The sequence below is a fragment of the Streptomyces sp. NPDC104381 genome, assembly GCF_055583745.1.
The window spans coordinates 115343-173013 of the sequence record NZ_JBVJNK010000008.1 but is presented as its reverse complement, the minus strand read 5'-3'; the positions used below and the strand labels follow the sequence as shown (position 1 = coordinate 173013).

The following is a 57671-nucleotide window of genomic DNA, read 5'->3' as shown; positions in this document are numbered from 1 at the left end:
TGCTGTTCAAGGACATCACCCCGCTGCTCGCCGACCCGGTCGCGTTCACCGCGCTGACCGACTTCTTCGTCGAGCTGTGCGTACGGCACGGGGCCACCAAGATCGTCGGCCTCGAGGCGCGTGGCTTCATCCTGGCCGCGCCCGTCGCGGTCCGGTCCGGGATCGGGTTCGTACCCGTGCGCAAGGCCGGGAAGCTGCCCGGTGCGACGCTGGGGCAGTCGTACGAGCTGGAGTACGGCACGGCGGAGATCGAGATCCACGCCGAGGACCTGTCCGCCGACGACCGCGTGATGGTCATCGACGACGTCCTGGCCACCGGCGGCACCGCCGAGGCCTCGCTGGAGCTCATCCGGCGGGCCGGGGCCCAGGTCGCGGGGGTGTCGGTGCTCATGGAGCTCGGCTTCCTCGCCGGCCGCGCGCGGCTGGGGACGGGGCTGCGGGACGCCCCGCTGGAGGCGCTCATCACGCTCTGACCTGCACCGCGCCGCCACGGCGCGCGTAGGGACGTACAGGACGGGTATCCGGGAACATCCGGGTACCCGTCCCGCGTTGTGAGGGGTTCCACAGTCCCCGGGCGAGGACCCGCCCGGAGGTCGATACCATGGGCTTTCCGGTAGCCCGGATCCGCACGAGGAGCGCTCTTGCCAGACGAGGCCCAGCCAGTCGCCGCCCCGCAGCCCGAAAGGCCCGCGGCGGCCTCCGCCACGCCCGGGAAGGCGCGGCCCGACGGAGCGGGCACGCCCGGACCCGCGGGCGGGGACACGCAGGGCCCGGCCGAGGCACCGGCCCACGGGACGCCCGCCGCACCGGCGAAGCCTGCCCCGCCCCCGGGGACGAAGGCCGCGCCGCCCGGCGCCAAGGCGGCACCGTCCTCCGGAACCAAGCCCACGCCCCCGGCGACCCCCTCCGGATCCCCCGCGTCCACGCCCCCGGCGCCGGCCGCCTCCGGTTCGCCCGCGCCCGCGCCCACGCCTCCGGCGCCGGCTGCCGCGAAGCCTCCGGCACCGGCGCCCGCCGCCAAGCCCCCGGCCCGGCCCGCCGCCACCCCGCCGCCCCCGGCCACCCGCTCCGGCGGCTCCTCCAACCGGGTCAGGGCCCGCCTCGCCCGACTGGGCGTACAGCGCTCCAGTCCGTACAACCCGGTCCTGGAACCCCTCCTGCGCACGGTCCGCGGCAACGACCCGAAGATCGAGTCGGCCACGCTGCGCCAGATCGAGAAGGCCTACCAGGTAGCCGAGCGCTGGCACCGCGGCCAGAAGCGCAAGAGCGGCGATCCCTACATCACCCATCCGCTCGCCGTCACCACGATCCTCGCCGAGCTCGGCATGGACCCGGCGACGCTGATGGCCGGGCTGCTGCACGACACCGTCGAGGACACCGAGTACGGCCTGGACACCCTCCGCAAGGACTTCGGGGACCAGGTCGCGCTGCTCGTCGACGGCGTCACCAAGCTGGACAAGGTCAAGTTCGGCGAGGCCGCCCAGGCCGAGACCGTGCGCAAGATGGTCGTCGCCATGGCCAAGGACCCCCGGGTCCTGGTCATCAAGCTCGCCGACCGGCTGCACAACATGCGCACCATGCGCTATCTCAAGCGGGAGAAGCAGGAGAAGAAGGCCCGCGAGACCCTCGAGATCTACGCGCCGCTGGCCCACCGCCTCGGCATGAACACCATCAAGTGGGAGCTGGAGGACCTCGCCTTCGCGATCCTCTACCCCAAGATGTACGACGAGATCGTCCGTCTCGTCGCCGAGCGGGCGCCCAAGCGCGACGAGTACCTCGCCATAGTGACCGACGAGGTCCAGGCCGACCTGCGTGCCGCCCGCATCAAGGCCACCGTCACCGGCCGGCCGAAGCACTACTACAGCGTGTACCAGAAGATGATCGTGCGGGGCCGCGACTTCGCCGAGATCTACGACCTGGTGGGCATCCGGGTCCTGGTCGACACGGTCCGCGACTGCTACGCGGCGCTCGGCACCGTCCACGCCCGGTGGAATCCGGTGCCCGGGCGGTTCAAGGACTACATCGCGATGCCCAAGTTCAACATGTACCAGTCGCTGCACACCACGGTGATCGGTCCCAGCGGCAAGCCGGTCGAACTCCAGATCCGCACGTTCGACATGCACCGCCGCGCGGAGTACGGCATCGCCGCGCACTGGAAGTACAAGCAGGAGGCCGTCGCGGGCGCCTCCAAGGTCCGCACCGACATCCCGAAGAACACGGGCGGCGGGCGCGGCCAGGACACCGTCAACGACATGGCGTGGCTGCGCCAGCTCCTGGACTGGCAGAAGGAGACCGAGGACCCCAGCGAGTTCCTGGAGTCCCTGCGCTTCGACCTGTCCCGCAACGAGGTCTTCGTCTTCACGCCGAAGGGCGACGTGATAGCGCTGCCGGCCGGTGCGACGCCGGTGGACTTCGCGTACGCCGTCCACACGGAGGTCGGCCACCGGACCATAGGGGCACGGGTCAACGGGCGGCTCGTACCGCTGGAGTCGACGCTCGACAACGGCGACCTGGTGGAGGTCTTCACCTCCAAGGCGGCCGGCGCCGGGCCCTCCCGTGACTGGCTCCAGTTCGTCAAGTCGCCCCGGGCGCGCAACAAGATCCGCGCCTGGTTCTCCAAGGAGCGGCGCGACGAGGCCATCGAGCAGGGCAAGGACGCCATCGCGCGGGCGATGCGCAAGCAGAACCTGCCGATCCAGCGGATCCTGACCGGCGACTCCCTGGTCACCCTCGCCCACGAGATGCGCTACCCCGACATCTCCTCGCTGTACGCGGCGATCGGCGAGGGCCACGTCGCGGCGGCCGGCGTCGTCCAGAAGCTCGTCCAGGCGCTCGGCGGCGAGGACGCGGCCAACGAGGACCTGGCGGAGAGCTCACCGCCCTCGCACGGCCGCAGCAAGCGCCGGGCCAAGGCGGATCCGGGCGTGGTCGTCAAGGGCGTCGAGGACGTCTGGGTCAAGCTGGCCCGCTGTTGTACGCCCGTTCCCGGCGACCCGATCATCGGATTCGTCACCCGGGGCAGCGGGGTCTCCGTGCACCGCGCGGACTGCGTCAACGTCGACTCGCTCTCGCAGCAGCCCGAGCGGATCCTCGACGTCGAGTGGGCGCCCACCCAGTCCTCGGTCTTCCTCGTCGCCATCCAGGTCGAGGCGCTGGACCGCTCCCGGCTGCTCTCGGACGTCACCCGTGTCCTGTCGGACCAGCACGTGAACATCCTGTCGGCGGCGGTGCAGACCTCGCGGGACCGGGTGGCCACCTCGCGCTTCACCTTCGAGATGGGCGACCCCAAGCACCTGGGACACGTCCTGAAGGCCGTACGCGGCGTGGAGGGCGTCTACGACGTCTACCGGGTCACCTCGGCGCGCCGCCCGTAGGAACGCTGCCGGAGCCCGTCCCGCAGGGGCGGGCTCCGGCGTCCTCGCGCCTCGTTACGCGTCGACCTCGTACTGGCCGTACTCCAGGAAGTACCGGATCTCCTCCGGCGTCCCGTCGATGACGTCCTCGACAGCGGCACGCAGCGCGTCGCTGATGCCGGGGCGGGCGAGGATGCGGAAGAGGGCGACCCGGTCGTCCTCGGCCTGCGCGAGGCGGTAGCCGGTCTCCAGCCACTGCCGGATCTCCTGCGGGGTGCCGGTGTCGAGCAGCGCGTTGATCTCCTTGGTGACGCGTTTGCCGGAGTCGGGGTCGGCGAGGATGCGGAACAGGGCGACCTGGTCGTCCTCGGCCTGGGCGAGCGGGTAGCCGGTCTCCCAGCCACTCGCGCATCTCGTCCGCGGTGCCCTGGTCCAGGAGCTCGTTGGCCTCCCGGATCACTCTCTTCCCGCTGTCCTCGTCCGCCAGGATGCGCAGGATCGCAATGCGAAGGTCGTCTTCGGACGGCTCGTCCAACGACGTGCCCGCCCCGTCGGAGCCCGGTGTCACCGACACCCCACTGCTCGCCGTCACAGGTCCGGCGGCGAACGCCGGGCCCGCCAGAAGGAGAGCCGGGGCGAGGGCGGTGGCCGCGACGGTCAGGGCGGCACGGGTGAGTCTCATCTGTGGACCTGCCTCAAGGAGTTGATGATCCGGGCGGAGCGACCGGCGGCACGTCTCCCGCCGGCACCGGAGATCATCGCTCCCCGGCCCGCCCGGGGTCACTGCACTGTTCCGGCAGTCGTCCCGGCCCCTTGGCTGCCGCCCACCACGCGGAAGGGCCCCCGTACGCGGTCGCGTACGAGGGCCCCTCGGCGGATCGGGACGGCCGGCCTCAGCCGCCGAACTCCTCCAGGCCCTTCAGCGCCTGGTCCAGCAGCGCCTGGCGGCCTTCGAGCTCGCGCGAGAGCTTGTCGGCCCTGGCGTTGTTGCCCGACGCGCGTGCCGTGTCGATCTGCGTACGCAGCTTGTCGACGGCGGCCTGGAGCTGACCGGTCAGACCCGCGGCGCGTGCCCGCGCCTCCGGGTTCGTCCGGCGCCACTCCGACTCCTCGGCCTCCTGGAGCGCACGCTCCACGGCCTGCACCCGGCCCTCGACCTTCGGGCGGGCGTCACGCGGGACATGGCCGATGGCCTCCCAGCGCTCGTTGATCGACCTGAACGCGGCCCTGGCCGCCTTCAGGTCCGTCACCGGCACCAGCTTCTCGGCCTCGGCGGCGAGCTCCTCCTTGAGCTTGAGGTTCTCGCCCTGCTCCGCGTCCCGCTCGGCGAAGACACCGCTACGGGCGGCGAAGAAGACGTCCTGGGCCCCCCGGAAGCGGTTCCACAGCTCGTCCTCGGCCTCGCGCTGGGCGCGGCCCGCGGCCTTCCACTCGGTCATCAGGTCGCGGTAACGCGCGGCCGTCGCACCCCAGTCGGTCGAGCCGGAGAGCGACTCGGCCTCGGCCACCAGCCTCTCCTTGACCTTGCGGGCCTCCTCGCGCTGGGCGTCCAGCGCCGCGAAGTGGGCCTTGCGCCGCTTGGAGAAGGCGGAACGGGCGTGCGAGAAGCGGTGCCACAGCTCGTCGTCGGACTTGCGGTCCAGACGGGGCAGCCCCTTCCAGGTGTCGACGAGCGCCCTCAGCCGCTCGCCCGCCGACCGCCACTGCTCGCTCTGCGCCAGCTCCTCGGCCTCGACGACGAGAGCCTCCTTGGCCTGGCGGGCCTCGTCGGTCTGCTTCGCCTTCTGGGCCTTGCGCTCCTCACGGCGGGAGTCGACCGTCGCGACGAGCGTGTCCAGCCGCTTGCCGAGCGCGGCGAGGTCGCCGACGGCGTGGTGTTCGTCGACCTGCTGACGCAGGTGCTCGATCGCCGCCGTGGCGTCCTTCGCCGAGAGGTCGGTGGTCTTCACCCGCCGCTCGAGCAGACCGATCTCGACCACCAGGCCCTCGTACTTGCGCTCGAAATAGGCCAGAGCCTCCTCAGGGGAACCGGCCTGCCACGATCCGACGACCTGCTCGCCCTCGGCTGTACGCACGTACACGGTGCCCGTCTCGTCGACACGGCCCCACGGGTCGCTGCTCACAGCGCCTCCTCCACCTGATGCATCGAGGGGGTTCGCCCCCCGTGCATCGTCCACAGTTTCCTGGGGCGGGCAGCGCCCGCCCTGCACAACGCCAATCTAGGCGACCGGCCACCCGGCTGTCCGCACTCAGCGCGGCTGAAATTCTCCGGTGCGGTCCAGGGACCCCGCGCCGGGTGGCCGTGCGTACGGTCAGGCCTTGTCGACCGTCGCCTTCTCGACCGTGACGGTCTTCTTCGGGGCACCATCGCCCGCCCCATCGGCGACGCCCGCCTCGGCGACCTTCTTGACGGTCTTCAGACCCGTGTCGTCCATGGTCCCGAACGGCGTGTAGCTGGGCGGCAGTTCGGTGTCCTTGTAGACCAGGAAGAACTGGCTGCCACCGGTGCCCGGCTGGCCGGTGTTCGCCATCGCGACGGTGCCCGCCGGGTACGTCACCGAACCGCTGGCGCCCGCCTTGCCCAGCGCCGTCAGATTCTCGTCCGGGATGGTGTAGCCCGGGCCGCCCGTGCCGTCGCCCTTCGGGTCACCGCACTGCAGGACGAAAATACCCTCGGTGGTCAGGCGGTGGCACTTCGTGTCGTCGAAGTACCCCTTGTCCGCGAGTGCCTTGAAGGAGTTCGTGGTGTGCGGGGTCTTCGACGCGTCCATCGCGATGCCGATGTCACCCTGGCTCGTCTTGAGCGACATCGTGTACGTGGCCTTCTTGTCGATCTCCATCGCGGGCTCGGGAGCCTTGCTCTCGCTCTCCGTGGGCGAGGGCGACGCCGACGGGTCGGCGCTCGCGGCCGCCTCCGTCGAGCTCTTCGCGTCGTCGCCGTCGAGCGAGACGTACGCGCCCACGCCGATGACGGCCACCACGGCCACCGACGACGCGATGATCACCGTGAGACGCCTGGTCCTCCGGCGCGCTTCCTCCCGGCGCTGCTGCTGCCGCTCGAACTTCTCCCGGGCGAGCTGCCGCCGCCGCTGATCGCTGCTGACCACCGGATGGTCTCCTTGTACGTCGTGTGATCGGTCCTGGAATGCCCGTACGGTATATGGGTTAGCTGTGGAATGAGGAGCGCCGGTAGTCTCTGAACGGCCGCATTCCTCCTCCGCGGCCCTCCTCGTCGGACGAACACTAAGGACGAACGTGCTCATTGCCGGGTTCCCCGCCGGGGCCTGGGGGACCAATTGCTATCTGGTCGCCCCCGCCGCCGGTGAGGAGTGCGTGATCATCGACCCGGGCCACCAGGCCGCCCAGGGTGTCGAGGACGCACTGAAGAAGCATCGGCTCAAGCCCGTCGCCGTCGTCCTCACCCATGGGCACATCGACCACGTCGCCTCGGTCGTCCCCGTGTGCGGCGCCCATGACGTCCCCGCCTGGATCCACCCGGAGGACCGCTACATGATGAGCGATCCCGAGAAGGCGCTGGGACGCTCCATCGGGATGCCGCTGATGGGCGAGCTGACCGTGGGCGAGCCGGACGACGTCGAGGAACTCACCGACGGAGCCCTGCTGAAGCTGGCGGGCCTGGAGTTCGGTGTCGCGCACGCGCCCGGCCATACCAAGGGGTCGGTGACGTTCCGGATGCCCGAGGCCGCGGATGTGCCGCAGATCCTCTTCTCGGGCGACCTGCTCTTCGCCGGCTCCGTCGGACGCACCGACCTGCCCGGCGGCGACCACGCCGAGCTGCTCGAGTCGCTGGCCCGCGTGTGCCTGCCGCTCGACGACTCGACCGTGGTGCTGTCCGGCCACGGCCCCCAGACGACCATCGGCCGCGAGCGCGCCTCCAACCCGTACATGAACGGTCCGGCCGCGCCCCGCCGAGGAATGTGACGAGAGAGAAACACCGTGAGCACCTTCCAGGCCCCCAAGGGCACGTACGACCTGATCCCGCCGGACTCCGCGAAGTACCTCGCGGTGCGGGCGGCGATCTCCGCACCCCTGAAGAACTCCGGCTACGGCTACATCGAGACGCCCGGCTTCGAGGACGTCGCCCTGTTCGCACGCGGCGTCGGTGAGTCCACCGACATCGTCTCCAAGGAGATGTACGCCTTCGAGACCAAGGGCGGCGACAAGCTCGCGCTGCGTCCCGAGGGCACCGCGTCCGTGCTGCGCGCCGCCCTGGAGGCCAACCTCCACAAGGCCGGCAACCTCCCCGTCAAGCTCTGGTACTCCGGCTCGTACTACCGGTACGAGCGCCCGCAGAAGGGCCGTTACCGGCACTTCTCGCAGGTCGGCGCCGAGGCCATCGGCACCGAGGACCCGGCGCTGGACGCCGAGCTGATCATCCTCGCCGACCAGGCGTACCGCTCGCTCGGGCTCCGAGAGTTCCGCATCCTGCTGAACTCCCTGGGCGACAAGGAGTGCCGCCCCGTCTACCGCGAGGCGCTCCAGACGTTCCTGCGCGACCTCGACCTCGACGAGGAGACCCGCCGCCGCATCGAGATCAACCCGCTCCGGGTCCTCGACGACAAGCGCCCCGACGTCCAGAAGCAGCTGACCGGCGCCCCGATGCTGCGCGACTTCCTCTGCGACGCCTGCAAGGCGTACCACGAGGAGGTCCGCGATCTGCTGACGGCGGCGGGCGTGGTCTACGAGGACGACGAGAAGCTGGTCCGCGGTCTCGACTACTACACCCGTACGACCTTCGAGTTCGTCCACGACGGCCTGGGCTCCCAGTCCGCGGTGGGCGGCGGCGGCCGGTACGACGGGCTGTCCGAGATGATCGGCGGCCCCGCGCTGCCGTCCGTCGGCTGGGCGCTCGGCGTGGACCGCACGGTGCTCGCCCTGGAGGCGGAGGGCATCGAGCTGGAGATCCCCGCGACGACCAGCGTGTACGCCGTACCGCTGGGCGAGGAGGCCCGGCGGGTGCTCTTCGGTCTGGTCACCGAGCTCCGCAAGGCCGGTGTCGCCACGGACTTCGCGTTCGGCGGCCGAGGCCTCAAGGGCGCGATGAAGAGCGCGAACCGGTCCGGCGCCCGCTTCACGATCGTCGCCGGTGAGCGCGATCTCGCCGAAGGCGCCGTCCAGCTCAAGGACATGGAGTCGGGCGACCAGGAAGCGGTCGCGCTCGACGCGCTCGTCGCCACGGTGAAGGCCAAGCTGGCCTGATCCACCCCGTTCCACCCGCTGTGCCCGCCCGGTCCCACCCGGGCGGGCACACGCGCGTCAACCCGGAGGAAGCCGTTTCACACCGCCGGGCGGTGGCGATCCGGGCCCTCCGCCGGCGGGCGCGCCCTTGTCCGCACTGTTCAGCCCGAGCTGAACGCCCCGAGCCGGGCACATCTTTATGTTCATCGAACGGATGGCCGTACCGCCTGTGCGGCACAATGGCCCGTGCCCAGCCGGCTACTCAGTGATGGAAACGGCGATATGACGATGGCAGCGGTAGACCACCCCTCATCCCGGCAGGACGAGGACAACGGCGTGAAGACCTACGGCGGGAGCCGCGCGCTCGCACTGCTGCTGGTGATCACCGGCGCGGCCGGGCTGCTCGCCGGCTGGGTGATCACGATCGACAAGTTCAAGCTGCTGGAGGACCCGAGCTTCACCCCGGGCTGCAGCCTGAACCCGGTGGTCGCGTGCGGCAACATCATGAAGAGCGAGCAGGCGTCCGCCTTCGGCTTCCCCAACCCGATGCTCGGCATCGCCACCTACTCGGTGGTCATCGGCATCGGCATGGCGCTCCTCGCCGGGGCGCGCTTCCGCGCCTGGTACTGGCTGGGGCTCAACGCCGGCACGCTGTTCGGCGTCGGCTTCTGCACCTGGCTCCAGTACCAGTCGCTGTACAACATCAACTCGCTCTGCCTCTGGTGCTGCCTGGCCTGGGTCGCCACGATCTTCATGTTCTGCTACGTCACCACGCACAACATCAAGCACGGCATCCTGCCCGCCCCCGCCTGGCTGCGGAACACCCTCAGCGAATTCCACTGGGTGCCGCCGGTCCTGTGGATCGGGATCATCGGCATGCTGATCCTGACCCGCTGGTGGGACTTCTGGACCAGCTGACTCCGGGAGGCCTTGTCAGTGGGGTGACATAGGCTTCTGGACGTGGAGCCCGACCTCTTTACCGCAGCAGCCGAAGACCGCCAGGAGAAGGACCCGTCCAGCAGCCCCCTCGCTGTCCGGATGCGTCCTCGTACGCTGGACGAGGTCGTCGGCCAGCAGCATCTGCTCAAGCAGGGCTCGCCGTTGCGCCGCCTCGTCGGCGAGGCCGGCGGAGGGCCCGCGGGTCCGTCGTCGGTGATCCTCTGGGGCCCGCCCGGCACCGGGAAGACGACTTTGGCGTACGTGGTCAGCAAGGCCACCAACAAGCGCTTCGTCGAGCTCTCCGCGATCACCGCGGGCGTCAAGGAGGTCCGGGCCGTCATCGAGGGCGCCCGCCGCGCCACCGGCGGCTTCGGCAAGGAGACCGTCCTCTTCCTCGACGAGATCCACCGCTTCTCCAAGGCCCAGCAGGACTCCCTGCTCCCCGCCGTCGAGAACCGCTGGGTCACGCTGATCGCGGCCACCACGGAGAATCCGTACTTCTCGATCATCTCCCCGCTGCTGTCGCGCTCCCTGCTCCTCACCCTGGAGCCGCTCACCGACGAGGACCTGCGCGCGCTCCTGCGCCGGTCCCTGACCGACGAGCGTGGCCTGGGCGGTGCGGTCACGCTGCCCGAGACGGCCGAATCGCACCTGCTGCGGATCGCCGGCGGCGACGCCAGGCGGGCGCTGACCGCGCTGGAGGCGGCCGCGGGAGCGGCCCTCGCCAAGCACGAGCCGGAGATCACGCTGGAGACGCTCGAGGAGACCGTCGACCGCGCCGCCGTGAAGTACGACCGCGACGGCGACCAGCACTACGACGTGGCGAGCGCCCTGATCAAGTCGATCCGCGGATCCGACGTGGACGCGGCCCTGCACTATCTGGCCCGGATGATCGAGGCGGGGGAGGACCCGCGCTTCATCGCCCGCCGGCTGATGATCTCCGCCAGCGAGGACATCGGGCTCGCCGACCCGACGGCGCTGCCCACGGCGGTGGCGGCCGCCCAGGCCGTCGCCATGATCGGTTTCCCGGAGGCGGCGCTCACCCTCAGCCACGCCACGATCGCGCTGGCGCTCGCCCCCAAGTCCAACGCGGCGACCCTGGCGATCTCCGCCGCGCAGGACGATGTGCGCCGGGGCCTCGCGGGCCCGGTCCCGGCCCATCTGCGCGACGGCCACTACAAGGGCGCCGCCAAGCTGGGCCACGCGCAGGGCTATGTCTACCCCCACGACGTGCCCGGCGGCATCGCCGCCCAGGAGTACGCCCCGGACGCCGTCCGCGGCAGGCGCTACTACGAACCCACGCGGTACGGCGCGGAGGCGCGCTACGCCGATGTGGCCGACCGGGTCCGTGAGCGGCTCGGCCGTGGGGAGCAGGGCGGCTCCGCGTCCTCGTGACGGCGGCCGCTCAGCAGGACGCCGCTTCGAAGAGTGTGTGCATCGCGCGGCGCAGCTCGGTGATGTCGCGTACGGGCTCGGGAAACTCGAACCGGGCGTCGAAGCAGGCACCCCGGCCCTCGACGAACCGCACCCGGAGGCCGAAGCGGTCGAGCGCGACCGGCACGGCGTCGAGGCCGTGATCCTCGCAGCCGCACTCGGACCGGTCGCCGAGCAGTGCGGAGAGGGTGGCCATCTGCTCGCCGTGGGCGGCGTGCAGATGCTGGAGCAGCTCGGCCTCGTGCGTGACGAGCGGGTCGGCGACGGCGTCCCGGAAGGCCTCCGGCTCCACCTCCTCGAACCCCCACAGATCGTCGACCGACGCCTCCCCGGTCTCCAGCCGGAGCATCATCCGGCCGGCCTCCGCGAGGCCCGGCACGGCGGTGAGCCAGCCGGAGATCCGGGCCCGGCCGCGGATGCGGTGCGGGACGGAGACCGGAGCGACGTCCGTGATCTCCAGCACGGCGGTCAGCTCGTCGCCCTGGGCGCGCGTCGCGGCCCGTACGACCGGGGAATCCACGGGGAATCCGAGGAACAGATCCCCCTCGGGCCCGATGCTCCTGGAGTCGGGCATCAGCTGGTCCGGGTGGATGACCGACAGCCCCGGTACGAGCAGCACCGCGGAGCAGGTACTCTGTACGAGAGTTCGTGTGCGCTCGGCTGCTGACGGCATCCGAGTGTTTTCAAGCCCGCTGGGACGCGGCTGACCACGATCAGATCGGCCTTCCGTCGTAGCAGCACCTTCTGGTGTGCTGCCGCTGTCTGTGCTGTCCGTGACGTGTGTGGTGTTCCCAGGGCGAGACATGCGATCTCCTTGAGTAAGGTAAGCCTAACCTAACCTACAACGGAGGTCTGGAGAACGTGCCTAACCAGTCGCGTCCCAAGGTCAAGAAGTCGCGTGCCCTCGGCATCGCCCTGACGCCGAAGGCTGTCAAGTACTTCGAAGCCCGCCCCTACCCGCCGGGCGAGCACGGCCGTGGCCGCAAGCAGAACTCGGACTACAAGGTCCGTCTGCTCGAGAAGCAGCGTCTGCGTGCGCAGTACGACATCAGCGAGCGCCAGATGGCGCGCGCCTACGACCGCGCCCGTAAGGCCGAGGGCAAGACGGGCGAGGCGCTGGTCGTCGAGCTCGAGCGCCGCCTCGACGCCCTGGTCCTGCGTTCGGGCATCGCCCGCACCATCTACCAGGCCCGTCAGATGGTCGTCCACGGCCACATCGAGGTCAACGGTGGCAAGGTCGACAAGCCGTCGTTCCGCGTGCGCCCCGACGACGTCGTGCAGGTCCGCGAGCGCAGCCGCTCCAAGGTCCCCTTCCAGGTCGCCCGTGAGGGTGGCTACGACACGGACGGCGAGACCCCGCGCTACCTCCAGGTGAACCTGAAGGCCCTGGCCTTCCGCCTGGACCGTGACCCGAACCGCAAGGAAATCCCGGTCATCTGCGACGAGCAGCTCGTCGTCGAGTACTACGCCCGCTGATCCAGGCGTAGCTCTCAACCGAGCTCGGGCCCGCCCCTCCCTGTCGTACGGGAGGCGGCGGGCCTTCGCGCGTCCCCGGCGGCCCCCGCTCCGGACGCCCCGTCCGCCGCCGTGGCCGTGGTCCCGTCGCCCGCGGGGACCGCGTGCTCGCCCTCCGGCTCCGGGGCCGTGCTCCCGTCCGGCACCTGGACCCCGCCCGCGCCCGTACCGCCTCCGAGCGCCCGGGTCACCGCGGCCCTCGCGTCCAGCCGGCGGCCCGAGCGCCGCTCCGCGTCGTACCGCGCGTCGCCGAGCTCCGCCCTGGCCCGCTCTTCGCACTCGGCCCGCGGCTTCCCGTAGTGCACGGAGCCGAACAGCGGCAGCCCCACCGAGGGCCAGATCCGGTCCGCCGCACCCTGGAGCACCGCCGCCTCCGCCGCGTCCCCCTCGACCACCGTGATGAGCGCCAGCAGCTCCAGCGCGAGGACCGTGCCCAGCAGATCGTGGAAGGCGTGCGCGATGGACAGCGCCTCCCCGAGCATCCGGCGCGCCCGCCCGCCCGCACCGGTCCGCAGCGCGGCGAAGCCCAGGACGTACAGCGCGTAGGCCAGGGCCCACCGCTCGCCGTGGTCCTCGCAGATCTCGCGTACCTCGTCGCAGATCGCCGCGGCCGCGTCCAGATCGCCCCGGAACGCCACCGCCATGCCCAGCTCGACCTGGGCCATCAGCACATTGCTGTTCAGCTCGCCGATGTCCCGGTAGCGATCGAGCGCCTCGCGCAGCAGCTCCTCCGCGCGCGCCGGGTCGTCCGTGACGATCGAGAGGCAGCCCGTGCGGTGCACGGCATAGGCCACGGCGGTGGCATCGCCCGAGCGCTCACCCTCCTCGCGGCACTCCTGGAGGGCCGACACCGCGCCGACCGGATCCCCCTGGAGGACCGAGACGTACCCGAGGACCCACAGGGCCTTCAGCCGCGAGTGGTCGTACGGGGACTCCGCCTCCAGGACGTGGTCCAGCCAGTGGCGGCCCTCCGACAGCCGCCCGCAGCCCACCCAGTAGAACCAGAGCGTGCCCGCCAGGTACTGGGCGAGATGGACCTCCTCCGGGCTCTCCATCGAGCACTCCATCGCACGGCGGAGATTGGGCAGCTCGCTGTCGACCCGGGCGGCCGCCTCGGCCTGCCGGGGGCTGAACCAGTCGAGCTCGCACCACGTGGCGAGCCCCAGGTACCAGTCCCGGTGCCTGCGGCGCAGCCGCTCGGCGTCCCCGGTCGCCCGCAGCCACTCGGCGCCGTACTCCCGCACCGTGTCCAGCAGCCGGTAACGGCTGCCGACGGGCGAGTCCTCGCGCAGCACCACGGACTGCGCCAGCAGTTCGTCCAGCACGTCCAGCACGGAGTCGGCCGGCAGCCCGGGGCCGCTGCAGATGTACTCGACGGCCTCCAGGTCGAACTGCCCGGCGAACACCGAGAGCCGCGCCCACAGCAGCCGCTGCTCGGGAGCGCACAGCTCATGACTCCAGCCGATGGCCGTACGCAGCGTCTGGTGGCGGGGGAGCGCGCTCGGGCTGCCCCCGGTCAGCAGCCGGAAACGGTCGTCGAGACGGTGCAGCACCTGCTCCATCGTCAGGGCCCGCAGCCGCCCCGCGGCCAGCTCCAGGGCCAGCGGGATGCCGTCGAGCCGACGGCAGAGCTCGCGCGCGGTCCCACGGTCGGCGTCCGTCAGCCCGAACCCCGGGCGCACCGCCGCGGCGCGCCGGACGAAGAGCTCCAGCGCGTCGTCGTCGCTCATCGGCATCAGCGGGTACGTGAGTTCGCCGTCCACCCGCAGGGGGCGGCGCCCGGCGGCGAGCACCTGGAGGCGCGGCGCGCGGCGGAGCAGCTCCCGTACGAGACCGGCGCAGGCGTCGGTGAGGTGCTCGAAGCCGTCGATCACGAGCAGGAGCCGGCGCCGCGCGCAGTGCTCGACCAGGACGGCGCGCGGTGGCCTGCCCGTGTGGTCGGTGAGGCCCAGGGCGTCGACCAGGGCGTGTTCGAGCAGCTCCGGGTCCTGGACCGCCGACAGCTCCGCCAGCCAGACACCATGGCAGTACCGTTTCTCCATCAAGGCGGCCGCCCGGGTCACGAAGCGGGTCTTGCCGACCCCGGCGACCCCGGCCACGGTGACGAGCCTCGACTCCCGCAGCAGCGGCTCGATCGCGGTCAGTTCGTCGTCGCGTCCCACGAAGGTGTTCAGCTCCGCCGGGAGATTTCCGCGCACGGGGGCGGGCTCCGCTTCGTCGGGCGTGGGGGAGGGGCGCTGAGGGCGTCGCATGAAACACGCAGAGTACTGGCACATAAGCTCTCCGTACAATCTCCCCGCCCCCGGGACCCGCGCCCCCGCCCGTAATGCGGTACGGGGTGCGACGCCCGGCGCGATAGGCTCGGGTGACGACGATCGGCACGGACGGCAGCACGCACCGGCCGAGCCGTGACAGGCAGACTCCGGCCGGGAGAGGATCCCGGCCGCTGCGGGCGACGAGCAGAGAGCGGTGCACTGTGTCCGGTGGAGAGGTGGCCGGCATCCTGGTGGCTGTCTTCTGGGCGATCCTGGTGTCCTTCCTCGCCGTGGTACTGGTGAGACTGGCCCAGACGCTCAGGGCGACCACGGCGCTGGTGGCGGACGTGACGGAGCAGGCGGTTCCGCTGCTCGCCGACGCCTCCGCCACGCTGCGCTCCGCGCAGACCCAGCTGGACAAGGTCGACGCCATCGCGAGCGACGTCCAGGAGGTCACCTCCAACGCCTCCGCGCTCTCCACCACCGTCGCGTCGACGTTCGGCGGCCCGCTCGTGAAGGTGGCCGCGTTCGGCTACGGGGTGCGGCAGGCGATCGGCCGCCGCACCGCCGCGGAGCCCGAACCGGCCCGCCGGGCCTCCCGCCGCACCGTGATCGTCGGCCGTACCGTGCCGTCCGCCCGCGACAGGAAGCGGAACGGCCGCAGCTCCCGTGGACAGAAGGACTGAACCAGCGATGTTCCGCCGTACGTTCTGGTTCACCGCCGGCGCAGCCGCCGGTGTCTGGGCCACCACCAAGGTCAACCGCAAGATCCGGCAGCTGACCCCCGAGAGCCTCGCGGCGCAGGCCGCCGACAAGGCGATCGAGGCGGGTCACAAGCTGAAGGACTTCGCTCTCGACGTCCGCGAGGGCATGGTCAGGCGCGAGGCCGAACTGGGCGACGCCCTCGGTATCGAGGCACCCGTCGACCCCGAGCCCGCGCTCCACCGCGCACTTCCCTACAACCCGAACAACCGGAATGAGGACTACTGATGGAGTCGGCTGAAATTCGCCGCCGCTGGCTGAGCTTCTTCGAGGAGCGCGGTCACACCGTCGTGCCTTCGGCGTCGCTCATCGCGGACGACCCGACTCTGCTGCTGGTCCCCGCGGGCATGGTTCCCTTCAAGCCCTACTTCCTCGGCGAGGTCAAGCCGCCCGCCCCGCGCGTCACCAGCGTGCAGAAGTGCGTGCGTACGCCGGACATCGAAGAGGTCGGCAAGACCACCCGGCACGGCACGTTCTTCCAGATGTGCGGCAACTTCTCCTTCGGGGACTACTTCAAGGAAGGGGCCATCCGGTTCGCCTGGGAGGCCCTCACCAACTCCGTGGCGGACGGCGGCTTCGGCCTCGACCCCGAGCGCCTCTGGATCACGGTCTACCTGGACGACGACGAGGCCGAGCAGATCTGGCGCGAGCAGATCGGCGTCCCCGCCGAGCGCATCCAGCGCCTGGGCAAGAAGGACAACTTCTGGTCCATGGGCGTCCCCGGCCCCTGCGGCCCGTGCTCCGAGATCAACTACGACCGCGGCCCGGAATTCGGCGTCGAGGGCGGCCCCGCCGTCAACGACGAGCGGTACGTGGAGATCTGGAACCTCGTCTTCATGCAGTACGAGCGGGGCGCCGGCGACGGCAAGGAGGACTTCCCGATCCTCGGCGACCTCCCGTCGCAGAACATCGACACGGGCCTCGGCCTCGAACGCCTCGCCATGATCCTCCAGGGCGTACAGAACATGTACGAGACCGACACCCTGCGCGTCGTCATGGACAAGGCCACCGAGCTCACCGGCGTGCGTTACGGCGCCGACCAGGGCTCCGACGTCTCCCTCCGGGTCGTCGCCGACCACATCCGCACGTCGGTCATGCTCATCGGCGACGGTGTCACCCCGGGCAACGAGGGCCGCGGCTACGTCCTGCGCCGCATCATGCGCCGCGCCATCCGCAACATGCGGCTCATGGGCGCCACCGGCCCGGTCGTCCGTGAGCTCGTCGACGTCGTCGTCGACACCATGGGGCAGCAGTACCCGGAGCTGATCACCGACCGCAAGCGCATCGAGACCGTCGCCCTCGCCGAGGAAGCCGCCTTCCTCAAGGCCCTCAAGGGCGGCACGAACATCCTCGACACCGCCGTCACCGAGACCAAGGCCGCCGGTGGCAAGGTCCTCGCCGGCGACAAGGCGTTCCTGCTCCACGACACCTGGGGCTTCCCGATCGACCTCACGCTGGAGATGGCCGCCGAACAGGGCCTCTCCGTCGACGAGGACGGCTTCCGCCGCCTGATGAAGGAGCAGCGGGAGCGCGCCAAGGCCGACGCCAAGGCCAAGAAGACCGGGCACGCCGACCTGTCCGCCTACCGCGAGGTCGCCGACAACTCCGGCGTCACCGAGTTCACCGGCTACACCGCCACCCAGGGCGAGTCGACCATCGTCGGCCTGCTCGTCGACGGCCTGCCCTCGCCCGCCGCCACCGAGGGCGACGAGGTCGAGGTCGTCCTCGACCGCACCCCGTTCTACGCCGAGGGCGGCGGTCAGCTCGCCGACCAGGGGCGCATCCGGCTCGACACCGGCGCCGTCATCGAGGTCCGCGACGTGCAGCAGCCCGTCCCCGGCGTCTCCGTGCACAAGGGCTCGGTCCAGGTCGGCGAGGTGACGGTCGGCTCCTCCGCCCTCGCCGTCATCGACGTGACCCGCCGCCGCGCCATCGCCCGCGCCCACAGCGCCACGCACCTCACGCACCAGGCACTGCGCGACGCACTCGGCCCGACGGCCGCCCAGGCCGGCTCGGAGAACTCGCCCGGCCGCTTCCGCTTCGACTTCGGCTCGCCCGCCGCCGTACCCGGCACGGTCCTCACCGACGTCGAGCAGAAGATCAACGAGGTCCTCTCGCGGGAACTCGACGTCCAGGCCGAGGTGATGTCCATCGACGACGCCAAGAAGCAGGGCGCCATCGCCGAGTTCGGCGAGAAGTACGGCGAGCGGGTGCGCGTTGTCACCATCGGCGACTTCTCCAAGGAGCTGTGCGGCGGGACCCACGTACACAACACCTCCCAGCTGGGTCTCGTGAAGCTGCTCGGCGAGTCCTCCATCGGCTCGGGCGTCCGCCGTATCGAGGCCCTGGTCGGCGTGGACGCGTACAACTTCCTCGCCAAGGAGCACACGGTCGTCGCCCAGCTCCAGGAGCTGCTCAAGGGCCGCCCCGAGGAGCTCCCCGAGAAGATCTCCGGCATGCTCGGCAAGCTGAAGGACGCCGAGAAGGAGATCGAGAAGTTCCGCGCGGAGAAGGTCCTGCAGGCCGCCGCCGGGCTCGTGGAGTCGGCCAAGGACGTACGCGGCGTCGCCCTGGTCACCGGCGAGGTGCCGTCCGGCACCTCGGCCGACGACCTGCGCAAGCTGGTCCTCGACGTGCGCGGCCGCATCCAGGGCGGCCGGCCGGCCGTCGTGGCCCTGTTCACCACGGCCAACGGCCGCCCGCTGACGGTCATCGCCACCAACGAGGCGGCCCGTGAGCGCGGCCTCAAGGCCGGTGAGCTGGTGCGCACCGCCGCCAAGACCCTCGGTGGCGGTGGCGGCGGCAAGCCGGACGTCGCCCAGGGCGGCGGCCAGAACCCGGACGCCATCGGCGACGCCGTCGCCGCTGTCGAACGCCTCGTCACCGAGACGGCGTGACGCCCGACATGTCGCAGATGCGCCGTGGACGCCGACTCGCCATCGACGTCGGTGACGCCCGGATCGGGGTCGCCTCGTGCGACCCCGACGGGATCCTCGCCACGCCGGTGGAGACCGTGCCGGGACGCGACGTCCCGGCCGCCCACCGGCGGCTCGGCCTGATCGTCGAGGAGTACGAGCCGATCGAGGTCATCGTCGGCCTGCCCCGTTCGCTGGGCGGCGGCGAGGGCCCGGCGGCGGCCAAGGTCCGTGCCTTCGCGCAGGTTCTCGCCCGCGCCGTCGCACCGATTCCTGTACGTCTTCTGGACGAGAGGATGACCACAGTGACGGCCACTCAGGGGCTGCGCGCTTCGGGCGTGAAGTCCAAGAAGGGCCGCTCTGTCATCGACCAGGCTGCCGCTGTGGTGATCCTCCAGAACGCTCTGGAGTCCGAACGGGCGTCAGGCGCTCCCCCGGGCGAGGGCGTCGAAGTGGTTGTCTGATCGCGATACGGTAACGTTCCGCGCGATGCGCCGGTGTTCGAACAGACACCGCACAGCAAAGCGAAGAGACGGAACGCGCGTCTCGCGGCTCAAGGGGATCGATGACTGAGTATGGCCGGGGCCCCGGCTCCGAACCGTGGCATCCCGAGGACCCCTTGTACGGGGACCAGGGATGGGGCCACCAGGCCGCCCACGGCCAGGGCCAGTACGAAGGCCAGCAGCAGCCGTATGCGCAGGACCCGTACGCCCAGCAGGGCTACCAGCAGGACCCGTACCAGCAGCCGTACGGCGCGCAGCAGGACCCGTACCAGCAGGACCCCTACGCCCAGCAGCCGCAGCACGCCCAGCAGGACCCGTACACCCAGCAGCCGCAGCACGCCCCGCACGACCCGTACGCCCAGCAGGACCCGTACGCCCAGCAGCCGCAGTACGACGGCGGCTGGGACACCGGCCAGCAGGCGGCGATGCCGTACGGGGCGCAGCAGCCCCGGTACGACAACAACCCCGGCTACGGCGAGCAGGCCGACCCCTACGGCACCCCCGAGGCCTACCCCCCGCCGCAGCCCCCGGGCCACCGCGAGGAGCCGGCGCCTCAGCAGGGCCAGGACTGGGCCCCGGACGCGCCGGAGGAGGAGACGCATCCTTTCTTCACGGGCGCCGACGAACCGGCCGACACCCGTGACTCCCGCTCCCGGCCTCGCGGCGAGGACGAGGAGTACGACGACGACCCGCGCGAGTCCCGCCGGGGCGGCGGCGAGCGCCGGGGCAAGGGCAAGAAGAAGAACCGCAACGGGTGTGCGTGCCTGGGCGTCGCGGCGGTCCTGGTCGCCGGCCTCGGCGGGGTGGCCTACGTCGGCTACTCGTACTACCAGAGCCAGTTCGGTGAGGCGCCCGATTATGCGGGCGAGGGCACGGGATCGGTGGAGGTGGAGATCCCCGAGGGCGCGCTGGGGAACGAGATCGCCAACATCCTGAAGAAGGCCGGTGTCGTCAAGTCCGTCGATGCCTTCGTCTCGGCGCAGAACGGGAATCCCAAGGGAGGGTCCCTCCAGGCCGGTGTCTATCTCCTGAAGAAGGAGATGTCCGCCGACAGCGCCATCGAATTGATGCTGGACCCGAAGAGCCAGAACGGTCTGATGGTCCGCCCCGGCCAGCGCAACGACACCGTGTACTCGGAAATCGACAAACGGCTCGGCCTGAAGGACGGAACGACCGCGGGGGTCGCCAAGACGAATGCGGGCAGTCTCGGGCTGCCCGACTGGGCGGACGACGACCCGGTCATAAAGGATCCGCTGGAAGGCTTCCTTTACCCCGCCACCTACGCGGTTGCCAAGGGAACAAAACCTGAGGCCGTTCTGAAGAAGATGGTCGGTCGGGCCAGTGCCGAGTACGAAAAACTTGATCTGGCAGCAACTGCCAAGAAGCACGACCTGGACGGTCCCTGGCAGGTGCTCACCGTCGCGAGTCTCGTCCAGGCCGAGGGTAAGACGCACGATGACTTCCGCAAGATGAGTGAAGTCGTCTACAACCGTCTCAAGCCCAGCAATACCGAGACGAATCAGTTGCTCCAGTTCGACTCGACGTTCAATTACCTCAAAAAGCAGAGCAAAATCGATATCAGCGTGTCCGAGATCCACAAGAACAAGGACCCGTACAACACCTATACGCAGCGGGGCCTCACCCCCGGGCCCATCAGCAACCCGGGCTCCGACGCGTTGGCCGCCGCGCTGAATCCGACCACCGATGGCTGGATCTATTTCGTGGCCACCGATGGGCAGCACAAGACAGAGTTCGCCAAGAACTACGACGACTTCCTGAAGCTCAAGGAAAAGTTCGATGCCCTCGACTGAGGCTCACAGGGCCGCCGTGCTCGGCTCGCCCATCGCCCACTCCCTCTCCCCGGCCTTGCACCGCGCCGCGTACGCGGAACTCGGCCTGGAGAACTGGTCGTACGAGCGCTTCGACGTAAACGAGGAGGCCCTCCCCGGCTTCATCGAGGGGCTGGACTCCTCCTGGGTGGGGCTCTCCCTGACCATGCCGCTCAAGCGGGCGATCATCCCGCTGCTGGACAGCGTCAGCGACACGGCGGCTTCGGTCGAGGCGGTCAACACCGTCGTATTCACCGAGGACGGCCGACGTGTCGGCGACAACACGGACATCCCCGGGATGGTCGCCGCCCTGCACGAGCGCGGCGTCGAGAAGGTCGAGACAGCCGCCGTCCTGGGTGCCGGCGCCACGGCGTCCTCGGCGCTGGCCGCGCTCTCCGTGATCTGCACGGGCCCGGTCACCGCCTACGTGCGCAGTGCGGCGCGGGCCGACGAGATGCGGGGCTGGGGCGAACGCCTCGGTGTGGACGTGAGGATCGCGGACTGGGCGGCGGCCGCCGAGGCCCTGCACGCCCCCCTGGTCATCGCCACCACCCCGGCCGGCACCACGGACACCCTCGCCGACGCCGTCCCCGCGTCCCCCGGAACACTCTTCGACGTGCTGTACGAGCCCTGGCCGACGGCCCTCGCCTCCCGCTGGTCGGCAGCCGGGGGACCGGTGGTCGGAGGCCTCGACCTCCTCGTCCACCAGGCAGTTCTCCAGGTGGAGCAGATGACCGGACGCGACGCGCCCCTCGCGATCATGCGCGCGGCGGGCGAAGCGGCGCTGGCCGCGCGTTAGGCCCGGAGACCCGTTCAGGCGGACGCCCCCGGCCAGGGTGGCCGGGGGCGACGCAACATTTCAGACCGTGGCTGTGGTGGTCAGCCGCAGTTGCCAAGAGCGCTCGTGTGCGTCTCGTACCAGACGCTGGAGGCGCCGCTCTGATAGGTCTTCCCCCAGAACTGAACGCATTTACTCGCCGCGCTCACGTAGACAGGGCCTGCGTAATATCCGTAAGCGCCCTCGTCCTTGACCCAGGACCCGCCCTCTGCTCGGATCCCGGCGCCCAAAGTGGTCTTGCCCCCGTAGAAGGACGAGGACGTGGGGTGTTTCAGAGTGACGGCGCAGTTCTTCTTCGTGCTGGAGTTGTAGAGCTGAAAAGTGGTCGCGCCCTGAGTTTCCCTGTCGGACAAGACGTGGGATCGCTGAACGAAATAGCCCGATCCGCAGATTGACGCAGCCTCGCTGGACAGGCTGGCTGCCTGTGCCGGGCTTCCGAGGAGCACGGTACTGAAAAGTGCGGTCGCAGACGTCGTGACGACTATTCTTCGGGTCGTCTTCTTCATGATGTACCCCGCCCCTTGTGATGTGGTGTGCGTCGACTTCGAACCTGAGCGTACGTTGTCCGACGCGCCCGAGGTGGAGAACTGCAAGAGTTGCCTTTGTTCGGCGTCTGTCCACTTCTTGATTGATTCCCGTCGTTGCCGGGGCTGTCCCTTCCCACCCGGAAACAGCCCCCGGACCGTCCGTCTGCTGGACCGGCGGCAGGGGGGCGCTTCCGGTCGTGGGAGGATCGGGGGCGGCGGGCCAGGGCCGCGCACCCGGTCGCGCCGTTGCAGTTACAGGCGCGAGCATGAGGAGCACCGTTGAGCAGGTTGCGCTGGCTGACCGCCGGAGAGTCGCACGGCCCCGCACTGGTGGCGACGCTGGAGGGTCTTCCCGCCGGTATCCCCGTCACCACGGAGATGGTGGCGGACGCGCTCGCCAGGCGACGGCTCGGTTACGGGCGCGGCGCCCGGATGAAGTTCGAGCGGGACGAGGTCACCTTCCTCGGCGGGGTCCGGCACGGCCTGACCATGGGCTCGCCCGTCGCCGTCATGGTGGGCAACACCGAGTGGCCCAAGTGGGAGCAGGTCATGTCGGCCGACCCGGTCGACCCCGACGTGCTGGCCGAGCAGGCCCGTAACGCCCCGCTGACCCGCCCCAGGCCCGGCCACGCCGACCTGGCCGGGATGCAGAAGTACGGCTTCGACGAGGCCCGGCCGGTCCTGGAGCGCGCCAGCGCCCGCGAGACCGCGGCCCGTGTCGCCCTCGGCGCCGTCGCCCGCTCCTACCTCAAGGAGACCGCGGGCATCGAGATCGTCTCCCACGTCGTCGAGCTGGCCGCGGCCAAGGCGCCGTACGGCGTCTACCCCAAGCCCTCCGACGTGGAGCGGCTCGACGCCGACCCCGTGCGCTGCCTGGACGCCGACGCGTCGAAGGAGATGGTCGCGGAGATCGACCAGGCCCACAAGGACGGCGACACCCTCGGGGGAGTCGTCGAGGTGCTCGCCTACGGCGTCCCCGTCGGTCTCGGCTCGCACGTCCACTGGGACCGCAGGCTCGACGCCCGCCTCGCCGCCGCGCTGATGGGCATCCAGGCCATCAAGGGCGTCGAGGTCGGCGACGGCTTCGACCTCGCCCGGGTGCCCGGCTCCAAGGCGCACGACGAGATCGTCGCCACCCCGGACGGCATCAGGCGCACCTCCGGCCGTTCCGGCGGCACCGAGGGCGGGCTGACCACCGGTGAGCTGCTCCGGGTCCGTGCCGCGATGAAGCCCATCGCCACCGTGCCCCGCGCGCTCGCCACGGTCGACGTCGTGACCGGCGAAGCGGCCAAGGCCCACCACCAGCGTTCCGACGTGTGCGCCGTGCCGGCCGCCGGGATCGTCGCCGAGGCGATGGTCGCGCTGGTGCTGGCCGACGCGGTGGCGGAGAAGTTCGGCGGGGACAGCGTCGCCGAGACCCACCGCAACGTGCAGTCGTACCTCTCCCACCTCCAGATCCGGTGAGCGGCCCGCTGATCGTCCTGGTCGGCCCCATGGGGGTGGGCAAGTCCACCGTGGGTGAACTGCTCGCCGACCGGCTGGGCACCGGCTACCGCGACACCGACGCGGACGTCGTCGCCACCGCGGGCAAGGAGATCTCGGAGATCTTCTTCGACGACGGCGAGGAGCGGTTCCGCGCGCTGGAACGCCAGGCCGTCCGCGACGCGGTCGACCGGCACACCGGTGTGCTCGCCCTCGGCGGCGGCGCCGTGCTCGACGCCGAGACCCGCGCGCTGCTCGCCGGCCGCCCGGTCGTCTACCTCTCCATGGACGTGGACGAGGCCGTCCGCCGGGTCGGGCTGAACACCGCCCGCCCCCTCCTCGCCGTCAATCCGCGACGGCAGTGGCGCGAGCTCATGGACGCCAGGCGTCCCCTCTACGAGGAGGTGGCCGCCGTCAGCGTCGCCACCGACGAACGCGCTCCCGAAGAGGTCGCCCAGGCGATCATCGAGGCACTGGAACTGCCGGAACGTACAGGCGGACCCGTGCCGTCCGACCAGGAGAAGTCACGCATGACCGAGCAGGGCACCACGCGCATCCAGATCGCCGGCACGGCAGGCACCGACCCGTACGAGGTGCTCGTCGGCCGCCAGCTCCTCGGCGAGCTGCCGAACCTCATCGGCGACCGCGCCAAGCGCGTCGCCGTCCTGCACCCCGAGGCACTGGCCGAGACGGGCGAGGCGGTCCGTGAGGACCTCGCCGCCCAGGGCTACGAGGCCATCGCGATCCAGCTGCCGAACGCCGAGGAGGCCAAGACCGTCGAGGTCGCCGCCTACTGCTGGAAGGCGCTCGGCCAGACCGGCTTCACCCGCACCGACGTCATCGTCGGCATCGGCGGCGGCGCCACCACCGACGTCGCGGGCTTCGTCGCCGCGTCCTGGCTGCGCGGGGTCCGCTGGATCGCCGTACCGACGACCGTGCTCGGCATGGTCGACGCGGCGGTCGGTGGAAAGACCGGCATCAACACCGCCGAGGGCAAGAACCTCGTGGGCGCCTTCCACCCGCCGGCCGGGGTGCTCTGCGACCTCGCCGCGCTGGACTCGCTGCCCGTCAACGACTACGTCTCCGGCATGGCCGAGATCATCAAGGCCGGCTTCATCGCCGACCCGGTCATCCTCGACCTCGTCGAGGCGGACCCGGAGGGCGCCCGTACGCCCGCCGGGCCGCACACCGCCGAGCTGATCGAGCGCTCCATCCGGGTCAAGGCCGAGGTCGTCTCCAGCGACCTCAAGGAGTCCGGACTCAGGGAGATCCTCAACTACGGGCACACCCTGGCCCACGCCATCGAGAAGAACGAGCGCTACAAGTGGCGCCACGGCGCCGCCGTCTCGGTCGGCATGGTCTTCGCCGCCGAGCTGGGCCGGCTCGCCGGACGTCTCGACGACGCCACCGCCGACCGGCACCGCGCCGTCCTGGAGTCCGTCGGGCTGCCGCTCACCTACCGAGGTGACCAGTGGCCCAAGCTCCTGGAGAACATGAAGGTCGACAAGAAGTCCCGCGGTGACCTGCTGCGCTTCATCATCCTGGACGGCATCGGGAAGCCCACCGTGCTGGAGGGCCCCGACCCGGCCGTCCTGCTCGCCGCCTACGGGGAGGTCTCGGCGTGACGACCCACAGGGTCCTCGTGCTCAACGGCCCGAACCTCGGACGCCTGGGCTCCCGCGAGCCCGATGTGTACGGGGCGACGTCCTACGCCGGTCTGGTCGACACCTGCCAGGCTCTCGGCAAGGAACTCGGCTTCGACGTCGACGTCCGGGAGACCAACGACGAGGGCGAACTGATCCGCTGGCTCCACGAGGCGGCGGACGGTTCGATTCCGGTCGTTCTCAACCCCGGTGCCTTCACGCACTATTCGTACGGAATGCGCGACGCGGCAGCCCAGCGCACCGCCCCGCTCATCGAGGTGCACATCTCGAATCCGTACGCACGGGAGGAATTCCGCCACACCTCGGTGGTCGCCCCGGTGGCCACCGGGACCGTGGCAGGCTTCGGGATCGGCTCCTACCGGCTCGCCCTGCGGGCCCTGGCCGACGAACTGACGGACTGACACGCCGGCCGACACCGGGCACTCCGTGCCTTCCCCGCCCGTTCACAGCGTGGCGGCCGGGGAGGGTACGGTTGCCGTCGACCAGCGCCAGTTGCCTGTACGAGACGGAGTGGCACCGGATGCAGCACGCAGTGGGGGCCCCGCTGCCGCCGCCCCAGGGTCCCGGGAACGGGCCGTGGACGCACCAGGCCCAGCACTCAGGCCACCCCGGGCAAGCGGGGCCGCCGCCCCCTCCCATGGCACCGGGGCCGGGGCCGCAGCCCCAGGCGCCCGGGCCCCAGCACGCCCCCGTCCCGCCCTCCCGGGAGACCACGGGGCACATCCAGCTGCCGCCCGGCGGCCCCGTCCCGCTGCCCGCGCCGCCCGCCGAGCCGGGCACCGGCGCCGCGACCCTGGCCGTGCTGCTGATCGGGCCCGCGGGGGCCGGCAAGACGACGGTCGCCAAGCTCTGGGCGGGCCGCCGCCGGGTCCCCACCGCGCACGTCTCCCTGGACGACGTCCGCGAGTGGGTCTGCTCCGGCTTCGCCGACCCGCAGGCCGGCTGGAACGACCACTCCGAGGCCCAGTACCGCCTGGCCCGGCGCACCTGCGGCTTCGCCGCCCGTAACTTCCTCGCCAACGGCATCTCCTGCATCCTCGACGACGCGGTCTTCCCCGACCGGCCCGTCGTCGGCCTGGGCGGCTGGAAGCGCCATGTGGGCCCCGGACTGCTGCCCGTGGTCCTCCTGCCCGGCCTGGAGGTCGTCCTGGAGCGCAACGCGGCGCGCAGCGGGAACCGCAGGCTCTCCGACGAGGAGGTCGCCCGGATCCACGGCCGCATGGCCGGCTGGTACGGCTCCGGCCTGCCGATCATCGACAACTCCACCTACGACGTCGAGACGACCGCCCGGGTCCTCGACGACGTCCTGGCGCGCTCCATAGCCAGCCCGCCCGCCTGGTAGCGGCCGCGCGGTCTCCATGGCGGTTCACCGGCGGGTTCCCGTGCCGCCGACCGGCCGGTTTCCCGGTCGGGTGCGCTGACCGGGCGGGGCCCGCCGCGCGCTCGTAGGCTCGGAAACATGTCAGAGGTGTACGCCGTCCGACGCGGGCTGCTGCGTGACCGGTACGCCGCCGCCGGATCCGCGGCCGCCCTGGTCTCCCGACCCGCCAACGTCCGCTATCTCGCGGGCGGGGCCCCGCCCGGCGCCGTGCTGCTGCTCGGCCCCGGCGAGGACGTCCTGCTCTGCCCGCGCGCCCCCACGGGGGACCCCGCCCACGGGCGCCCCGACGAGGAGCTCCGGCTGACCGTCCTCCCCGACGCCGACGGCGACCCGGTCGTCGCGGCGGCCGGTCTCGCCGGCGGCCTGGGCGTCGACTCCCTGTCGGTCGAGGAGCACGACCTGACGGTCTCGCGTCACCGCGCCATGAGTGCCGTCGCCCCGCGTCTGCGCCTGGGCGACCTCGGCACCACGGTGGAGCAGCTGCGCCTCGTGAAGGACGAGGAGGAGATCGCCTGTCTGCGGATCGCCGCCGAGATCACCGACCAGGCGCTCGGGGAGCTCCTCGAATCCATCCTGGTGGGCCGCACCGAACGCCATCTCGCCCTGGAGCTGGAGCGCCGGCTGGTGGACCACGGCGCCGACGGCCCGGCCTTCGCCACCTCCGTGGGGACGGGCCCCCACTCCGGTCTCGGCCGCCACCGGCCCACCGACCGCAGGGTCGAGGAAGGTGATTTCCTCTCCGTCTGCCTGGGGGCGAACTACCGCGGCTACCGCTGCGAGATCGGCCGGACCTTCGTCATCGGGACCAGCCCCGCGGACTGGCAGATCGAGCTCTACGACCTTGTTTTCGCCGCTCAGCGGGCCGGACGGGAGGCTCTCGTACCAGGCGCGGGCTACCGTGACGTGGACCGTGCGGCCCGCCATCTCCTGGACTCGGCGGGCCACTCGGAGTGCCTCCAGCCCAGCACCGGTCACGGGGTCGGGCTCGAAATCGACGAGGACCCGCAGTTGGCACCGGCAGCCATGGGTAAACTGGACGCTTGCGTGCCGGTCACCGTCGAACCGGGGGTCCACCTCCCGGGCCGGGGCGGTGTCCGGATCGATGACACGCTCGTCGTACGCCCCGAGGCGGACGGCGGACCCGAGCTACTCACCATTACGACCAAGGAGCTGCTCGCGCTCTAGGAGAACTCCTCGCGGAGGCTCCGGCGCGCATCCTCGGTCGTCCACCAGCTTCAGTCCAGGAGATTCCGCAACCGTGGCTTCCACGAACGACCTCAAGAACGGCCTGGTGCTCAAGCTCGACGGAGGCCAGCTCTGGTCCGTCGTCGAGTTCCAGCACGTCAAGCCCGGCAAGGGCCCCGCCTTCGTGCGCACCAAGCTCAAGAACGTGCTCTCCGGCAAGGTCGTCGACAAGACGTTCAACGCCGGCGTGAAGGTCGAGACGGCCACCATCGACCGCCGCGACATGCAGTTCTCGTACATGGACGGCGAGTACTTCGTCTTCATGGACATGAGCACGTACGACCAGCTCATGGTCGACCGCAAGGCCGTCGGTGACGCCGCCAACTTCCTGATCGAGGGCTTCACCGCCTCCGTCGCGCAGCACGAGGGCGAGGTGCTCTACGTCGAGCTGCCCGCCGCGGTCGAGCTGACCATCCAGCACACCGACCCGGGTGTGCAGGGCGACCGCTCCACCGGTGGCTCCAAGCCCGCCACGCTGGAGACCGGTTACGAGATCGGTGTCCCGCTCTTCATCACCACCGGCGAGAAGATCAAGGTCGACACCCGTACGGGCGACTACCTCGGCCGGGTGAACAGCTAACCGTGGCTGCCCGGAACAAGGCCCGCAAGCGCGCCTTCCAGATCCTTTTCGAGGCCGACCAGCGCGGCGAGTCCGTGCAGACGGTCCTCGCGGACTGGGTACGGCTCTCGCGGACCGACGACCGTCAGCCGCCGGTCGGTGAATTCACGATGGAGCTGGTCGAGGGGTACGCGCAGTACGCGGACCGCATCGACGACCTCATCGTCACCTACGCCGTGGACTGGGAGATCGACCGCATGCCGGTCGTCGACCGGAACATCCTGCGGCTCGGGGCGTACGAGCTGATCTGGATGGACTCGACGCCGGACGCCGTGGTGATCGACGAGGCGGTCCAGCTCGCCAAGGAGTTCTCCACGGACGACTCCCCGACCTTCGTGAACGGCCTGCTGGCCCGGTTCAAGGACCTCAAGCCGAACCTCCGCCGGGAGCAGTAGCCTCCGACGGCATCGAGCCGAACGAAGGGCCCACGGTCGCACGCGACCGTGGGCCCTTCGGCGTACCGGCCCGGCCGGACACGGAAAACGCCGGACCGGCAGGGCCCGAGGGCCCCGCCGGTCCGGCGTCATGTGTCTGGGTGGGGTGGGGGTCAGCCCTCGTCGTGGGCGACCGCGCGACGCGCGTCGGCGTCCAGCACGCCCCAGCTGATCAGCTGCTCGGTGAGGACCGACGGCGACTGGTCGTAGATCACGGCCAGGGTGCGCAGGTCGTCCTGGCGGATGGAGAGCACCTTGCCGTTGTAGTCGCCGCGCTGGCTCTGGATCGTCGCCGCGTAACGCTGCAGCGGTCCGGCCTTCTCCGGCGGCACGTGGGCGAGGCGCTCCAGGTCGAGGACCAGCTTCGGCGGGGGCTCGGCGGCACCGCCGGGGGTCGTGCCGGGCAGGAGCTCCTGCACCGGAACGCCGTAGAAGTCGGCCAGCTCGGCAAGGCGCTGAACGGTCACCGCGCGGTCGCCGCGCTCGTAGGAACCGACCACGACGGCCTTCCAGCGGCCCTGCGACTTCTCCTCCACGCCGTGGAGGGAGAGGCCCTGCTGGGTGCGGATGGCGCGGAGCTTGGCCCCGAGCTGCTTTGCGTATTCGCTGGACATAAGGCTCCCCGGACGCTGGAACATTCTGCGGCTGGGCCGCGTGGCTGGTAACTCACTGTGAGGTTACGCAGCGTTACTTGGCTGCGTCAAGCCGAAAGGTCCGGACTGCGGCCTCCCGGGGGCGGGGTCAGGGCCTCGCATAAGCCCTGGTAACGTGGATGACGCAATTTCGACGTCCTTTAACGTCCGTCCAGTGAGGCGGAGAAGGAGGTCCGTTTCTTATGGACGCACAGCATGACCACACCGGCAATGCGGCACGCCCCGTTCTGGAGGCTCCCGACATCGCCCGGGTACTGACCCGGATCGCCCACGAGATCGTCGAACGCGCCAAGGGCGCCGACGACGTGGTGCTGCTCGGCATCCCGACGCGGGGAGTGTTCCTCGCCCGCCGGCTCGCCGGAAAGCTCGAAGAGATCACCGGCCGGAAGACGCCGGTCGGGTCACTCGACATCACGATGTACCGCGACGATCTGCGGATGCGCCCCGCGCGTGCCCTCGCACGCACGGAGATCCCCGGTGAGGGCATCGAGGGCCGTCTCGTCGTCCTCGTCGACGACGTGCTCTTCTCCGGCCGCACGATCCGCGCCGCGCTCGACGCGCTCGGCGACATCGGCCGGCCCCGTGCCGTACAGCTCGCGGTCCTCGTCGACCGCGGACACCGCGAGCTCCCGATCCGGGCCGACTACGTAGGCAAGAACCTCCCCACGTCGCTGCGGGAGACGGTCAAGGTCCAGCTCGCCGAGGAGGACGGCCGTGACGCCGTGCTGCTCGGTGGCGAGCAGGCCGTCCCGGCGGGCGAGCAGTAGCCGAGTCACGTCCCGTGCGCCCTGTCGGCCGCACGGCTGCTTCCGCACGCCTGCCTGCCTGATCCCTCCACCCTTCACGGAGACCCCCAGATGCTGCGCCCTCCCGGCGACAACCCCCGGACCCCCCGACACCTCATCTCGGCCGCAGACCTCACCCGCGACGACGCCGTCCTGATCCTCGACACCGCCGAGGAGATGGCCAGGGTCGCCGACCGGCCGATCAAGAAGCTTCCCACCCTGCGTGGACGAACGGTCGTGAACCTCTTCTTCGAGGACTCGACCCGGACGCGGATCTCGTTCGAGGCCGCCGCCAAGCGCCTCTCCGCCGACGTCATCAACTTCTCCGCGAAGGGCTCATCCGTCTCCAAGGGCGAGTCGCTCAAGGACACCGCGCTCACCCTGGAGGCCATGGGCGCCGACGCGGTCGTCATCCGGCACGGCGCCTCCGGGGCCCCGTACCGCCTCGCCACCTCGGGCTGGATCGACAGCGCCGTCGTCAACGCAGGCGACGGCACGCACGAGCACCCCACCCAGGCGCTGCTGGACGCGTTCACGATGCGCCGCCGGCTGGTCGGCCCCGACGCGGGGATCGGCCGCGACCTCGAAGGCCGCCGGATCACGATCGTCGGCGACATCCTGCACAGCCGCGTGGCCCGCTCCAACGTGCACCTGCTGCACACGCTCGGTGCGCACGTCACCCTGGTGGCCCCGCCCACCCTCGTGCCCGTCGGCGTCGAGCAGTGGCCCTGCGACGTCAGCTACCGCCTCGACGACGTGCTCCCGAAGTCGGACGCGGTCATGATGCTCCGGGTGCAGCGCGAGCGGATGAACGCCGCCTACTTCCCGACCGAGCGCGAGTACTCCCGCCGCTACGGCCTGGACGGCGAGCGCATGGCCCGGATGCCCGAGCACGCCATCGTGATGCACCCCGGCCCGATGGTCCGCGGCATGGAGATCACGGCCGAGGTCGCCGACTCCGACCGCTGCACCGCCGTCGAACAGGTCGCGAACGGCGTCTCCACCCGCATGGCCGTCCTGTACCTGCTGCTGGGCGGTTCCGAGACCGCCCTGCCCTCCGCCTCCGCCCGTACCGAGGAGAACAAGTAACCATGAGCAAGATCCTGATCCGCGGTGCGAAGATCCTCGGCGGCGAGCCGCAGGACGTCCTCATCGACGGCGAGACGATCACGGAGACCGGCACCGGCATGGAGGCCGGCGACGCCACCGTGATCGAGGCGGCGGGGCAGATCCTGCTGCCCGGCCTCGTCGACCTGCACACCCACCTGCGCGAGCCCGGCCGCGAGGACTCCGAGACCGTCCTCACCGGCACCAAGGCCGCGGCGGTCGGCGGCTTCACTGCCGTGCACGCCATGGCCAACACCTTCCCCGTCGCCGACACCGCCGGCGTCGTCGAGCAGGTCTGGCGGCTCGGCAAGGAGTCCGGCTACTGCGACGTGCAGCCCGTCGGCGCCGTCACCGTCGGCCTGGAGGGCAAGCAGCTCGCCGAGCTCGGCGCCATGCACGACTCCGCCGCCGGGGTGAAGGTCTTCTCCGACGACGGCAAGTGCGTCGACGACGCGGTCATCATGCGCCGCGCCCTGGAGTACGTGAAGGCCTTCGACGGCGTCGTCGCCCAGCACGCCCAGGAGCCCCGCCTCACCGAGGGCGCCCAGATGAACGAGGGCGTCGTCTCGGCCGAGCTCGGCCTCGGCGGCTGGCCCGCCGTCGCCGAGGAGTCGATCATCGCCCGCGACGTCCTCCTCGCCGCGCACGTCGGCTCCCGGGTGCACATCTGCCACCTCTCGACCGCCGGCTCCGTGGAGATCGTCCGCTGGGCCAAGTCCAAGGGCTGGAACGTCACCGCCGAGGTCACCCCGCACCACCTCCTCCTCACCGACGAGCTCGTACGGACCTACAACCCGGTCTACAAGGTGAACCCGCCGCTGCGCACCGAGGCCGACGTCATGGCCCTGCGCGAGGCCCTCGCCGACGGCACCATCGACTGCGTGGCCACCGACCACGCACCGCACCCGCACGAGGACAAGGACTGCGAGTGGGCCGCCGCCGCCATGGGCATGGTGGGCCTGGAGACCGCGCTCTCCGTGGTCCAGCAGACGATGGTGGACACCGGGCTCCTCGACTGGGCGGGCGTCGCCGACCGCATGTCGGCCCGTCCCGCGGCCATCGGCCGGCTCGAAGGACACGGCCGGCCCGTCTCGGCGGGTGAGCCCGCCAACCTCACCCTGGTCGATCCGGCATACCGTGGAGCTGTGGACCCCGCGGGCTTCGCCTCCCGCAGCCGCAACACTCCCTACGAGGGTCGCGAGCTGCCCGGCCGAGTGACCCACACCTTCCTGCGGGGCCGTGCCACGGTCGTCGACGGGAAGCTCGCGTGACAACACTCACCCCCAGTTATCAGCTGTACCAGCTGGCCGCCGAAGAGAAGTCGGCCGAAGTGACGGACTGGTCCGCCCGCATCAGCTGGGTCCTCGGACTGGTCGTCCTCATCGCCTTCGTCTACTGGCTGATGCGCCAGGGATGGAAGTGGCGGGGGAGCCTCCAGTCCGGCCTGCCCGAGCTCGCGACCACCCCCGACGGCTTCGCGGACGGTGAGCAGCTCCTCACGCTGACCGGCCGCTACCACGCCTCGACGACCGCAGGCCAGTGGCTCGACCGGATCGTGGCACACGGCCTCGGCACCCGCAGCAGGGTCGAGCTGACCCTCACCGAGCAGGGCCTCGACGTCGTACGCCCCGGAGCCGCCGACTTCTTCGTACCGGCCGCCGCACTGCGCGAAGCCAGGCTGGAGAGGGCGCTCGCCGGCAAGGTCCTGCCCGAGGGCGGCCTGCTGGTCATCACCTGGGCGCACGGCGACCGGCTGATCGACTCCGGCTTCCGCTCCGACCGCTCGGCCGAGCACCAGGCGTGGGTCGACGCCATCGGCCACCTCACCGGCGCAGCGGCCGGTGACCACCTCACCAGCACCATCACCAGCACGACGGAAGGCACCGCACGATGACGATCTCCACCCGGGGAGCAGGAAAAGCTCCCGCCGTACTCGTCCTGGAGGACGGCCGCTCCTTCCGCGGCCGCGCCTACGGGGCCGTGGGGGAGACCTTCGGCGAGGCGGTGTTCTCGACCGGCATGACCGGCTACCAGGAAACGCTGACCGACCCCTCGTACCACCGCCAGGTCGTCGTCATGACCGCCCCGCACGTCGGCAACACCGGCGTGAACGACGAGGACCCCGAGTCCGGACGGATCTGGGTCTCCGGCTACGTCGTGCGCGACCCCGCCCGGACCCCCTCCAACTGGCGCTCCCGCCGCTCCCTGGACGAGGAGCTCGCGAGCCAGGGCGTCGTCGGCATCAGCGGCATCGACACCCGCGCGCTCACCCGCCACCTGCGGGAGCGCGGCGCGATGCGCGTCGGCATCTTCTCCGGGAACGCCGTCGAGGACGAGGGCGTGCTCCTCGCCAAGGTGCGCCAGGCCCCCGAGATGAAGGGCGCCGACCTCGCTGCCGAGGTCGCCACCAAGGAGGCGTACGTCGTCCCCGCCGTCGGCACCAAGAAGTTCACCGTCGCGGCGATCGACCTCGGCATCAAGGGCATGACCCCGCACCGCATGGCCGAACGCGGCATCGAGGTGCACGTCCTGCCCGCCACCGCCACCCTCGACGAGGTGTACGCCGTCGAGCCCGACGGAGTGTTCTTCTCCAACGGCCCCGGCGACCCCTCCACCGCCGACCACCCCGTCGCCCTCATGCGGGGCGTCCTGGAGCGGAAGACCCCGCTCTTCGGCATCTGCTTCGGCAACCAGATCCTGGGCCGCTCGCTCGGCTTCGGGACCTACAAGCTGAAGTATGGCCACCGCGGCATCAACCAGCCCGTGCAGGACCGCACGACCGGCAAGGTCGAGGTCACCGCGCACAACCACGGATTCGCCGTCGACGCCCCGCTCGACAAGGTCTCCGACACGGACTTCGGCCGTGCCGAGGTCTCCCACGTATGCCTGAACGACCAGGTCGTCGAAGGGCTGCAGCTGCTCGACCAGCCGGCCTTCAGCGTCCAGTACCACCCCGAAGCAGCCGCGGGCCCGCACGACGCCGCGTACCTCTTCGACCGCTTCGTATCCCTGATGGAGGGCCAGCGTGCCTAAGCGCTCCGATATCCAGTCCGTCCTGGTCATCGGCTCCGGTCCGATCGTCATCGGGCAGGCCGCCGAGTTCGACTACTCCGGCACCCAGGCCTGCCGTGTGCTCAAGGCCGAGGGCCTGCGCGTCATCCTGGTGAACTCCAACCCGGCGACGATCATGACCGACCCGGAGATCGCCGACGCCACCTACGTCGAGCCGATCACCCCCGAGTTCGTCGAGAAGATCATTGCCAAGGAGCGGCCCGACGCGCTGCTCCCGACCCTCGGCGGCCAGACCGCGCTCAACACCGCCATCTCCATGCACGACAACGGCGTGCTGGAGAAGTACGGCGTCGAGCTCATCGGCGCCAACGTCGAGGCCATCAACAAGGGCGAGGACCGCGACCTCTTCAAGGGCGTCGTCGAGGCCGTCAAGCAGAAGATCGGCTACGGCGAGTCCGCCCGCTCCGTCATCTGCCACACCATGGACGACGTCATCGCCGGCGTCGACACCCTCGGCGGCTACCCCGTCGTCGTCCGCCCCTCCTTCACCATGGGCGGCGCCGGCTCCGGCTTCGCCCACGACGAGGAGGAGCTGCGCCGCATCGCCGGACAGGGCCTCACGCTCTCCCCGACCACCGAGGTGCTCCTGGAGGAGTCCATCCTCGGCTGGAAGGAGTACGAGCTGGAGCTGATGCGCGACAAGAACGACAACGTCGTGGTCGTCTGCTCCATCGAGAACTTCGACCCGATGGGCGTCCACACCGGCGACTCCATCACCGTCGCCCCGGCGATGACGCTCACCGACCGTGAGTACCAGCGGCTGCGTGACATCGGCATCGCGATCATCCGCGAGGTCGGCGTCGACACCGGCGGCTGCAACATCCAGTTCGCGATCGACCCGTCCGACGGCCGGATCATCGTGATCGAGATGAACCCGCGCGTCTCCCGCTCCTCGGCGCTCGCCTCCAAGGCCACCGGCTTCCCGATCGCCAAGATCGCCGCCAAGCTGGCCGTCGGCTACACGCTCGACGAGATCCCCAACGACATCACCGAGAAGACGCCGGCCTCCTTCGAGCCGACCCTCGACTACGTCGTGGTCAAGGCCCCGCGCTTCGCCTTCGAGAAGTTCCCGTCCGCCGACTCCACCCTCACCACCACCATGAAGTCGGTGGGCGAGGCCATGGCGATCGGCCGCAACTTCACCGAGGCCCTGCAGAAGGCCCTGCGCTCCCTGGAGAAGAAGGGCTCGCAGTTCGCCTTCACCGGGGACCCGGGCGACAAGGCCGAGCTGCTCGCCGAGGCGGTCCGCCCCACCGACGGCCGCATCAACACCGTGATGCAGGCGATCCGGGCCGGCGCCACCCAGGAGGAGGTCTTCGACGCCACGAAGATCGACCCCTGGTTCGTCGACCAGATGTTCCTGATCAAGGAGATCGCCGACGAGCTGGCCTCCGCCGAGCGCCTGGACGCGGACCTGATCGCCGAAGCGAAGCGGCACGGCTTCTCCGACGCCCAGATCGCCGGGATCCGCGGGCTGCGCGAGGACGTCGTACGCGAGGTCCGGCACGCCCTCGGCATCCGCCCGGTCTACAAGACGGTCGACACCTGCGCCGCCGAGTTCGCCGCGAAGACGCCGTACTTCTACTCCAGCTACGACGAGGAGAGCGAGGTCGCGCCCCGCACCAAGCCGGCGGTGATCATCCTCGGCTCCGGCCCCAACCGCATCGGCCAGGGCATCGAGTTCGACTACTCCTGTGTGCACGCCTCCTTCGCGCTCAGCGACGCGGGCTACGAGACCGTCATGGTCAACTGCAACCCGGAGACCGTCTCCACGGACTACGACACCTCTGACCGGCTCTACTTCGAGCCGCTCACGCTGGAGGACGTCCTGGAGATCGTGCACGCCGAGTCGCTCGCGGGCCCGATCGCCGGCGTCATCGTCCAGCTCGGCGGCCAGACCCCGCTCGGCCTCTCGCAGGCGCTCAAGGACAACGGCGTACCGGTGGTGGGCACCTCCCCGGAGGCCATCCACGCTGCCGAGGACCGCGGCGCCTTCGGCCGGGTGCTCGCCGAGGCCGGGCTGCCGGCCCCGAAGCACGGCACCGCCACGACCTTCGCCGAGGCCAAGGCCATCGCCGACGAGATCGGCTACCCCGTCCTCGTACGCCCGTCGTACGTGCTCGGCGGCCGCGGGATGGAGATCGTCTACGACGAGACCCGGCTGTCCTCGTACATCTCCGAGTCCACCGAGATCAGCCCGACCCGGCCGGTCCTGGTCGACCGCTTCCTCGACGACGCCATCGAGATCGACGTCGACGCGCTCTACGACGGCCACGAGCTCTACCTCGGCGGCGTCATGGAGCACATCGAGGAGGCCGGCATCCACTCCGGCGACTCCGCCTGCGCGCTGCCCCCGATCACCCTCGGCGGCTACGACATCAAGCGGCTGCGGGCCTCCACCGAGGGCATCGCCAAGGGCGTCGGCGTGCGCGGACTGATCAACATCCAGTTCGCTCTCTCCGGCGACATCCTGTACGTCCTGGAGGCCAACCCGCGCGCCTCGCGGACCGTCCCCTTCACCTCGAAGGCGACCGCGGTCCCGCTCGCGAAGGCCGCCGCACGCATCTCGCTCGGCGCGACCGTCGCCGAACTGCGCGAGGAGGGACTGCTGCCGAAGCAGGGCGACGGCGGCACCCTGCCCCTGGACGCGCCGATCTCCGTCAAGGAGGCCGTCATGCCGTGGTCGCGCTTCCGCGACATCCAGGGCCGCGGCGTCGACACGGTCCTCGGCCCGGAGATGCGCTCCACCGGTGAGGTCATGGGCATCGACTCCGTCTTCGGCACGGCGTACGCCAAGTCGCAGGCCGGCGCCTACGGACCGCTGCCCACCAAGGGCCGTGCCTTCATCTCGGTCGCCAACCGCGACAAGCGCACGATGATCTTCCCGGCGCGCGAGCTGGTCGCCCACGGCTTCGAGCTGATGGCCACCTCCGGCACCGCCGAGGTCCTCAAGCGCAACGGCATCAACGCCACGGTCGTGCGCAAGCTCTCCGAGGGCGAGGGCCCGAACGGCGAGAAGACCATCGTCCAGCTGATCCACGACGGCGAGGTCGACCTCATCGTCAACACGCCGTACGGGACGGGCGGCCGGCTCGACGGCTACGAGATCCGCACCGCGGCCGTGGCCCGGTCCGTGCCGTGCCTCACGACGGTCCAGGCGCTCGCCGCCGCCGTCCAGGGCATCGACGCGCTCAACCACGGAGGCGTCGGCGTACGTTCCCTCCAGGAACACGCGGAACACCTGATCGCGGCCCGCGACTAGCAGCCCAGCACTGGGGGACACCGGAAACGGTGTCCCCCTCTTCATGAGGACTCCCTGATGTACAAACTCTTCTTCCAGCTGGTCTTCAAGCGCATGGACCCCGAGCAGGCCCACCAGGCCGCGTTCCGGTGGATCCGCCTCGCCGCCCGCATCCCCGTGCTGCGCACCTTCGTCGCCGCCGCCCTCGCCCCCCGCCACAAGGAGCTGCGCACCGAGGCCCTCGGCCTGCGGATGCACGGTCCCTTCGGGCTCGCCGCCGGCTTCGACAAGAACGCCGTCGCCATCGACGGCATGTCCATGCTCGGCTTCGACCACATCGAGATCGGCACGGTCACCGGAGAGCCGCAGCCCGGCAATCCCAGGAAGCGGCTGTTCCGCCTCGTCGAGGACCGGGCGCTCATCAACCGCATGGGCTTCAACAACGAGGGCTCCGCGGCCGTGGCCGAGCGGCTCGCCGCCCGTAACCCCGTCTTCCGCACCACGGTCGGCGTCAACATCGGCAAGACCAAGGTCGTGCCGGAGGCCGAGGCCGCCGCCGACTACGTGAAGTCCACCGAGCGGCTCGCCGCCCACGCCGACTACCTCGTCGTGAACGTCTCCTCGCCCAACACGCCCGGCCTGCGCAACCTCCAGGCCACCGAGTCGCTCCGCCCGCTGCTCACCGCCGTGCGCGAGGCCGCCGACCGCACGGTCACCACCCGGCGGGTCCCGCTGCTCGTCAAGATCGCCCCGGACCTCGCGGACGAGGACGTCGACGCGGTCGCCGACCTCGCCGTCGAGCTCGGCCTGGACGGCATCATCGCCACCAACACCACCATCGCCCGCGAGGGACTCGGCCTGAGGTCCGACGCCTCCCTGGTCGGGGAGACCGGCGGACTCTCCGGCGCGCCCCTCAAGGAGCGCTCCCTGGAGGTCCTCGGCCGTCTGTACGCCCGTGTGGGGACCCGGATCACCCTGGTGGGCGTCGGGGGCATCGAGAACGCCGAGGACGCCTGGCAGCGCATCCTGGCCGGCGCCACGCTCGTCCAGGGCTACAGCGCCTTCATCTACGAGGGCCCGTTCTACGCCCGCGCGATCCACAAGGGCCTCGCCGCCCGCCTGGCCGCATCCCCGTACGCCACCCTCGCCGAAGCCGTCGGCGCCGAGACACGGAAGGTCATGCAGTGACCCTTGAACCCTTCGGCGCGCGCCTGCGCCACGCCATGGACACCCGCGGGCCGCTCTGCGTCGGCATCGACCCGCACAGCTCGCTGCTCACCTCCTGGGGCCTGAACGACGACGTGGCGGGGCTGGAGCGCTTCACACGTACGGTCGTCGAGGCCCTGGCCGACCGGGTCGCCGTGCTGAAGCCGCAGTCCGCGTTCTTCGAGCGCTTCGGCTCGCGGGGCATCGCCGTCCTGGAGAAGGCCGTGGAGGAGGCCCGCGCCGCCGGCGCCCTCGTGCTCATGGACGCCAAGCGCGGCGACATCGGCTCCACGATGGGGGCCTACGCGGCCACCTACCTCGACAAGGACTCGCCGCTCTTCTCCGACGCGGTCACCGTCTCGCCGTACCTCGGCTTCGGCTCGCTGCGGCCCGCGCTCGACGCCGCCGCGGTCTCCGGCGCGGGTGTCTTCGTGCTCGCCCTCACCTCGAACCCGGAGGGCGCGGAGGTCCAGCGCGCCACCGCGGCGGACGGACGGCAGCTGGCCCAGGTGATGCTGGACCACCTGGCGGCCGAGAACGCGGGTGCGACCCCGCTCGGATCCGTGGGCGCGGTGGTCGGCGCCACCCTCGGGGACACCGGTGTCGATCTGTCGGTCAACGGGCCGCTGCTCGCCCCCGGCATCGGCGCCCAGGGTGCGACGCCGGCGGATCTTCCCCGCGTCTTCGGCGCCGCGGTGCGCAATGTCGTGCCCAGCGTGAGCCGGGGCGTGCTGCGCCACGGACCGGACGCTTCAGGGCTGCGCGAAGCCGCCGGACGGTTCGCGGACGAGGTCCGTACGGCCGTCCCGGAACACTGACCATGCCACGTAACTGCCTGTTGACGGAATCCTGACCAGAATTCCGGGTTGTTATGGCCGAAATGTCCGGGTCGGCTCAGGCTGACCAGGACTTTTCGTCTGTTCTCGCTGACTCAGGCGGTCATGCCCGCTAGTCTCCGTCGAGAGCCAACGAGCACGCGGTGTTCGTTGCTCACCAGGTGTGGGACCACCAGGTTCCCCACCGGTCCGTATCCGACAGATCGACATCCGAGGTGACGTAGGCGTGGCTCTTCCGCCCCTTACCCCTGAACAGCGCGCAGCCGCGCTCGAAAAGGCCGCCGCGGCTCGCCGGGAGCGGGCCGAGGTCAAGAATCGACTCAAGCACTCCGGCGCCTCGCTCCACGAGGTCATCAAGCAGGGCCAGGAGAACGACGTCATCGGCAAGATGAAGGTCTCCGCTCTTCTCGAGTCCCTGCCGGGCGTCGGCAAGGTCCGCGCCAAGCAGATCATGGAGCGTCTCGGGATCTCCGAGAGCCGCCGTGTCCGGGGTCTTGGCTCCAACCAGATCGCATCCCTGGAGCGTGAGTTCGGCGGCAGCGCCGCCTGACGTTCTCAGGCACTCCTGAGAACCTGGATAATCGCCCCATGGCTGCAACATCCCGGGGGACGTCCCCCGTACCCCCGGACGTACGTCCGCGGCTGACCGTGCTCTCCGGCCCCTCAGGGGTCGGCAAGAGCACGGTCGTCGCTCATATGCGCAAGGTTCACCCCGAGGTCTGGCTCTCGGTGTCCGCCACGACCCGTAAGCCCCGCCCCGGCGAACGCAACGGTGTCCACTACTTCTTCGTGGACGACGAGGAGTTCGACAAGCTGATCGCCAACGGCGAGCTGCTGGAGTGGGCGGAGTTCGCCGGCAACCGGTACGGCACGCCCCGGCGGGCCGTGCTCGACCGCCTGGAGGCGGGCGAGCCGGTGCTGCTGGAGATCGACCTCCAGGGCGCCCGGCTGGTCCGCCAGTCGATGCCCGAGGCCCAGCTCGTCTTCCTGGCCCCGCCCGGCTGGGACGAGCTGGTGCGCCGTCTCACCGGCCGCGGGACGGAGTCGCAGGAAGTGATCGAGCGCCGGCTCGCGGCGGCGAAGGTCGAGCTGGCCGCGGAGGCCGAGTTCGACACCACGCTCGTCAACACCTCGGTCGAGGACGTGGCACGCGAGCTGCTAACGTTGATGCTGCAGGCTTCCGGCCTCCGTGGTAGCGACGACTGACCTCAGGGTCCTGACCGGTCCACGGACGCAGAGCATCACCACTGCGGAACCAGCATGGTCAAAGATCTCTTTGATCTCTATCCCCTTCGGAAGGCAGAGAGTGTCCTCTTCCATCACCACGCCCGAGGGCATCATCAACCCGCCGATTGATGAGCTCCTCGAGGCCACCGACTCGAAGTACAGCCTCGTGATCTACGCCGCCAAGCGCGCGCGCCAGATCAACGCGTACTACTCGCAGCTCGGCGAAGGCCTCCTCGAGTACGTCGGTCCGCTCGTCGACACCCACGTGCACGAGAAGCCGCTCTCGATCGCGCTCCGCGAGATCAACGCGGGCCTGCTGACCTCCGAGGCCATCGAGGGCCCCGCGCAGTAAGCAGGCGGCAGGAAACGCACCTTCACCACAGGCCCGGCGGTCGGTATCCGCCGGGCCTGTGGTGTGCCCGGCACCGGACCCGCCGGACCGCGCCCCGGGCGGTGAGGCAGCATGGAGGGCGTACGTCACGAGGCCGCACGCGAGTGCGCGGAGACACGAGTGCGGGGAGACGCAGTGGAGAAGCCGAAGGTCGTCCTGGGGGTCAGCGGGGGCATCGCCGCGTACAAGGCGTGCGAGCTGCTGCGCAGGCTGACCGAGTCCGGGCACGACGTACGGGTCGTCCCGACCGACGCGTCGCTGAACTTCGTCGGGGCGGCCACCTGGTCGGCCCTCTCCGGGAACCCCGTGTCGACCGAGGTCTGGGACGGCGTGCACGAGGTGCCGCACGTCCGGATCGGCCAGGGTGCCGACCTCGTCGTGGTCGCCCCCGCCACCGCAGACCTGCTCGCCAAGGCCGCACACGGCCTCGCCGACGACCTCCTCACCAACACCCTGCTCACCGCGCGCTGTCCGGTCGTCTTCGCCCCCGCGATGCACACCGAGATGTGGGAGCACCCCGCCACCCAGGAGAACGTCGCCACCCTGCGCCGCCGCGGGGCCGTCGTCATCGAGCCCGCCGTCGGCCGCCTCACCGGCGTGGACACCGGCAAGGGCCGGCTGCCCGACCCGGGGGAGATCTTCGAGGTCTGCCGCCGCGTCCTGACCCGGGGCCCCGCCGCCCCCGACCTCGCGGGGCGGCACGTGGTGATCAGCGCGGGCGGCACCCGTGAGCCGCTGGACCCGGTGCGCTACCTGGGCAACCGCTCCTCCGGCAAGCAGGGCTACGCCCTGGCCCGCACCGCCGTCGCCCGTGGCGCCCGGGTCACGCTGGTCGAGGCCAACACGGGCCTGCCCGACCCCGCGGGCGCCGACGTGGTGCGCGCCGGGACCGCCGTACAACTGCGCGAGGCCGTGCTCAAGGCGGCGGCCGACGCCGACGTCGTGGTGATGGCCGCCGCCGTCGCCGACTTCCGCCCCGCGGCGTACGCGGCGGGCAAGATCAAGAAGAAGGACGGCCAGGAACCGGCCCCCATCACGCTCGTCCGCAACCCCGACATCCTCGCCGAGGTCGCCGCGGACCGCGCCCGGGAGGGGCAGCTCGTCGTCGGGTTCGCCGCCGAGACCGACGACGTCCTCGCCAACGGCCGCGAGAAGCTCCGCCGCAAGGGCTGCGATCTGCTCGTGGTGAACGAGGTGGGGGAGCGCAAGACCTTCGGATCCGAGGAGAACGAGGCCGTCGTGCTCGCGGCCGACGGCGCTGAGACCCCTGTGCCGTACGGGCCCAAGGAAGCGCTTGCCGACACGGTGTGGGACCTGGTGGCGGCTCGATTCGGTTAGATTGCGCAGATCCCGTTCCGGCGGGAGGAACTCATGACATCGGGCCCTGCCCCGCCCTGGAAGGAGTGATTGTCGTACTGCCGTCAACAGTGCCGCAGGTCACAGACCTCCCAAGGGGCGAGACACGTGCCCCGATCACCGGAAGCGACCGATAAACTGTTGGACGGAATGTGCCGGGCGCAGCTCCCGGAGTTCCATCAATGATCAGCCAGCAGCCGCTGCAACCCCAGGGAGCGATGTGTCCCGCCGTCTCTTCACCTCGGAGTCCGTTACCGAGGGCCACCCCGACAAGATCGCTGACCAGATCAGCGACACGATTCTCGACGCCCTCCTGCGCGAGGACCCCTCCTCGCGCGTCGCCGTCGAGACCTTGATCACCACTGGTCTGGTGCATGTCGCGGGCGAGGTCACGACCAAGGCCTACGCCGACATCCCCAACCTCGTGCGCAACAAGGTGCTGGAGATCGGCTACGACTCCTCCAAGAAGGGCTTCGACGGAGCCTCCTGCGGCGTCTCGGTGTCCATCGGGGCGCAGTCCCCGGACATCGCCCAGGGCGTCGACACCGCGTACGAGAAGCGGGTCGAGGGCGATGAGGACGAGCTCGACAAGCAGGGCGCCGGCGACCAGGGGCTGATGTTCGGCTACGCCTGCGACGAGACGCCCGAGCTGATGCCTCTGCCGATCTACCTCGCGCACCGGCTCTCGCGCCGGCTCTCCGAGGTGCGCAAGAACGGGACCATCCCGTACCTGCGTCCCGACGGCAAGACCCAGGTCACCATCGAGTACGACGGCGACAAGGCCGTCCGTCTCGACACGGTCGTCGTCTCCTCGCAGCACGCGTCCGACATCGACCTGGACTCGCTGCTCGCGCCCGACATCCGTGAGTTCGTCGTCGAGCACGTGCTGAACCAGCTCATCGAGGACGGCATCAAGCTGGACACCGAGGGCTACCGCCTGCTGGTCAACCCGACCGGACGCTTCGAGATCGGCGGCCCGATGGGCGACGCCGGCCTCACCGGCCGCAAGATCATCATCGACACCTACGGCGGCATGGCCCGCCACGGCGGCGGCGCCTTCTCCGGCAAGGACCCGTCCAAGGTCGACCGCTCGGCCGCCTACGCCATGCGCTGGGTCGCCAAGAACGTCGTCGCGGCCGGGCTCGCCGCCCGCTGCGAGGTCCAGGTCGCCTATGCGATCGGCAAGGCCGAGCCGGTCGGTCTGTTCGTCGAGACCTTCGGCACCGCCGCGGTCGACACGGAGAAGATCGAGCACGCCATCGGCGAGGTCTTCGACCTCCGCCCGGCCGCGATCATCCGCGACCTCGACCTGCTCCGCCCGATCTACGCCCAGACCGCGGCGTACGGCCACTTCGGCCGTGAGCTCCCCGACTTCACCTGGGAGCGCACCGACCGCGTGGACGCGCTGCGCGCGGCGGCGGGAATCTAGGACCGCTTGCCCGTCCTTCACGCCGGGGCCCGGACACCGTACGACGAGGTGTCCGGGCCCCGGCGTGTACGGCCCTTCCGGGCCCCCGGGGCATGTCAGTGGCGTCTGGTAGGAATGTGGCTGTGAGCAGCGACGACGAGCGGTCCGACGAGCCCGGGTCCGGGGCGCCGGAGCAGCTTGCGCTCATCCGGGAGTCCGTGCGCCGGGCCAAGGTGCCGCGTGCCAAGCCTCGGACCTGGCGGGGCGCCGCGCTCGCCGAGGAGCTGCCGGTCGCCCGTGTCCTGGTGAACAAGGGCGCGCTCCACCTCGACCAGTACTTCGACTACGCCGTCCCCGAGGAGCTCGACGCCGACGCGCAGCCCGGCGTCCGGGTCCGGGTGCGGTTCGGGGCCGGTGGGCGCCAGGTCCGGGGCGGGAGACGCGAGGGCGGCGGCCTGATCGACGGCTTCCTGATCGAGCGTCGGGCCTCCTCGGACTACCAGGGGGCCCTGGCGGCCCTCGCCTACGTCGTCTCGCCCGAGCCGGTGCTCGGTCCGGAGCTGCTGGAGCTCTCGCGTGCCGTTGCCGACCGGTACGCGGGAAGCCTCGCCGATGTGCTGCAGCTCGCCGTGCCCCCCAGGAACGGCCGCGCCGAGGGCAAGCCGTCGCCGGAGCCGCTGCCGCCGCCCGCGGCCCCCGCGCCCGGGACCTGGGAGCGGTACGCCCAGGGGCCCGGTTTCCTGCGGGCGCTGGCCGAGGGCGGGGCGCCCCGGGCCGTGTGGACGGCGCTGCCCGGCCCGCACTGGCCCGAGGAGATCGCCCGCGCCATGGCCGCGACCCTGGCCTCCGGGCGGGGCGCGCTCGTCGTCGTACCGGACGGGCGGAGCGCCGGGCGGGTCGACGCCGCGCTGACCGCGGTGCTGGGGGAGGGGCGGCACGCGCTGCTGACCGCCGACTCGGGACCGGAGAAGCGCTACCGGCAGTGGCTGGCGGTCCGGCGCGGCTCGGTGCGCGCGGTGGTGGGGACCAGGGCCGCGATGTTCGCCCCGGTCGCCGACCTGGGCCTGGTCGCCCTCTGGGACGACGGGGACTCCAGCCACAGCGACGACAACGCCCCCTTCCCGCACGTCAGGGAGGTCCTGGAGCTGCGCGCCGCGCACGGTCGCTGCGCGTTCCTGCTCGGCGGCACGAGCTGCACGGTGGAGGCCGCCCAGCTGGTCGAGAACGGCTGGGCCCTGCCGCTGCGCGCGGAGCGGGACCAGCTGCGGAGCGCGGCCCCCCTGGTGCGTACGGTCGGCGACGGGGAGCTCGCGCGGGACGGCGCCGCCCGCTCGGCCCGGCTGCCCAGCCTGGCCTGGCAGACCGTCCGGGACGGACTGCGCACCGGGCCTGTGCTCATCCAGGTGCCCCGCCGGGGTTACGCGCCCAGGCTGGCCTGCGAGCGCTGCCGCGAGCCCGCGCGGTGCCGGCACTGCGCGGGGCCGCTCCAGGCGCCGGACCAGCGGGACCTCGACTGCGCCTGGTGCGGGCGGGCCGAGACGGCGTGGCGCTGCCCGGCCTGCGGCGGCGCGCGGCTGCGGGCGCAGATCGTCGGCGCCCGCCGGACCGCGGAGGAGCTGGGGAGGGCGTTCCCCGCCGTCCCGGTGCGGACCTCGGGGCGGGACCATGTGCTGGACTCCGTGCCCGACCAGCCCGCTCTCGTCGTCAGCACCCCCGGCGCGGAGCCGGTGGCCGAGGGGGGTTACGCGGCGGCGCTGCTGCTGGACGGCTGGGCCATGATCGGCCGGCCCGACCTGCGGGCCGGCGAGGAGGCACTGCGGCGCTGGACGGCCGCCGCCGCGCTGGTGCGGGGCCGGCCGGACGGCGGCACCGTGGTGATCATGGCCGAGCCGACGCTACCGCCGGTGCAGGCCCTGGTCCGCTGGGACCCGGTCGGCCACGCCCGCCGCGAGCTCGCGGAACGCGCGGAGCTCGGCTTCCCGCCGGTGTCCCGGATGGCCTCCGTCACCGGCCCGCCGGAGGCCGTGGCCGCCTTCCTCGCAGGCGCGGAGCTGCCGCCCGAAGCGGAGGTCCTCGGCCCGGTCCAGGTGCCAGGAGCCACTCCCGGCAGGCCCCGCAGACAGGGGGACGCCCCGCCCGGCGAGGCCTGGGAGCGCGCGCTGGTCAGGGTCCCGCCGGGGCGGGGAGCGGCGCTGGCGGCCGCCCTGAAGACGGCGCAGGCCGCGCGGACCGCCCGGGGCACCGGGGAGCCCGTACGGATCAGGATCGACCCCCCGGACATCGGCTGACGCCGCCGGGGGAGCGACCGGGCGCCGGGCGCCACCGGAGGCCCGGCCCGCCCGGCGGCCGCGCGTCCCCGGCCGCCGGCACCGCACCGGGCACCCCGTGCGGTCAGCCGTTGCGCGGACCGGGGAAGGCGCCGGGCCGGTCCGACGGCTGCGGCGGCATCGAGCGGGCGGCGGGCACGGCCGGCAGCACGGAGGAGCCCGGCGCCGCGGACACCGTACGGCTCGTGTTCTCGGAGGCGGCCTCCGCCGACCCGGACTGCGGGGTCGCACGGCGCGCGCCGTAACGGCGGTGCACCGCCTGCTTGGTGACCCCGAGCGCGGAGCCCACCGCGTCCCACGAGAAGCCCAGCGAGCGGTCGAAGTCCACCGCCGCGGTGACCAGGGTCTCGACGCTGTCCCGCAGTTCCTGGGCGAGCCGGACCGTCGGGGCCGGAGCCCTGCCGTAGACGACGAAGCCGGCGGACGGGCCGGAGCGGCGCGGACGGTAGACGTTGCCCAGCTGCGCAGTGAGGGTGCGCAGCGCGTCCACCTGCCGCCGGACCCGCTCGATGTCCCGCACCAACAGGTGCAGACTGGCACGCGCTTGGGCGTCGTGGGTTGCGTGGTCGGCCATGAACAAGCCTCTCGAACCGGCGTTGAAAGGGATCGGACCGCGCGGCGGCGGCCCACTTCGGTCAATCTCACTTGACCAACGCGTCACCCGGCCATGTGGTCACGCAACAGGGGCGTATGTGCGTATGAGCGGGGCGCCCGTGACCCGCGTACGCCCCCCGGCCCCGGGCTCGCGGAGCGACCCGGGCGGAAGACCCTAGACTGGTGTGCTGCTCGCCACGTACGTTCCGGCCCGAGAGGCAGTCCGCCACCCATGAAGCTCGTCTTCGCAGGCACCCCCGAGGTCGCCGTTCCCGCTCTGGACGCCCTGATCGCCTCCGGCCGCCACGAGGTGGCCGCCGTGGTGACCCGCCCCGACGCACCGGCCGGGCGGGGACGCCGGCTGGTCGCCAGCCCCGTGGCCGAGCGGGCCGAGGAGGCGGGCATCGAGGTGCTCAAGCCCGCCAAGCCGCGTGACGAGGACTTCCTGGCGCGGCTGCGGGAGATCGCGCCGGACTGCTGCCCCGTCGTGGCCTACGGCGCGCTGCTGCCCAAGAGCGCGCTGGACGTGCCGGCCAGGGGCTGGGTCAACCTGCACTTCTCGCTCCTGCCCGCCTGGCGCGGGGCCGCCCCCGTCCAGCACTCGGTCATGGCCGGCGACGAGGTCACCGGCGCGTCCACCTTCCTGATCGAGGAGGGGCTGGACTCGGGCCCGGTCTACGGCGTCCTGACCGAGGAGGTCAGGCCCACCGACACCAGCGGCGATCTGCTCACCCGGCTGGCCTTCGCGGGCGCCGGGCTGCTCGCGGCGACCATGGACGGCATCGAGGACGGCACCCTGCACGCCGTCCCGCAGCCCGCCGAGGGCGTCACCCTCGCCCCCAAGATCACCGTCGAGGACGCCCAGGTGCGGTGGTCGGACCCCGCACTCCGGGTCGACCGCGTGGTGCGCGGCTGCACCCCCGCACCGGGAGCCTGGACCCTCTTCCGGGGCGAGCGCCTCAAGCTGGTCCAGGCCGTGCCCGTCCTGGACCGGACCGACCTCGCCCCGGGCGAGCTGTCGGCGGGCAAGAACAACGTGTACGTGGGCACCGGCTCGCACGCCGTGGAGCTGCTCTGGGTCCAGCCGCAGGGCAAGAAGCCGATGCGGGCCGCCGACTGGGCCCGCGGTGTGCGCATCGCCCACGGGGAGCTGCTGGGCCTCTGAGGCCTCGGGACAGGGGGCGGCCCCGGCGACGTACGCTGGACGGGTTCGTCCCCTCATCTTCAGCGGAGCACCTTTCACGTGAACGACCAGCCGCGTCGCCGTCCCGCCAAGCCCCATCGCCGTCCCCAGAAGGACCCGGTCCGCTTCCTCGCCTTCGAGGTGCTCAGGGCCGTCGACGAGCGCGACGCCTACGCCAACCTCGTCCTGCCGCCGCTGCTGAAGAAGGCACGCGCCAAGGGCGACTTCGAGGGCCGGGACGCGGCGCTGGCGACCGAGCTGGTCTACGGGACGCTGCGCCGCCAGGGCACGTACGACGCGATCGTCGCGGCCTGCATCGACCGGCCGCTCCGGGAGGTCGACCCGCCGGTGCTCGACGTGCTGAACATGGGCGTCCACCAGCTGCTCGGCACCCGCATCCCGACCCACGCGGCCGTGTCCGCCAGCGTGGAGCTGGCGCGGGTGGTGCTGGGCGAGGGCCGCGCCAAGTTCGTCAACGCCGTGCTGCGCAAGGTCACCGCGCACGACCTCGACGGCTGGCTGGAGCGGGTCGCACCCGCCTACGACGAGGACGCCGAGGAACACCTCTCCGTCGTCCACTCGCACCCCCGCTGGATCGTCTCCGCCCTCTGGGACGCCCTGGGCGGCGGCCGGGCCGGGATCGAGGACCTGCTGGAGGCCGACAACGAGCGGCCCGAGGTGACCCTGGCGGCCCGCCCCGGCCGCTCCACCACCGAGGAGCTGCTGGACGCCCTCGGCGAGGAGAGCGGCCTGCCCGGCCGCTGGTCGCCCTATGCCGTACGGATGGCCGAGGGCGGCGAGCCCGGTGCCCTGGCCGCCGTGCGGGACGGCAGCGCCGGTGTGCAGGACGAGGGCAGCCAGCTCGTCGCCGCCGCGCTCGCCAACGCCCCGGTCGAGGGCGAGGACACCCGGTGGCTGGACGGCTGCGCCGGCCCGGGCGGCAAGGCCGCGCTGCTGGCCGCGCTCGCCGCCGGACGCGGCGCGACCCTGCTCGCCGCCGAGAAGCAGCCGCACCGCGCCCGGCTCGTCGAGCGCGCGCTGGCCGGCAACCCCGGGCCGTACCAGGTGATCACCGCCGACGGCACCCGGCCGCCGTGGCGCCCCGGCTCCTTCGACCGGGTCCTCATGGACGTGCCCTGCTCCGGTCTCGGTGCGCTGCGCCGGCGCCCCGAGTCCCGCTGGCGTCGCCGCGCGGAGGACCTGGAGGGCTTCGCACCGCTGCAACGCGGCCTGCTGCGCGAGGCGTTGAAGGCCGTACGCGTCGGCGGGGTCGTCGGTTACGCGACCTGCTCCCCGCACCTCGCGGAGACCAGGGTCGTCGTCGAGGACGTGCTCAAGGGGCGTGGCGGGGAGCCGTTCGAGGCCGAGTGGATCGACGCCCGCCCGCTGCTGCCGGGAGTCCCCGCCCTGGGCGAGGGGCCCGACATCCAGCTCTGGCCGCATCTGCACGGCACGGACGCGATGTACCTGGCCCTGCTGCGCCGCACGGGCTGACCCGCGCGGGCGCCGGACGTCAGTACGGACGGTCGCCCGCGACGGCGACGCGTTCGGCCACCCTGCGGTGCGGGGCGTAGTCGTTCACCGCGTAGTGCTGCGTCGCCCGGTTGTCCCAGAACGCGACGTCCCCCGCGCGCCAGGTGAAGCGCACCTGGTACTCGGGCACATGCGCCTGCTGGAAGAGCAGACGCAGCATCCGGTCGCTCTCCTCCTGCTCCCAGCCCACGATCCGGGTGGTGAACGAGGTGTTGACGAAGAGCATCCGGCGTCCGGTGGCCGGATGCGTCCGCACCACCGGGTGCTCGACCGGCGGGAAGCGGTCCTGGAAGGCGATCAGCCGCTCCTCGGGGGTGAACCGCGCGAAGCCCGGCACGAAGTCGTGCACCGCCCGCGCCCCCTCCAGGCGCGCCTTCACCTCCTGCGGAAGGTTGTCGTACGCGGCGGCCATGTCGGCCCACATCGTGTCGCCGCCGTACGGGGGCACCTCGCGCAGCTGGAGGACCGCGCCGAGCGCGGGCCGCTCCCTGAAGGTCACATCGGTGTGCCAGACGTTCTCGAAGCTCGGCGTGGCCGAGCGGTCGAAGCGCGCCACCTCCGGATCGTCCCCGGCGGCCAGCAGCGGGTTGGTCTCCAGCTCGCCCCAGTTGCGGGCGAAGGCCCGCTGCTCGGCCGAACTGGGGTGCTGCCCACGGAAGAAGAGCACCTTCCACTCCAGCAGCGCCCGGTCCAGCTCCTCGCGCACGGCGGGCGTCAGCGGGCGGGTCAGGTCCACACCGCCGATCTCGGCACCGATCAGCGGGCCGAGCGGCACGACGTCGAACAGCGTGTAGGGCAGGTCGGGCCGGCCCGGGGCCAGCCTGCGCAGTTCGCGCGGGCCTTCGTACAGCCCGTCCGGAGGCAGCCGGTGGGCGCGCAGCGCGGGGCGGGAACCGACGGACGCGGTGAGGGACATGGGGAGCTCCTGTCTGCGTGGGGGTGTGCGTCGGGGTGTGCGGGGGCCGCCCGCACGAGCGGGCGGCCCCACGGCTCAGCGGGCCGCGTCGCGTACCGCCGCGCCGATCTCGGCGCGCAGCGCGGCGTACTCGGGCAGTCCCCGCAGCCCGTCCGGGTCGTCGCTCCCGGTGCGGGGCAGGTCGATGGGCACATCCAGCGCGACGGTGCCCGGTCCGGCGCTGAGGACGACCGCGCGGGTCCCGAGGAACACGGCCTCGTCCACGCTGTGCGTCACGAAGACCGAGGTGATCCCCGTCAGGGAACTCACCGTCCGCAGGTCCTCCTGGAGCCGCTCCCGGGTGAGCGCGTCCAGGGCGGCGAACGGCTCGTCCAGCAGCAACAGGTCCTTGCCGCCGGCCAGGGCCCGGGCGATGGCCACCCGCTGCTGCTGGCCGCCCGAGATCTGCCAGGTCCTGCGCCGGGCGGTGCCGGCCAGCCCGACCCGCTCCAGCAACTCCTCGACGCGCGCGGGGCGTTCGGGCCGGGGGACTCCGGCGTAGCGAAGCGCCAGGGAGATGTTCTCGCCGACCGTGCGCCAGGGGAACAGTCGTGGCTGCTGGAAGACCACACCCGCCTGGCGCCCGGGCTCCGGCGTCCCGCCGTGCACGGTGACCTCGCCGGACGAGGCCTGCTCGAAGCCGGCGATCAGCCGCAGCAGCGTGCTCTTCCCGCTCCCGGACGGTCCGACCAGCACCAGGAACTCGCCGGCCGGGATGTCGAGGGAGAGCGGGCCGAGGGCCGTCACGGTGTCCGCGCCGCGCCCATAGCGGTGGGTCACCTCACGGACGGCCACGGCGGGTGCCACGGTCGCCGTGGCGGCGTCCCCGCCGCTGACCGGTGCGTCGTCCGTCGCGTCGGCCGCGCGGTCACTCGGAGACGGCATCGCTGAGCCCTTCCACGTACACGGCCTTCTCCAGCTCGGAGAGGTCCGGGGCGGCCGGGATCTGCTTCTGCCCGGCCAGGAACTCCGCCGCGCTGCGCAGGTTCTCCGCCAGCTCGCCGACCTTGCCCGGGCGGCCGAGCCACTTGTCGTCCGCCTGTTCGGCCGGCTTGAGGAAGATGCCCTGCTTCAGCTGGGCGGCGGCGTCCTGGGGGCTGGTGCCGAGCTGCTTGCCGACGGCCTCCGCCGCGGCCGAGGGGTCGTCATGGATGAGGTCCAGCGCCTGTGCCTGGGCCTTGCGCCAGGCGGTGATGACCTCGGGCCGCTTCTCGATGAACGAGGTGGAGGCGACCCCCAGGTCGAGCGTGGGCTTGCCCGACGCGGCCAGTTCCCGGCTGGTCAGCAGGGTCTTGCCGGTCTTCCCGAGCTCGTCGAGGGTGGGCAGCCAGAGGTAGGCCGCGTCGATGTCCCCGCGCGACCAGGCCGCGACGATGTCCTGCGGTTCCAGGTCGAGCAGGTCGACCTTCGACGCGTCCACGCCGGCCTTGTCGAGCGCGGCGAGCAGGCTGTAGTGAGAGGTGGAGCTGAAGGGCGTGGCGACCTTGTGGCCCGCGAGGTCCTTGACGTCCTTGATGCCGGAGCCGTTACGGGCCACCAGCGCCTCGTTGTCACCGGCGACGTCCAGCACCCAGGTGACCTTGTACGGGATGTTCAGCGGCTCGGACAGCCCGCGCGCCACCGGACTGGAGCCGATCGCGGCCAGATCGACCGCGCCCGAGACGAAGGCGGTGTTGACCGTCGCGCCGGAGTCGAACTTGATCCACTTGATCGTGTAGTCCGGCAGCGCCTTCTCCAGCAGGCCCTTCTCCTTCACGATCAGGTCGCCGCTGGGGAAGGCCTGGTAGCCGATCCGGATCGTTCGGCCGCCGCCCTGGTCGTCACCGCCCCCGCCACCGCCGGTGCCGCAGGCGGTGACGACGACGAGCGCTCCCAGAGCCGCGACGAGCGTGGAGGTGCGGCGCAGACCGCGTGTTCCGGGCATGGGGTGGTCCTTCGTTCGTTGAGTCGGGGAGGGAAAGGAGGTGAGCGCGGGGGACTGGGGCAGGAGGGGTCACGACAGCCCGCGCCACGGCGCGAGCCGGTTCTCGGCGCCCCGCAGCAGGGCGTCGATCAGCAGGCCGGAGACGCCGATCGCGAACAGCCCGAGGACGACCACGTCGGACTGGTTGTAGCGCTGGGCGTCCCGGATCATCCCGCCGATGCCGGGCAGTCCGTTGACGGTCTCCGCCGCGACCACCGAGGAGTACGCGATCCCGAACGCCAGCCGTACGCCGACGAGGATCTCCGGCAGCGCGGACGGCAGGACCACGGAGGCCACCACCTGGGAGCGGCGTGCCCCGATGGCCCGTGCGGCCTCCACCAGCGAGGCGGGCGCCGAGGCGACCGCGGAGGCGGTGGCCACGGCCACGGGCGGCATCGCGGCGATCGCGAGCAGCCACAGCTTGGGCGCCTCGTCGATGCCGAACCAGATGATCAGCAGACTGAAGTAGGCCAGCGGCGGCAGGGTCCGGAGGAAGGCCACCGCCGGTTCGAACACCACCCGCACCCACGGCAGGGTGCCCATCAGCACCCCGGCCACGAGGCCGGCGAGGACACCGGCGCCCGCACCGATCGCGATCCGGCGCAGGCTGATGCCCAGATGCTCGATCAGGGTGTGGCCCTGGTAGCCGCGTACCCCGTCATGGGTGCCGGACGTCTGGACGAGCGCGTCCCAGACGGCCGACGGCGGCGGCACCAGCACCGGCGACCACAGCCGCAGGGAGGTGACGAGCTGCCAGAGGGCGAGCAGCACGACCAGCGCGAGCAGCCGCAGCCCCACCCTGCGCAGCCGCGCCGTCCTCTCGGGCGAGCGGCGGGGCGGCGGGGGTGCGGGAGCGGGCTCACCGGAGAGGGCGGGGCCGGACGGCTGCTTCTCCGCGGTGGATGCGGTCATGACGGACTCCGTCGAGAGGTACGCGGACACCGGACCGCCGGCAGGGCGGACGGGGCCGGGCAGGGGAGGGCGCGCGGACGGGGGTCCGCGGCAACGGGGGAGGGCCGGTTCCTCGGAACGGGGTGCGCGCCGCACACGGACGGCAGGCGTCCGGTCCGGTGCACGGACAGGGTTCCGGGAGGACCGCCGGCTCACCCGAGGGGCGGCCGGAAGGCGGGCGTACGACGCCGCGCAGTTCTGGAAGCGCTCAGCGCTGCCGGGCCAGGCTCAACAGGAGCAGCTGGTCACACGGCAGAGATCGATGCTGAGGCGCGCCGTCAGGAACTGGTCGCTGGTCACGGGGTTTTTTCTAACACAGCCGCAGAGTGGGCACCAGGGGCTGTCCGCGCCCTGGTACGGACCGGGCGGTGCGGCGGTTCGGGCCGGCGGTTCCGGGCAGGTGGCCGGCGCCCCGGCCGCGCCGGCCTGCCGCAGGAGCGCGGCACGGGACGGGATCGGGGGCGGAAAAGCCGGGAATGTGCGAACCGTAATGATCCCGTGAGGCTTTGAGGCTCACCGAGGCGGGGAAGTGGCGCCCGGCATGGCAGGCTTGGGTGCATGGCCCAGATCAACCCCAGCATCCTGTCCGCCGACTTCGCCCGCCTCGCCGAGGAGGCGAAGGCCGTGGAGGGCGCCGACTGGCTCCATGTCGATGTCATGGACAACCATTTCGTGCCCAACCTGACGCTCGGCGTGCCCATCGTGGAGGCGCTGAGCAAGGCGACGGATACCCCGCTGGACTGCCACCTCATGATCGAGGACGCGGACCGCTGGGCCCCGCAGTACGTGGAGGCCGGGGCCGGCTCGGTCACCTTCCACGCCGAGGCCGCGGCCGCGCCCGTACGGCTGGCCCGGGAGATCAGGGCCAAGGGCGCCCGCGCCTCCATGGCGCTGAAGCCCGCGACGCCCATCGAGCCGTACGAGGACCTGCTCCCCGAGCTCGACATGCTGCTGATCATGACGGTGGAGCCGGGCTTCGGCGGCCAGGCGTTCCTCGACATCATGCTGCCGAAGATCCGCCGTACGCGTGAGCTGATCTCCAAGCACGGCCTGGAGCTGTGGCTCCAGGTCGACGGCGGTGTCTCCGCCACCACCATCGAGCGGTGCGCCGAGGCCGGCGCGGACGTGTTCGTCGCCGGCTCCGCGGTGTACGGAGCCGAGGACCCCGCCGAGGCGGTGCGGGCGCTGCGCGCGCAGGCGGACACGGTCACCGCTTCCGCGCCCTGGGCGTGCGGCCACTGAACAAAGCTCAGATGAACGCGGCCCGACGGGGCTGATCAAGCATCGCCGGATCTGACAGGATGAACGGCGTACGAGCGTGTGAACAGCAGTGAGGAGATCGCGGTGTCTGGCATCTCGGCGGGTCGGTCAGCCATGCGGATGGGACCCGCGGAGCTGGTGCAGGCGGCGGCCATGGCCCGCCGGTTCTACCTGGAGGGCAAGTCGAAGATCCAGATCGCCGAGGAGTTCGGCGTCAGCCGCTTCAAGGTGGCCCGGGTCCTGGAGACCGCCCTGGAGCGTGATCTCGTACGGATCGAGATCCGGGTGCCGGCGGAGCTGGACGCGGAGCGCTCCGACGCGCTCCGGGCCCGCTACGGCCTGCGGCACGCCGTCGTGGTCGAGTCCCCGGCGGAGGAGCAGGACGACGCGGCCGATCCGGAGAACCTGGGCGAGGTGGCGGCCGAGCTGCTCGGCGAGCTGGTGAACGAGGGCGATGTGCTGGGGCTGGCCTGGGGCCGCTCCACCATCCACATGGCGGCGGCCCTCGACCGGCTGCCCCCGTGCACGGTCGTCCAGCTGACCGGTGTGTACGACGCGGGGACGGCCGAGCGCGGCTCGGTCGAGGCGGTCCGCCGCGCCGCGCAGGTGTCGGGCGGCGAGGCGCACCCGATCTACGCCCCGATGCTGCTGCCCGACCCGGCCACGGCGGCCGCGCTGCGCCACCAGACGGGCATCGCCCGCGCCTTCGAGTACTTCGACAAGGTGACGGTCGCCGCGGTCTCCATCGGATCGTGGGAGCCCGGCATCTCCACCGTCCACGACATGCTCTCGGACGAGGAGCGCGGCCACTACGCCTCGCTCGGTGTGGCGGCCGAGATGTCCGCCCACCTCTTCGACTCCGACGGGCGCCGGGTCGGCCGGGACCTCGGCGAGCGGTGCATCACCGTGGAGGCCGACCGGCTGCGCCGGATCCCCGAGGTGGTCGCCATCGCCGGCGGGCAGCGCAAGGCGGCGGCCATCGGCGCGGTGCTCCGCTCGGGGCTGGTCACCAGCCTCGTCACGGACACGGCCGCGGCCGACTACCTGCTGACGGAGTCGGCCGCCGGGCAGCGTCCCGCGCTGGAGCGGGCCGACCCCGACGACTGAGCGCCCGGGTACGGGTGAGGGCGGACCCCGGCCTCACCCGTACCGCCGGGGTCAGTCGCCGCCGCCGGAGCCCAGCCGTGCGTGGTCCGGGCTCACACCGAGGACGGACTCCTCCAGATACGCCCCGGGCTCCGCGTACTGGCTGACCTCCGCGGGGTTGTAGCGGGGGGTCTGTCGCGACCAGTCCAGATTGCCGCGCATCCAGCTGCGCATCCCGTCGAGATAGGGCACGAGCAGGTCCGCCAGCTCCGGGTACAGCTCCAGCAGCTCGGCCTCCGCCGTGAGGAACCGCTCCGTCTCCCTGGCCGTCTCCGCGCACACATGTTCGAGCGCCTGGCGCTTCCCGTAGCCGCGGTGGTGCCGGACCAGATGGACGAGATTGTGGATCTCGCCCAGCACCTGCTCCTTCTCGTACGAGTAGACGTCGTTCGCCCAGCACACGACGTTGCAGGACGCCTCCAGCGCCGTGATGAACCCGGCGTCGTTGTGGAGGGATTCCGGCGCGGAGATACCGGCCACGATCTCTATCAGGTCCATGCACACATGGATCGCACCGGTGTGACGCCGCCGGGCGATGTACGTCGCCTCCGACGGCACGACCCCGTCGGCGCGGTTGCCCGCCTCCCAGGTGGTGGCCGTCGTCAGATACGTCATGAGGTGCCAGGCGAAGCGGCTGCGCCAGTGCGGGGCGGCCCGCGGAATCGTACGTTCCCACAGATCGGTCAGGGCGATGAGCGCGGCGGGGGCGTCCTCCCCGGGGTGCGGGCCGGGAGCCGTGCCCTCGACCACGGCACGCATCCGCTCCACCACGTCGCGTACCCGGTCGGGGCTGCGGCCCAGGTGTCCGTCGTCCAGCTGGTCGTCGACGAGGAAGAGCCAGACGAACCAGTCGGCGACCAGGTCGAGGTGCTCGCTGTCGGCCGTCGGATAGACCATGCCCACGAACGCCCCGAAGTCGGCCTGCTCGAAGCGCCGCCTGGCCGATTCGCGGTGCACCAGACCGGTGCGGCGTGTCCAGGCGTCGAGGTGCTCACGGGTGTGGCCCACGTGCGGATTGCTCCGCTGGGGGAACGGGCAGTAGATGTCGGGCAGTTCGCTCTCCACGGGCGGATCCCCATCCTCTCCGGCCAAACGCGTGACAGGTGTTCCGGGCTGGTGGGCGGCATCGCGCCTACTGCGGGGACCTGCGAATTTGAAGCTACCTGACCCTCCGTCACCCGGTCCAGGGATAGTGATCACGAAGGAGCGAATCCCGTTCGGGTAGGGTCCATGGGTAAGGCAGGTTTCCACTTGCCCGGCCCCCGGGCGGTTCCCTTGGAGGAACTGACGAACGCGGGGGTCCATTGCTGTGTCTTCGTGGAAACGACCTGCACCGTTTCGTATGAAAAAATGGGTGTTATGCGTTTTCTTGAGCCCGGCACGGGTCGCTACACGGCCTCCCCCTCGGTCCCCTACGACCTCACGTACGACGACGTCTTCATGGTCCCCGGCCGTTCGGCGGTCGGTTCCCGCCAGGCCGTGGATCTCTCCTCGCCGGACGGCAGCGGCACCACCATCCCGCTCGTCGTCGCCAACATGACCGCCATCGCGGGCCGCCGGATGGCCGAGACCATCGCCCGCCG

51 protein-coding genes and 1 pseudogene (2 of these 52 running past the window's edge) are annotated in these 57671 nt (G+C 71.4%); 39 read left to right on the top strand and 13 right to left on the bottom strand.

The window, feature by feature from the left end; translation table 11 throughout:
• Both ACZ607_RS27425 and ACZ607_RS27420 read left to right on the top strand, forming a co-directional pair.
• On the top strand, nucleotides 1-473 hold the 3' portion of the coding sequence (locus ACZ607_RS27425) for an adenine phosphoribosyltransferase (RefSeq protein ID WP_469738789.1). Its footprint begins 85 nt before the window's first position; 473 of the gene's 558 nt are visible here — the last part of the coding sequence; the start codon falls outside the window, past its left edge; it ends in the stop codon at nucleotides 471-473.
• 168 nt (nucleotides 474-641) lie between these two features.
• On the top strand, nucleotides 642-3374 hold the full coding sequence (locus ACZ607_RS27420) for a RelA/SpoT family protein (protein WP_469738788.1): 2733 nt from the start codon (nucleotides 642-644) through the stop codon (nucleotides 3372-3374).
• A gap of 54 nt (nucleotides 3375-3428) precedes the next feature.
• Here the strand turns inward: ACZ607_RS27420 and ACZ607_RS27415 are convergent.
• The 3 genes and pseudogenes from ACZ607_RS27415 to ACZ607_RS27405 all read right to left on the bottom strand — a co-directional run bounded on the left by ACZ607_RS27415 (nucleotide 3429) and on the right by ACZ607_RS27405 (nucleotide 6460).
• Nucleotides 3429-4035, bottom strand: a pseudogene (locus ACZ607_RS27415) (ALF repeat-containing protein).
• A gap of 211 nt (nucleotides 4036-4246) precedes the next feature.
• Nucleotides 4247-5476, bottom strand: a complete 1230-nt coding sequence (locus ACZ607_RS27410; protein ID WP_469738787.1) for a DUF349 domain-containing protein — start codon at nucleotides 5474-5476, stop codon at nucleotides 4247-4249.
• Nucleotides 5477-5665: 189 nt separating this feature from the next.
• On the bottom strand, nucleotides 5666-6460 hold the full coding sequence (locus tag ACZ607_RS27405) for a peptidylprolyl isomerase (RefSeq protein ID WP_469738786.1): 795 nt from the start codon (nucleotides 6458-6460) through the stop codon (nucleotides 5666-5668).
• A gap of 148 nt (nucleotides 6461-6608) precedes the next feature.
• Between ACZ607_RS27405 and ACZ607_RS27400 the strand changes: the two genes are divergently transcribed.
• The 4 genes from ACZ607_RS27400 (at nucleotide 6609) to ACZ607_RS27385 (ending at nucleotide 10886) form a co-directional block, all read left to right on the top strand.
• Nucleotides 6609-7295: an MBL fold metallo-hydrolase gene (locus ACZ607_RS27400; protein ID WP_469738784.1), complete on the top strand. Its 687-nt coding sequence runs from the start codon at nucleotides 6609-6611 to the stop codon at nucleotides 7293-7295.
• Between the two features lie 15 nt (nucleotides 7296-7310).
• Nucleotides 7311-8573 (top strand): histidine--tRNA ligase, encoded by a 1263-nt coding sequence (hisS, locus tag ACZ607_RS27395; RefSeq protein ID WP_469738782.1) that lies wholly within the window; start codon nucleotides 7311-7313, stop codon nucleotides 8571-8573.
• A gap of 261 nt (nucleotides 8574-8834) precedes the next feature.
• Nucleotides 8835-9470: a vitamin K epoxide reductase family protein gene (locus tag ACZ607_RS27390; protein WP_469738780.1), complete on the top strand. Its 636-nt coding sequence runs from the start codon at nucleotides 8835-8837 to the stop codon at nucleotides 9468-9470.
• Between the two features lie 42 nt (nucleotides 9471-9512).
• A complete protein-coding gene (locus ACZ607_RS27385; RefSeq protein WP_469738778.1) occupies nucleotides 9513-10886 on the top strand; it encodes a replication-associated recombination protein A in 1374 nt (457 codons plus the stop codon).
• A 10-nt stretch (nucleotides 10887-10896) separates the two neighbouring features.
• On the opposite strand, the gene ACZ607_RS27380 is transcribed toward ACZ607_RS27385, so the two are convergent.
• Nucleotides 10897-11598, bottom strand: a complete 702-nt coding sequence (locus ACZ607_RS27380) for a DUF2470 domain-containing protein (protein WP_469738776.1) — start codon at nucleotides 11596-11598, stop codon at nucleotides 10897-10899.
• Between the two features lie 188 nt (nucleotides 11599-11786).
• On the opposite strand from ACZ607_RS27380, the gene rpsD reads away from it, so the two are divergent.
• Nucleotides 11787-12401 (top strand): 30S ribosomal protein S4, encoded by a 615-nt coding sequence (gene rpsD, locus ACZ607_RS27375; RefSeq protein ID WP_014157362.1) that lies wholly within the window; start codon nucleotides 11787-11789, stop codon nucleotides 12399-12401.
• A 14-nt stretch (nucleotides 12402-12415) separates the two neighbouring features.
• Here rpsD and ACZ607_RS27370 read toward each other — a convergent pair whose 3' ends face one another.
• Nucleotides 12416-14692, bottom strand: coding sequence for an ATP-binding protein (locus ACZ607_RS27370; protein WP_469738773.1), 2277 nt, complete (start codon nucleotides 14690-14692; stop codon nucleotides 12416-12418).
• Nucleotides 14693-14931: 239 nt separating this feature from the next.
• Between ACZ607_RS27370 and ACZ607_RS27365 the strand changes: the two genes are divergently transcribed.
• The 6 genes from ACZ607_RS27365 to ACZ607_RS27340 all read left to right on the top strand — a co-directional run bounded on the left by ACZ607_RS27365 (nucleotide 14932) and on the right by ACZ607_RS27340 (nucleotide 21503).
• A complete protein-coding gene (locus ACZ607_RS27365; protein ID WP_403992254.1) occupies nucleotides 14932-15381 on the top strand; it encodes a DUF948 domain-containing protein in 450 nt (149 codons plus the stop codon).
• A gap of 7 nt (nucleotides 15382-15388) precedes the next feature.
• Nucleotides 15389-15685, top strand: coding sequence for a hypothetical protein (locus tag ACZ607_RS27360; protein ID WP_469738771.1), 297 nt, complete (start codon nucleotides 15389-15391; stop codon nucleotides 15683-15685).
• Entirely contained in the window at nucleotides 15685-18354 is a 2670-nt protein-coding gene (gene alaS, locus ACZ607_RS27355; RefSeq protein ID WP_469738769.1) for an alanine--tRNA ligase, read from the top strand. The genes ACZ607_RS27360 and alaS overlap by 1 nt, the downstream gene beginning before the upstream one ends.
• A gap of 8 nt (nucleotides 18355-18362) precedes the next feature.
• Entirely contained in the window at nucleotides 18363-18836 is a 474-nt protein-coding gene (ruvX, locus tag ACZ607_RS27350) for a Holliday junction resolvase RuvX (protein WP_469739349.1), read from the top strand.
• A gap of 101 nt (nucleotides 18837-18937) precedes the next feature.
• Nucleotides 18938-20686, top strand: a complete 1749-nt coding sequence (gene mltG / locus ACZ607_RS27345) for an endolytic transglycosylase MltG (RefSeq protein WP_469738767.1) — start codon at nucleotides 18938-18940, stop codon at nucleotides 20684-20686.
• Entirely contained in the window at nucleotides 20673-21503 is an 831-nt protein-coding gene (locus tag ACZ607_RS27340; RefSeq protein WP_469738765.1) for a shikimate dehydrogenase, read from the top strand. Before mltG ends, ACZ607_RS27340 begins: the two co-directional genes overlap by 14 nt.
• A gap of 80 nt (nucleotides 21504-21583) precedes the next feature.
• Here ACZ607_RS27340 and ACZ607_RS27335 read toward each other — a convergent pair whose 3' ends face one another.
• The gene (locus tag ACZ607_RS27335) at nucleotides 21584-22048 is read right to left on the bottom strand and encodes a serine/threonine protein kinase (protein ID WP_469738763.1); all 465 of its coding nucleotides are present in this window, start codon (nucleotides 22046-22048) and stop codon (nucleotides 21584-21586) included.
• A gap of 300 nt (nucleotides 22049-22348) precedes the next feature.
• On the opposite strand from ACZ607_RS27335, the gene aroC reads away from it, so the two are divergent.
• From aroC to nusB, 7 genes are all read left to right on the top strand, one after another.
• Nucleotides 22349-23533: a chorismate synthase gene (gene aroC / locus ACZ607_RS27330; RefSeq protein WP_124279743.1), complete on the top strand. Its 1185-nt coding sequence runs from the start codon at nucleotides 22349-22351 to the stop codon at nucleotides 23531-23533.
• On the top strand, nucleotides 23530-25176 hold the full coding sequence (gene aroB / locus ACZ607_RS27325; RefSeq protein WP_469738761.1) for a 3-dehydroquinate synthase: 1647 nt from the start codon (nucleotides 23530-23532) through the stop codon (nucleotides 25174-25176). Before aroC ends, aroB begins: the two co-directional genes overlap by 4 nt.
• On the top strand, nucleotides 25173-25616 hold the full coding sequence (gene aroQ / locus ACZ607_RS27320) for a type II 3-dehydroquinate dehydratase (protein WP_469738759.1): 444 nt from the start codon (nucleotides 25173-25175) through the stop codon (nucleotides 25614-25616). The genes aroB and aroQ overlap by 4 nt, the downstream gene beginning before the upstream one ends.
• 119 nt (nucleotides 25617-25735) lie before the next feature.
• A complete protein-coding gene (locus ACZ607_RS27315; protein ID WP_469738757.1) occupies nucleotides 25736-26557 on the top strand; it encodes a Pro-rich N-terminal domain-containing protein in 822 nt (273 codons plus the stop codon).
• A gap of 117 nt (nucleotides 26558-26674) precedes the next feature.
• Nucleotides 26675-27781 (top strand): M24 family metallopeptidase, encoded by a 1107-nt coding sequence (locus ACZ607_RS27310; protein ID WP_469738755.1) that lies wholly within the window; start codon nucleotides 26675-26677, stop codon nucleotides 27779-27781.
• Nucleotides 27782-27854: 73 nt separating this feature from the next.
• Nucleotides 27855-28421: an elongation factor P gene (gene efp / locus ACZ607_RS27305; RefSeq protein WP_329226688.1), complete on the top strand. Its 567-nt coding sequence runs from the start codon at nucleotides 27855-27857 to the stop codon at nucleotides 28419-28421.
• A 2-nt stretch (nucleotides 28422-28423) separates the two neighbouring features.
• On the top strand, nucleotides 28424-28855 hold the full coding sequence (gene nusB / locus ACZ607_RS27300) for a transcription antitermination factor NusB (RefSeq protein ID WP_469738752.1): 432 nt from the start codon (nucleotides 28424-28426) through the stop codon (nucleotides 28853-28855).
• Between the two features lie 152 nt (nucleotides 28856-29007).
• Here the strand turns inward: nusB and bldD are convergent, their stop codons facing one another.
• Entirely contained in the window at nucleotides 29008-29508 is a 501-nt protein-coding gene (bldD, locus tag ACZ607_RS27295; RefSeq protein ID WP_014157378.1) for a transcriptional regulator BldD, read from the bottom strand.
• 221 nt (nucleotides 29509-29729) lie between these two features.
• On the opposite strand from bldD, the gene pyrR reads away from it, so the two are divergent.
• From pyrR to ACZ607_RS27225, 14 genes are all read left to right on the top strand, one after another.
• Entirely contained in the window at nucleotides 29730-30314 is a 585-nt protein-coding gene (pyrR, locus tag ACZ607_RS27290; RefSeq protein WP_469738750.1) for a bifunctional pyr operon transcriptional regulator/uracil phosphoribosyltransferase PyrR, read from the top strand.
• Between the two features lie 90 nt (nucleotides 30315-30404).
• Nucleotides 30405-31421, top strand: a complete 1017-nt coding sequence (locus tag ACZ607_RS27285) for an aspartate carbamoyltransferase catalytic subunit (protein WP_356712559.1) — start codon at nucleotides 30405-30407, stop codon at nucleotides 31419-31421.
• A gap of 2 nt (nucleotides 31422-31423) precedes the next feature.
• Nucleotides 31424-32710, top strand: a complete 1287-nt coding sequence (locus ACZ607_RS27280) for a dihydroorotase (RefSeq protein WP_469738747.1) — start codon at nucleotides 31424-31426, stop codon at nucleotides 32708-32710.
• Nucleotides 32707-33333 (top strand): PH-like domain-containing protein, encoded by a 627-nt coding sequence (locus ACZ607_RS27275; RefSeq protein WP_469738745.1) that lies wholly within the window; start codon nucleotides 32707-32709, stop codon nucleotides 33331-33333. Before ACZ607_RS27280 ends, ACZ607_RS27275 begins: the two co-directional genes overlap by 4 nt.
• Nucleotides 33330-34472, top strand: a complete 1143-nt coding sequence (carA, locus tag ACZ607_RS27270; RefSeq protein WP_469738743.1) for a glutamine-hydrolyzing carbamoyl-phosphate synthase small subunit — start codon at nucleotides 33330-33332, stop codon at nucleotides 34470-34472. Before ACZ607_RS27275 ends, carA begins: the two co-directional genes overlap by 4 nt.
• Nucleotides 34465-37773 (top strand): carbamoyl-phosphate synthase large subunit, encoded by a 3309-nt coding sequence (carB, locus tag ACZ607_RS27265; protein ID WP_469738742.1) that lies wholly within the window; start codon nucleotides 34465-34467, stop codon nucleotides 37771-37773. Before carA ends, carB begins: the two co-directional genes overlap by 8 nt.
• 57 nt (nucleotides 37774-37830) lie before the next feature.
• A complete protein-coding gene (locus tag ACZ607_RS27260; RefSeq protein ID WP_469738740.1) occupies nucleotides 37831-38940 on the top strand; it encodes a quinone-dependent dihydroorotate dehydrogenase in 1110 nt (369 codons plus the stop codon).
• On the top strand, nucleotides 38937-39776 hold the full coding sequence (gene pyrF, locus ACZ607_RS27255) for an orotidine-5'-phosphate decarboxylase (RefSeq protein ID WP_469738738.1): 840 nt from the start codon (nucleotides 38937-38939) through the stop codon (nucleotides 39774-39776). The genes ACZ607_RS27260 and pyrF overlap by 4 nt, the downstream gene beginning before the upstream one ends.
• Before the next feature lie 244 nt (nucleotides 39777-40020).
• Nucleotides 40021-40344, top strand: a complete 324-nt coding sequence (locus ACZ607_RS27250; RefSeq protein ID WP_014157387.1) for an integration host factor — start codon at nucleotides 40021-40023, stop codon at nucleotides 40342-40344.
• A gap of 38 nt (nucleotides 40345-40382) precedes the next feature.
• Entirely contained in the window at nucleotides 40383-41000 is a 618-nt protein-coding gene (gene gmk, locus ACZ607_RS27245) for a guanylate kinase (RefSeq protein WP_104790425.1), read from the top strand.
• 100 nt (nucleotides 41001-41100) lie between these two features.
• Nucleotides 41101-41373: a DNA-directed RNA polymerase subunit omega gene (gene rpoZ, locus ACZ607_RS27240; RefSeq protein ID WP_003970369.1), complete on the top strand. Its 273-nt coding sequence runs from the start codon at nucleotides 41101-41103 to the stop codon at nucleotides 41371-41373.
• Nucleotides 41374-41547: 174 nt separating this feature from the next.
• A complete protein-coding gene (gene coaBC / locus ACZ607_RS27235; RefSeq protein ID WP_469738736.1) occupies nucleotides 41548-42750 on the top strand; it encodes a bifunctional phosphopantothenoylcysteine decarboxylase/phosphopantothenate--cysteine ligase CoaBC in 1203 nt (400 codons plus the stop codon).
• Nucleotides 42751-42988: 238 nt separating this feature from the next.
• Nucleotides 42989-44197, top strand: a complete 1209-nt coding sequence (metK, locus tag ACZ607_RS27230) for a methionine adenosyltransferase (protein WP_469738734.1) — start codon at nucleotides 42989-42991, stop codon at nucleotides 44195-44197.
• Nucleotides 44198-44319: 122 nt separating this feature from the next.
• A complete protein-coding gene (locus ACZ607_RS27225; RefSeq protein WP_469738732.1) occupies nucleotides 44320-46464 on the top strand; it encodes a primosomal protein N' in 2145 nt (714 codons plus the stop codon).
• A 103-nt stretch (nucleotides 46465-46567) separates the two neighbouring features.
• On the opposite strand, the gene ACZ607_RS27220 is transcribed toward ACZ607_RS27225, so the two are convergent.
• Nucleotides 46568-47077: a hypothetical protein gene (locus ACZ607_RS27220; protein WP_469738730.1), complete on the bottom strand. Its 510-nt coding sequence runs from the start codon at nucleotides 47075-47077 to the stop codon at nucleotides 46568-46570.
• Nucleotides 47078-47329: 252 nt separating this feature from the next.
• On the opposite strand from ACZ607_RS27220, the gene fmt reads away from it, so the two are divergent.
• Both fmt and ACZ607_RS27210 read left to right on the top strand, forming a co-directional pair.
• Nucleotides 47330-48262, top strand: a complete 933-nt coding sequence (fmt, locus tag ACZ607_RS27215; RefSeq protein ID WP_469738728.1) for a methionyl-tRNA formyltransferase — start codon at nucleotides 47330-47332, stop codon at nucleotides 48260-48262.
• A 78-nt stretch (nucleotides 48263-48340) separates the two neighbouring features.
• A complete protein-coding gene (locus ACZ607_RS27210) occupies nucleotides 48341-49774 on the top strand; it encodes an RsmB/NOP family class I SAM-dependent RNA methyltransferase (RefSeq protein WP_469738726.1) in 1434 nt (477 codons plus the stop codon).
• A 19-nt stretch (nucleotides 49775-49793) separates the two neighbouring features.
• On the opposite strand, the gene ACZ607_RS27205 is transcribed toward ACZ607_RS27210, so the two are convergent.
• From ACZ607_RS27205 to ACZ607_RS27190, 4 genes are all read right to left on the bottom strand, one after another.
• A complete protein-coding gene (locus ACZ607_RS27205; RefSeq protein WP_469738724.1) occupies nucleotides 49794-50729 on the bottom strand; it encodes a TauD/TfdA dioxygenase family protein in 936 nt (311 codons plus the stop codon).
• 75 nt (nucleotides 50730-50804) lie between these two features.
• Entirely contained in the window at nucleotides 50805-51653 is an 849-nt protein-coding gene (locus ACZ607_RS27200; protein ID WP_469738722.1) for an ABC transporter ATP-binding protein, read from the bottom strand.
• Nucleotides 51637-52692, bottom strand: a complete 1056-nt coding sequence (locus ACZ607_RS27195) for a taurine ABC transporter substrate-binding protein (protein WP_469738720.1) — start codon at nucleotides 52690-52692, stop codon at nucleotides 51637-51639. The genes ACZ607_RS27200 and ACZ607_RS27195 overlap by 17 nt, the downstream gene beginning before the upstream one ends.
• Nucleotides 52693-52761: 69 nt before the next feature.
• Nucleotides 52762-53643, bottom strand: coding sequence for an ABC transporter permease (locus ACZ607_RS27190; RefSeq protein WP_469738718.1), 882 nt, complete (start codon nucleotides 53641-53643; stop codon nucleotides 52762-52764).
• 597 nt (nucleotides 53644-54240) lie between these two features.
• On the opposite strand from ACZ607_RS27190, the gene rpe reads away from it, so the two are divergent.
• Both rpe and ACZ607_RS27180 read left to right on the top strand, forming a co-directional pair.
• On the top strand, nucleotides 54241-54924 hold the full coding sequence (rpe, locus tag ACZ607_RS27185; RefSeq protein ID WP_014157399.1) for a ribulose-phosphate 3-epimerase: 684 nt from the start codon (nucleotides 54241-54243) through the stop codon (nucleotides 54922-54924).
• Nucleotides 54925-55056: 132 nt separating this feature from the next.
• Nucleotides 55057-56049, top strand: a complete 993-nt coding sequence (locus ACZ607_RS27180) for a sugar-binding transcriptional regulator (RefSeq protein ID WP_443067275.1) — start codon at nucleotides 55057-55059, stop codon at nucleotides 56047-56049.
• Between the two features lie 51 nt (nucleotides 56050-56100).
• On the opposite strand, the gene ACZ607_RS27175 is transcribed toward ACZ607_RS27180, so the two are convergent.
• Entirely contained in the window at nucleotides 56101-57153 is a 1053-nt protein-coding gene (locus ACZ607_RS27175; protein WP_469738716.1) for a terpene synthase family protein, read from the bottom strand.
• Between the two features lie 294 nt (nucleotides 57154-57447).
• On the opposite strand from ACZ607_RS27175, the gene ACZ607_RS27170 reads away from it, so the two are divergent.
• Nucleotides 57448-57671, top strand: partial view of a GuaB1 family IMP dehydrogenase-related protein gene (locus ACZ607_RS27170; protein ID WP_469738714.1) — the start only. 1243 nt of this gene lie beyond the right edge of the window; 224 of the gene's 1467 nt are visible here — the first part of the coding sequence; its start codon is at nucleotides 57448-57450; its stop codon lies off the right edge, out of view.

What these genes read in the sequence shown, in the direction of transcription:
- bldD (WP_014157378.1), bottom strand. Translation starts at nt 29,508, where the DNA reads ATGTCCAGCGAATACGCAAAGCAGCTCGGGGCCAAGCTCCGCGCCATC.
- ACZ607_RS27340 (WP_469738765.1), top strand. Translation starts at nt 20,673, where the DNA reads ATGCCCTCGACTGAGGCTCACAGGGCCGCCGTGCTCGGCTCGCCCATC.
- gmk (WP_104790425.1), top strand. Translation starts at nt 40,383, where the DNA reads ATGGCTGCAACATCCCGGGGGACGTCCCCCGTACCCCCGGACGTACGT.
- ACZ607_RS27285 (WP_356712559.1), top strand. Translation starts at nt 30,405, where the DNA reads ATGCTGCGCCCTCCCGGCGACAACCCCCGGACCCCCCGACACCTCATC.
- ACZ607_RS27390 (WP_469738780.1), top strand. Translation starts at nt 8,835, where the DNA reads ATGACGATGGCAGCGGTAGACCACCCCTCATCCCGGCAGGACGAGGAC.
- ACZ607_RS27280 (WP_469738747.1), top strand. Translation starts at nt 31,424, where the DNA reads ATGAGCAAGATCCTGATCCGCGGTGCGAAGATCCTCGGCGGCGAGCCG.
- ACZ607_RS27370 (WP_469738773.1), bottom strand. Translation starts at nt 14,692, where the DNA reads ATGCGACGCCCTCAGCGCCCCTCCCCCACGCCCGACGAAGCGGAGCCC.
- ACZ607_RS27310 (WP_469738755.1), top strand. Translation starts at nt 26,675, where the DNA reads ATGTCAGAGGTGTACGCCGTCCGACGCGGGCTGCTGCGTGACCGGTAC.
- ACZ607_RS27195 (WP_469738720.1), bottom strand. Translation starts at nt 52,692, where the DNA reads ATGCCCGGAACACGCGGTCTGCGCCGCACCTCCACGCTCGTCGCGGCT.
- ACZ607_RS27205 (WP_469738724.1), bottom strand. Translation starts at nt 50,729, where the DNA reads ATGTCCCTCACCGCGTCCGTCGGTTCCCGCCCCGCGCTGCGCGCCCAC.
- ACZ607_RS27200 (WP_469738722.1), bottom strand. Translation starts at nt 51,653, where the DNA reads ATGCCGTCTCCGAGTGACCGCGCGGCCGACGCGACGGACGACGCACCG.
- carA (WP_469738743.1), top strand. Translation starts at nt 33,330, where the DNA reads ATGACGATCTCCACCCGGGGAGCAGGAAAAGCTCCCGCCGTACTCGTC.
- ACZ607_RS27180 (WP_443067275.1), top strand. Translation starts at nt 55,057, where the DNA reads ATGCGGATGGGACCCGCGGAGCTGGTGCAGGCGGCGGCCATGGCCCGC.
- ACZ607_RS27380 (WP_469738776.1), bottom strand. Translation starts at nt 11,598, where the DNA reads ATGCCGTCAGCAGCCGAGCGCACACGAACTCTCGTACAGAGTACCTGC.
- mltG (WP_469738767.1), top strand. Translation starts at nt 18,938, where the DNA reads ATGACTGAGTATGGCCGGGGCCCCGGCTCCGAACCGTGGCATCCCGAG.
- ACZ607_RS27260 (WP_469738740.1), top strand. Translation starts at nt 37,831, where the DNA reads ATGTACAAACTCTTCTTCCAGCTGGTCTTCAAGCGCATGGACCCCGAG.
- alaS (WP_469738769.1), top strand. Translation starts at nt 15,685, where the DNA reads ATGGAGTCGGCTGAAATTCGCCGCCGCTGGCTGAGCTTCTTCGAGGAG.
- ACZ607_RS27220 (WP_469738730.1), bottom strand. Translation starts at nt 47,077, where the DNA reads ATGGCCGACCACGCAACCCACGACGCCCAAGCGCGTGCCAGTCTGCAC.
- pyrR (WP_469738750.1), top strand. Translation starts at nt 29,730, where the DNA reads ATGGACGCACAGCATGACCACACCGGCAATGCGGCACGCCCCGTTCTG.
- ACZ607_RS27335 (WP_469738763.1), bottom strand. Translation starts at nt 22,048, where the DNA reads ATGAAGAAGACGACCCGAAGAATAGTCGTCACGACGTCTGCGACCGCA.
- fmt (WP_469738728.1), top strand. Translation starts at nt 47,330, where the DNA reads ATGAAGCTCGTCTTCGCAGGCACCCCCGAGGTCGCCGTTCCCGCTCTG.
- rpe (WP_014157399.1), top strand. Translation starts at nt 54,241, where the DNA reads ATGGCCCAGATCAACCCCAGCATCCTGTCCGCCGACTTCGCCCGCCTC.
- ACZ607_RS27190 (WP_469738718.1), bottom strand. Translation starts at nt 53,643, where the DNA reads ATGACCGCATCCACCGCGGAGAAGCAGCCGTCCGGCCCCGCCCTCTCC.
- ACZ607_RS27315 (WP_469738757.1), top strand. Translation starts at nt 25,736, where the DNA reads ATGCAGCACGCAGTGGGGGCCCCGCTGCCGCCGCCCCAGGGTCCCGGG.
- ruvX (WP_469739349.1), top strand. Translation starts at nt 18,363, where the DNA reads ATGTCGCAGATGCGCCGTGGACGCCGACTCGCCATCGACGTCGGTGAC.
- ACZ607_RS27360 (WP_469738771.1), top strand. Translation starts at nt 15,389, where the DNA reads ATGTTCCGCCGTACGTTCTGGTTCACCGCCGGCGCAGCCGCCGGTGTC.